At 66.4% G+C, this 55,272-nt stretch carries 55 protein-coding genes, 1 tRNA gene and 1 other RNA gene (2 of these 57 only partly in view); 23 read left to right on the top strand and 34 right to left on the bottom strand.

Going from position 1 to position 55,272, the window contains the following annotated elements; genetic code table 11:
* Both AC5P7A_RS13590 and AC5P7A_RS13585 read left to right on the top strand, forming a co-directional pair.
* Positions 1–288: the 3' portion of a hypothetical protein gene (locus tag AC5P7A_RS13590; RefSeq protein ID WP_049440578.1), read on the top strand. It extends 204 nt beyond the left edge of the window; only the last 288 of its 492 coding nucleotides appear in the window; its start codon lies beyond the left edge, outside the window; it ends in the stop codon at positions 286–288.
* The gene (locus tag AC5P7A_RS13585; protein ID WP_049440576.1) at positions 285–764 is read left to right on the top strand and encodes a hypothetical protein; all 480 of its coding nucleotides are present in this window, start codon (positions 285–287) and stop codon (positions 762–764) included. Before AC5P7A_RS13590 ends, AC5P7A_RS13585 begins: the two co-directional genes overlap by 4 nt.
* 294 nt (positions 765–1,058) lie before the next feature.
* On the opposite strand, the gene AC5P7A_RS13580 is transcribed toward AC5P7A_RS13585, so the two are convergent.
* Positions 1,059–1,316, bottom strand: a complete 258-nt coding sequence (locus AC5P7A_RS13580) for a DUF2789 domain-containing protein (protein ID WP_495220208.1) — start codon at positions 1,314–1,316, stop codon at positions 1,059–1,061.
* A gap of 108 nt (positions 1,317–1,424) precedes the next feature.
* On the opposite strand from AC5P7A_RS13580, the gene AC5P7A_RS13575 reads away from it, so the two are divergent.
* From AC5P7A_RS13575 to AC5P7A_RS13565, 3 genes are all read left to right on the top strand, one after another.
* A complete protein-coding gene (locus AC5P7A_RS13575) occupies positions 1,425–2,012 on the top strand; it encodes a biliverdin-producing heme oxygenase (RefSeq protein WP_111206098.1) in 588 nt (195 codons plus the stop codon).
* 162 nt (positions 2,013–2,174) lie between these two features.
* Entirely contained in the window at positions 2,175–2,660 is a 486-nt protein-coding gene (locus AC5P7A_RS13570) for a hypothetical protein (RefSeq protein WP_136191766.1), read from the top strand.
* Positions 2,657–3,148 carry a hypothetical protein gene (locus AC5P7A_RS13565; protein ID WP_136191767.1) on the top strand — a complete coding sequence of 164 codons (492 nt, stop codon included), beginning with the start codon at positions 2,657–2,659 and terminating at the stop codon, positions 3,146–3,148. Before AC5P7A_RS13570 ends, AC5P7A_RS13565 begins: the two co-directional genes overlap by 4 nt.
* Before the next feature lie 21 nt (positions 3,149–3,169).
* Here the strand turns inward: AC5P7A_RS13565 and AC5P7A_RS13560 are convergent, their stop codons facing one another.
* On the bottom strand, positions 3,170–5,197 hold the full coding sequence (locus tag AC5P7A_RS13560) for a sodium-translocating pyrophosphatase (protein ID WP_495220207.1): 2,028 nt from the start codon (positions 5,195–5,197) through the stop codon (positions 3,170–3,172).
* A gap of 355 nt (positions 5,198–5,552) precedes the next feature.
* Here AC5P7A_RS13560 and AC5P7A_RS13555 point away from each other — a divergent pair, with 355 nt between their 5' ends.
* Positions 5,553–6,056, top strand: a complete 504-nt coding sequence (locus AC5P7A_RS13555; protein ID WP_014648314.1) for a hypothetical protein — start codon at positions 5,553–5,555, stop codon at positions 6,054–6,056.
* Between the two features lie 72 nt (positions 6,057–6,128).
* On the opposite strand, the gene AC5P7A_RS13550 is transcribed toward AC5P7A_RS13555, so the two are convergent.
* The 3 genes from AC5P7A_RS13550 to AC5P7A_RS13540 all read right to left on the bottom strand — a co-directional run bounded on the left by AC5P7A_RS13550 (position 6,129) and on the right by AC5P7A_RS13540 (position 8,855).
* Positions 6,129–6,518, bottom strand: a complete 390-nt coding sequence (locus AC5P7A_RS13550; protein WP_014648313.1) for a DUF488 domain-containing protein — start codon at positions 6,516–6,518, stop codon at positions 6,129–6,131.
* Positions 6,519–6,638: 120 nt separating this feature from the next.
* Positions 6,639–7,433: a hypothetical protein gene (locus AC5P7A_RS13545; protein ID WP_046432358.1), complete on the bottom strand. Its 795-nt coding sequence runs from the start codon at positions 7,431–7,433 to the stop codon at positions 6,639–6,641.
* A 165-nt stretch (positions 7,434–7,598) separates the two neighbouring features.
* On the bottom strand, positions 7,599–8,855 hold the full coding sequence (locus tag AC5P7A_RS13540; RefSeq protein ID WP_014648312.1) for a 6-phosphofructokinase: 1,257 nt from the start codon (positions 8,853–8,855) through the stop codon (positions 7,599–7,601).
* Positions 8,856–8,991: 136 nt separating this feature from the next.
* Between AC5P7A_RS13540 and AC5P7A_RS13535 the strand changes: the two genes are divergently transcribed.
* From AC5P7A_RS13535 to AC5P7A_RS13525, 3 genes are all read left to right on the top strand, one after another.
* The gene (locus AC5P7A_RS13535) at positions 8,992–9,555 is read left to right on the top strand and encodes an adenylate kinase (protein ID WP_032956019.1); all 564 of its coding nucleotides are present in this window, start codon (positions 8,992–8,994) and stop codon (positions 9,553–9,555) included.
* 336 nt (positions 9,556–9,891) lie between these two features.
* On the top strand, positions 9,892–11,256 hold the full coding sequence (gene mpl / locus AC5P7A_RS13530) for a UDP-N-acetylmuramate:L-alanyl-gamma-D-glutamyl-meso-diaminopimelate ligase (RefSeq protein ID WP_049440504.1): 1,365 nt from the start codon (positions 9,892–9,894) through the stop codon (positions 11,254–11,256).
* Positions 11,253–11,831: an LON peptidase substrate-binding domain-containing protein gene (locus tag AC5P7A_RS13525; protein WP_032956024.1), complete on the top strand. Its 579-nt coding sequence runs from the start codon at positions 11,253–11,255 to the stop codon at positions 11,829–11,831. The genes mpl and AC5P7A_RS13525 overlap by 4 nt, the downstream gene beginning before the upstream one ends.
* A 185-nt stretch (positions 11,832–12,016) precedes the next feature.
* On the opposite strand, the gene AC5P7A_RS13520 is transcribed toward AC5P7A_RS13525, so the two are convergent.
* Positions 12,017–14,014, bottom strand: coding sequence for a bifunctional DedA family/phosphatase PAP2 family protein (locus AC5P7A_RS13520; protein WP_046432354.1), 1,998 nt, complete (start codon positions 14,012–14,014; stop codon positions 12,017–12,019).
* 85 nt (positions 14,015–14,099) lie between these two features.
* Here AC5P7A_RS13520 and AC5P7A_RS13515 point away from each other — a divergent pair, with 85 nt between their 5' ends.
* The 5 genes from AC5P7A_RS13515 to AC5P7A_RS13495 all read left to right on the top strand — a co-directional run bounded on the left by AC5P7A_RS13515 (position 14,100) and on the right by AC5P7A_RS13495 (position 22,210).
* On the top strand, positions 14,100–14,762 hold the full coding sequence (locus tag AC5P7A_RS13515; RefSeq protein WP_329768544.1) for a serine/threonine-protein kinase: 663 nt from the start codon (positions 14,100–14,102) through the stop codon (positions 14,760–14,762).
* A complete protein-coding gene (locus AC5P7A_RS13510; protein WP_032956030.1) occupies positions 14,759–15,265 on the top strand; it encodes a DUF2867 domain-containing protein in 507 nt (168 codons plus the stop codon). Before AC5P7A_RS13515 ends, AC5P7A_RS13510 begins: the two co-directional genes overlap by 4 nt.
* A 183-nt stretch (positions 15,266–15,448) precedes the next feature.
* Positions 15,449–20,683, top strand: a complete 5,235-nt coding sequence (locus AC5P7A_RS13505; protein ID WP_136191768.1) for an RHS repeat domain-containing protein — start codon at positions 15,449–15,451, stop codon at positions 20,681–20,683.
* Positions 20,684–20,690: 7 nt separating this feature from the next.
* Positions 20,691–21,707: an RHS repeat-associated core domain-containing protein gene (locus AC5P7A_RS13500; protein WP_080053011.1), complete on the top strand. Its 1,017-nt coding sequence runs from the start codon at positions 20,691–20,693 to the stop codon at positions 21,705–21,707.
* Complete coding sequence (locus AC5P7A_RS13495) at positions 21,704–22,210, top strand: hypothetical protein (protein ID WP_041863781.1); 507 nt, start codon at positions 21,704–21,706, stop codon at positions 22,208–22,210. Before AC5P7A_RS13500 ends, AC5P7A_RS13495 begins: the two co-directional genes overlap by 4 nt.
* A 155-nt stretch (positions 22,211–22,365) precedes the next feature.
* On the opposite strand, the gene AC5P7A_RS13490 is transcribed toward AC5P7A_RS13495, so the two are convergent.
* The gene (locus tag AC5P7A_RS13490; RefSeq protein WP_032956036.1) at positions 22,366–23,049 is read right to left on the bottom strand and encodes a hypothetical protein; all 684 of its coding nucleotides are present in this window, start codon (positions 23,047–23,049) and stop codon (positions 22,366–22,368) included.
* A gap of 108 nt (positions 23,050–23,157) precedes the next feature.
* On the opposite strand from AC5P7A_RS13490, the gene AC5P7A_RS13485 reads away from it, so the two are divergent.
* The 3 genes from AC5P7A_RS13485 (at position 23,158) to AC5P7A_RS13475 (ending at position 26,159) form a co-directional block, all read left to right on the top strand.
* On the top strand, positions 23,158–23,976 hold the full coding sequence (locus AC5P7A_RS13485) for an SDR family oxidoreductase (RefSeq protein WP_014648303.1): 819 nt from the start codon (positions 23,158–23,160) through the stop codon (positions 23,974–23,976).
* Positions 23,977–24,069: 93 nt separating this feature from the next.
* Complete coding sequence (locus AC5P7A_RS13480) at positions 24,070–25,062, top strand: YiiG family protein (RefSeq protein ID WP_495220206.1); 993 nt, start codon at positions 24,070–24,072, stop codon at positions 25,060–25,062.
* Between the two features lie 155 nt (positions 25,063–25,217).
* Positions 25,218–26,159 carry a YiiG family protein gene (locus AC5P7A_RS13475; protein WP_495220205.1) on the top strand — a complete coding sequence of 314 codons (942 nt, stop codon included), beginning with the start codon at positions 25,218–25,220 and terminating at the stop codon, positions 26,157–26,159.
* A gap of 102 nt (positions 26,160–26,261) precedes the next feature.
* Here AC5P7A_RS13475 and AC5P7A_RS13470 read toward each other — a convergent pair whose 3' ends face one another.
* Positions 26,262–27,134 carry an ion transporter gene (locus AC5P7A_RS13470; RefSeq protein WP_495220204.1) on the bottom strand — a complete coding sequence of 291 codons (873 nt, stop codon included), beginning with the start codon at positions 27,132–27,134 and terminating at the stop codon, positions 26,262–26,264.
* A gap of 63 nt (positions 27,135–27,197) precedes the next feature.
* Between AC5P7A_RS13470 and AC5P7A_RS13465 the strand changes: the two genes are divergently transcribed.
* Positions 27,198–28,424: an acetylornithine transaminase gene (locus AC5P7A_RS13465; protein ID WP_049440495.1), complete on the top strand. Its 1,227-nt coding sequence runs from the start codon at positions 27,198–27,200 to the stop codon at positions 28,422–28,424.
* Positions 28,425–28,568: 144 nt separating this feature from the next.
* On the opposite strand, the gene AC5P7A_RS13460 is transcribed toward AC5P7A_RS13465, so the two are convergent.
* Positions 28,569–29,171: an HAD-IA family hydrolase gene (locus AC5P7A_RS13460; RefSeq protein ID WP_014648298.1), complete on the bottom strand. Its 603-nt coding sequence runs from the start codon at positions 29,169–29,171 to the stop codon at positions 28,569–28,571.
* Positions 29,172–29,294: 123 nt separating this feature from the next.
* Between AC5P7A_RS13460 and azu the strand changes: the two genes are divergently transcribed.
* Positions 29,295–29,744 carry an azurin gene (azu, locus tag AC5P7A_RS13455; protein ID WP_032956045.1) on the top strand — a complete coding sequence of 150 codons (450 nt, stop codon included), beginning with the start codon at positions 29,295–29,297 and terminating at the stop codon, positions 29,742–29,744.
* A gap of 72 nt (positions 29,745–29,816) precedes the next feature.
* On the opposite strand, the gene hemL is transcribed toward azu, so the two are convergent.
* Together hemL and thiE are read right to left on the bottom strand one after the other, a co-directional pair.
* Positions 29,817–31,106, bottom strand: coding sequence for a glutamate-1-semialdehyde 2,1-aminomutase (gene hemL, locus AC5P7A_RS13450; protein ID WP_049407023.1), 1,290 nt, complete (start codon positions 31,104–31,106; stop codon positions 29,817–29,819).
* Positions 31,107–31,122: 16 nt separating this feature from the next.
* Positions 31,123–31,749 (bottom strand): thiamine phosphate synthase, encoded by a 627-nt coding sequence (gene thiE / locus AC5P7A_RS13445; protein ID WP_481453252.1) that lies wholly within the window; start codon positions 31,747–31,749, stop codon positions 31,123–31,125.
* A 34-nt stretch (positions 31,750–31,783) separates the two neighbouring features.
* Between thiE and AC5P7A_RS13440 the strand changes: the two genes are divergently transcribed.
* A complete protein-coding gene (locus tag AC5P7A_RS13440; RefSeq protein ID WP_075076014.1) occupies positions 31,784–32,008 on the top strand; it encodes a rubredoxin in 225 nt (74 codons plus the stop codon).
* Positions 32,009–32,048: 40 nt separating this feature from the next.
* On the opposite strand, the gene AC5P7A_RS13435 is transcribed toward AC5P7A_RS13440, so the two are convergent.
* The 8 genes from AC5P7A_RS13435 to AC5P7A_RS13400 form a co-directional block, all read right to left on the bottom strand.
* Positions 32,049–32,894, bottom strand: coding sequence for a SirB1 family protein (locus AC5P7A_RS13435; RefSeq protein ID WP_024957828.1), 846 nt, complete (start codon positions 32,892–32,894; stop codon positions 32,049–32,051).
* A 158-nt stretch (positions 32,895–33,052) separates the two neighbouring features.
* Positions 33,053–33,499: a DUF192 domain-containing protein gene (locus AC5P7A_RS13430; protein WP_014648292.1), complete on the bottom strand. Its 447-nt coding sequence runs from the start codon at positions 33,497–33,499 to the stop codon at positions 33,053–33,055.
* Positions 33,500–33,520: 21 nt separating this feature from the next.
* A complete protein-coding gene (rpiA, locus tag AC5P7A_RS13425; protein WP_014648291.1) occupies positions 33,521–34,168 on the bottom strand; it encodes a ribose-5-phosphate isomerase RpiA in 648 nt (215 codons plus the stop codon).
* A 22-nt stretch (positions 34,169–34,190) separates the two neighbouring features.
* Positions 34,191–34,670 carry an EVE domain-containing protein gene (locus AC5P7A_RS13420; protein ID WP_014648290.1) on the bottom strand — a complete coding sequence of 160 codons (480 nt, stop codon included), beginning with the start codon at positions 34,668–34,670 and terminating at the stop codon, positions 34,191–34,193.
* Positions 34,667–35,260, bottom strand: a complete 594-nt coding sequence (locus AC5P7A_RS13415) for a 5-formyltetrahydrofolate cyclo-ligase (RefSeq protein ID WP_032956052.1) — start codon at positions 35,258–35,260, stop codon at positions 34,667–34,669. The genes AC5P7A_RS13420 and AC5P7A_RS13415 overlap by 4 nt, the downstream gene beginning before the upstream one ends.
* An 83-nt stretch (positions 35,261–35,343) precedes the next feature.
* Positions 35,344–35,529, bottom strand: a non-coding RNA gene (gene ssrS / locus AC5P7A_RS13410) — 6S RNA.
* Between the two features lie 153 nt (positions 35,530–35,682).
* Positions 35,683–35,979 carry a cell division protein ZapA gene (locus tag AC5P7A_RS13405; RefSeq protein WP_005410899.1) on the bottom strand — a complete coding sequence of 99 codons (297 nt, stop codon included), beginning with the start codon at positions 35,977–35,979 and terminating at the stop codon, positions 35,683–35,685.
* Positions 35,976–36,197, bottom strand: coding sequence for a TIGR02449 family protein (locus AC5P7A_RS13400; RefSeq protein WP_005410898.1), 222 nt, complete (start codon positions 36,195–36,197; stop codon positions 35,976–35,978). Before AC5P7A_RS13400 ends, AC5P7A_RS13405 begins: the two co-directional genes overlap by 4 nt.
* A gap of 153 nt (positions 36,198–36,350) precedes the next feature.
* Here AC5P7A_RS13400 and AC5P7A_RS13395 point away from each other — a divergent pair, with 153 nt between their 5' ends.
* Positions 36,351–36,899 (top strand): YecA/YgfB family protein, encoded by a 549-nt coding sequence (locus tag AC5P7A_RS13395; protein ID WP_014648288.1) that lies wholly within the window; start codon positions 36,351–36,353, stop codon positions 36,897–36,899.
* A 5-nt stretch (positions 36,900–36,904) separates the two neighbouring features.
* Positions 36,905–38,227 carry an aminopeptidase P N-terminal domain-containing protein gene (locus AC5P7A_RS13390; RefSeq protein WP_087786593.1) on the top strand — a complete coding sequence of 441 codons (1,323 nt, stop codon included), beginning with the start codon at positions 36,905–36,907 and terminating at the stop codon, positions 38,225–38,227.
* A gap of 503 nt (positions 38,228–38,730) precedes the next feature.
* On the opposite strand, the gene pepQ is transcribed toward AC5P7A_RS13390, so the two are convergent.
* The 7 genes from pepQ to rph all read right to left on the bottom strand — a co-directional run bounded on the left by pepQ (position 38,731) and on the right by rph (position 45,979).
* Positions 38,731–40,062: a Xaa-Pro dipeptidase gene (gene pepQ / locus AC5P7A_RS13385; RefSeq protein WP_329890371.1), complete on the bottom strand. Its 1,332-nt coding sequence runs from the start codon at positions 40,060–40,062 to the stop codon at positions 38,731–38,733.
* A gap of 75 nt (positions 40,063–40,137) precedes the next feature.
* Complete coding sequence (locus AC5P7A_RS13380) at positions 40,138–40,512, bottom strand: PilZ domain-containing protein (protein ID WP_014648285.1); 375 nt, start codon at positions 40,510–40,512, stop codon at positions 40,138–40,140.
* Complete coding sequence (locus AC5P7A_RS13375) at positions 40,509–42,788, bottom strand: DUF1631 family protein (protein ID WP_014648284.1); 2,280 nt, start codon at positions 42,786–42,788, stop codon at positions 40,509–40,511. The genes AC5P7A_RS13380 and AC5P7A_RS13375 overlap by 4 nt, the downstream gene beginning before the upstream one ends.
* Before the next feature lie 201 nt (positions 42,789–42,989).
* A complete protein-coding gene (gene hemW / locus AC5P7A_RS13370) occupies positions 42,990–44,216 on the bottom strand; it encodes a radical SAM family heme chaperone HemW (RefSeq protein WP_049440594.1) in 1,227 nt (408 codons plus the stop codon).
* 58 nt (positions 44,217–44,274) lie between these two features.
* Positions 44,275–44,871 carry an RdgB/HAM1 family non-canonical purine NTP pyrophosphatase gene (gene rdgB / locus AC5P7A_RS13365; protein ID WP_032956061.1) on the bottom strand — a complete coding sequence of 199 codons (597 nt, stop codon included), beginning with the start codon at positions 44,869–44,871 and terminating at the stop codon, positions 44,275–44,277.
* Entirely contained in the window at positions 44,868–45,257 is a 390-nt protein-coding gene (locus AC5P7A_RS13360; RefSeq protein WP_032956062.1) for a VOC family protein, read from the bottom strand. The genes rdgB and AC5P7A_RS13360 overlap by 4 nt, the downstream gene beginning before the upstream one ends.
* Positions 45,254–45,979 carry a ribonuclease PH gene (rph, locus tag AC5P7A_RS13355; protein WP_014648280.1) on the bottom strand — a complete coding sequence of 242 codons (726 nt, stop codon included), beginning with the start codon at positions 45,977–45,979 and terminating at the stop codon, positions 45,254–45,256. Before rph ends, AC5P7A_RS13360 begins: the two co-directional genes overlap by 4 nt.
* Positions 45,980–46,103: 124 nt before the next feature.
* Here rph and AC5P7A_RS13350 point away from each other — a divergent pair, with 124 nt between their 5' ends.
* Positions 46,104–46,964, top strand: coding sequence for a YicC/YloC family endoribonuclease (locus AC5P7A_RS13350; RefSeq protein WP_005410888.1), 861 nt, complete (start codon positions 46,104–46,106; stop codon positions 46,962–46,964).
* A gap of 57 nt (positions 46,965–47,021) precedes the next feature.
* Here AC5P7A_RS13350 and selD read toward each other — a convergent pair whose 3' ends face one another.
* The 8 genes from selD to fdnG form a co-directional block, all read right to left on the bottom strand.
* Entirely contained in the window at positions 47,022–48,101 is a 1,080-nt protein-coding gene (gene selD, locus AC5P7A_RS13345) for a selenide, water dikinase SelD (protein WP_126411320.1), read from the bottom strand.
* Between the two features lie 26 nt (positions 48,102–48,127).
* A tRNA-Sec gene (locus AC5P7A_RS13340) sits at positions 48,128–48,223 on the bottom strand.
* Positions 48,224–48,247: 24 nt separating this feature from the next.
* Positions 48,248–50,179: a selenocysteine-specific translation elongation factor gene (gene selB, locus AC5P7A_RS13335; RefSeq protein ID WP_126411319.1), complete on the bottom strand. Its 1,932-nt coding sequence runs from the start codon at positions 50,177–50,179 to the stop codon at positions 48,248–48,250.
* Entirely contained in the window at positions 50,176–51,600 is a 1,425-nt protein-coding gene (gene selA / locus AC5P7A_RS13330; RefSeq protein ID WP_495220203.1) for an L-seryl-tRNA(Sec) selenium transferase, read from the bottom strand. Before selA ends, selB begins: the two co-directional genes overlap by 4 nt.
* Positions 51,601–51,604: 4 nt before the next feature.
* Entirely contained in the window at positions 51,605–52,588 is a 984-nt protein-coding gene (gene fdhE, locus AC5P7A_RS13325) for a formate dehydrogenase accessory protein FdhE (RefSeq protein ID WP_049440477.1), read from the bottom strand.
* A gap of 231 nt (positions 52,589–52,819) precedes the next feature.
* On the bottom strand, positions 52,820–53,467 hold the full coding sequence (locus AC5P7A_RS13320; RefSeq protein WP_049440476.1) for a formate dehydrogenase subunit gamma: 648 nt from the start codon (positions 53,465–53,467) through the stop codon (positions 52,820–52,822).
* Entirely contained in the window at positions 53,464–54,381 is a 918-nt protein-coding gene (fdxH, locus tag AC5P7A_RS13315; RefSeq protein ID WP_049440473.1) for a formate dehydrogenase subunit beta, read from the bottom strand. Before fdxH ends, AC5P7A_RS13320 begins: the two co-directional genes overlap by 4 nt.
* 10 nt (positions 54,382–54,391) lie before the next feature.
* A protein-coding gene (fdnG, locus tag AC5P7A_RS13310; RefSeq protein WP_164232758.1) for a formate dehydrogenase-N subunit alpha crosses the window boundary here: on the bottom strand, positions 54,392–55,272 show its 3' end. 2,188 nt of this gene lie beyond the right edge of the window; 881 of the gene's 3,069 nt are visible here — the last part of the coding sequence; its start codon lies beyond the right edge, outside the window — the gene reads right to left on this strand; it ends in the stop codon at positions 54,392–54,394.

Below are 55,272 nucleotides of genomic sequence, written 5' to 3'. Positions count from 1 at the left end.
GAGGTTCGCTGTTCGGTACTGGCGCCGCGCGGAACCGTACAGGGCTGCAGCTGGGTTATCGTGGCCAGCGAGCTCGGTATCGTGCCGCAGACCGGCCAGGTGCGGGTCGATAACGGCCGCTGGGTGTGCCAAGTGGGTTTGCGGCCAGGCGTCCCGGTCGACACCTTCTTTGCTGCGCTGCAGCAGCCTGAAGGGATTTTCAGGCCCCTGCCGGGAACTGGAACCGGTCTTTTCGATGTGCTGCCCGAGTGCCTGCGCCGTCCGGGACACCACGGGAGGGAAGCATGATGGGCGCGCTGCGGTTGGGGGTCATCTGCGGACTTCTGCTGGCAACGGGCCTCGCCCACGCCGGTCCCGCCTATGTAGACGCGCGGCTGTATCCGAATCAGGCCGAAGGCTGGCAGCGCTTTCTGGCCATCGAGCGGGCCTTGGTGCGCGGATTCGACGATATCTGCGGAGATACCTTCTGCGAAGGCGAGTACTACAACCTGCAGGCGATGCGCCTGCGTTGCTCGGTGAATCAGGATACTGGACTGCTGGCGGGTTGCATCTGGACCTTCGCCGGCAGCAACACCTCGGTACGCAGGGACGGCCACATAGAGGTGGATGTGCGCAGCTTTGCTTGTCCGCTGCCACTGGCTGCTGACACGTCGCTGGCGGCATTCCTGCACACCCTCGAGGCCGCTCCCGCCCACGATGCGATCAACGTTGCGCTGCCCGGCACTTCGGCAACTGTCTATGAGGGGTTACGCGAGTGCATTTGAGTATCGCCCTCGCCCTCGTCCACAACTGCAAGCGGGTCATACCAGCATTGGAGGGCGTGCGCGGGCCTGGGATTCCCGGCCCGCTGTCGGTCGACGCGGGCCGGATGCTTGCCCACGGCATTGCCCGGAGCACTGGGGGCTGCATGGAATCCCACCGGACCGCAGGGTGCGGTGGGCTGTGATCGGCACTATTGATCGACCGCGAGAAGGACCCCCTGGAAGTTCAGGTCGTGATCTGCATCTCCCGGACACCCGGTAGCGCCAGGTCGAACCTGGCGACACATGACCCGGCAATCATCGACCGGTTGCCGCCTTCACCGCATCTTCGTGCAGGGATTCGTTCAGCTCATCCACCACGGTGGTCCACGCCGCATCGGCCTGCAGCGATTCAGACAGGAACTGGCGCTGGGCGTCATTCCAGTACGGTGCCTCGGCCACCTCCACGCCTGCGGGCAACTGGTGCCCACGAATGAAGCCGGCGATGCCCTCGGCACTGGCATCCAGGCCCAGCTGCAGGAACAGGTTTTTCATGCGCGGTTCGGTGGTGATCATCATCGGTTTCCTGCTGGGAGAAGGGATGGTCCATTATCGGTGTTCACAGCCTTGGGGTAAGCCCTGTGGCGAACGTCCATAGCACCACCATCTCCTGGCATTTTCCCCGTGAACGTACCCCCTGCTCCTGAAGAGAGCCGCAGCCTTCGGCTCAAGGCCGCCACCCGTGACAGCCACGGCGCGCTGGACAAGCACATCATGGCCGGCGACATCTTCGCCAGTCGCAGCAATTTTTCCCGTTTCCTGCGCGTGCAGTACCGCTTTCATCACAGCATCGATGGGCTGTACGCCCATCCTGCAGTGGTCGCGCTGCTGCCCGACCTGGACGAGCGTCGTCGTCTGGCGCAGATCGCGCGTGATCTGCAGGACCTGGAGCAGAGGCTACCGGAGGTAGACAGGGTGCCATTGCCGTGCGATCTGGCGCTGCCGGCCCTCCTGGGCTGGTTGTACGTGGCCGAAGGTTCCAAACTGGGCGGAGCCGTTCTTTACAAGATGGCCGCCACGCTCGGTCTCGATCGTGGCTTCGGCGCCCGCCACTTGGCCGCGCACCCCGATGGAGCGGCAGGCCAATGGCGCAAGTTCACCGCCGTGCTGGACGCGGTGACGCTGAACGCCGAACAGGAACAGCAGGTGGTCGACGCAGCTGATGCCGCGTTCCGCAGCGTGCAAGGCTACGTCAAGCTGGAATTCGCCTGAAGCTCTGCTGCTGCGTACGGAGGGCTGTCTGGATATGGCTCCAGTCTGCCTGATGAGTCTGCTTCAATGCGGTAAACCCTGACAGGGAGTTCTGGAGTTCCTTGCTGCACGGGTTGGCGTCGAGCGCGCAGACTGGAATCCCATCCATCGTTGGAGCTTGAGATGCGAGCGGTCATCGTCGCGTTGATTTCGGGCATTGCGAGCATGTCTTTCGTCGTTGGAGCAACGGCTTCAGAGCACGGGTATGTCGATCTGGGCGCCTACTCGAAACAGACTTCGTATTTTCACGAATCTGCATGGAAAATCCGCTCCGATCTGATCAGACAGTGCGAACAGAGCGCTTGTGTGAACTGGTTGGGGCAGTACCGCCCACTTCATTTCGAGTGCTCTGCGGATACGCGAAGCGGCCTCATCGGCGCGTGTCATTGGGTGTTCGTAGCCATGCATCTTGAGTTGGATCCGCAGAGCGGCGTGGTGCATGGGACGACCACGACATCCGGATGTGAATTGCCCCTGCCCGAGAACCTGGGGGCGTTGGAGTTGGCAAGCGCGCTGTTGGATACTGATCCGCTGAACGTTCCGCTGCCGGGAATCAATCGTTCCCTGCTGAGTCTGAGTAGGGAATGCCTGCCGGGGCGCTTCGCATGACGCGCGCATACTGGGTGGTTCTTGTGGGCGGATTGATGCTGGCCTCAATGGTGCAGGCGAAGCCTATCTATGTGGACGCACGGGACTACCCCACGCAGGGTGCCGGACGCGCTGCATTTGAAGCCCTGGAAGCGAAGTGGCGCGAGGGGTTCACGATCGCGTGCATGGACGCGATCTGCGATACCGGCTACAACAACTATCTTCCTGTGCATCTGAGTTGCGCAGTGCGTGCAGACGATGGAATTTTGAAGAGCTGCCATTGGGCCATCGCGGGAAGTGCTCGGAGCATCCATCCCGGGACAGGAAGAGGGGAGTACGAGATCCGGACAGCGGTTTGTGAAATTCCCCTGGCTGCAGATACGCCGCTTGCGATCCTGCTGGCGACGGCAGCCACCAAAGATCCCTTTGATGATCCGCTGCCGGGCGCAGGGACGAGTGTCTACTCCAGCATTTCCGATTGTCTGAGCGCCAGGACTGACGACCATTGAAGGTCGTCAGTCCTGCGAAATTCACAACAGCGGCACCAGCAGCAGCGCCACGATGTTGATGATCTTGATCAGCGGATTGATCGCCGGGCCGGCGGTGTCCTTGTACGGGTCACCGACGGTATCGCCGGTCACCGCGGCCTTGTGCGCCTCGCTGCCCTTGCCGCCGAAGTGGCCGTCCTCGATGTACTTCTTGGCATTGTCCCAGGCGCCGCCGCCGGTGGTCATCGAAATGGCCACGAACAGGCCAGTCACGATCGTGCCGATCAGCAGGCCGCCCAGCGCGCGGGGCCCCAGCAGCAGGCCGACCACCACCGGCACCGCCACCGGCAGCAATGACGGCACGATCATTTCGCGGATCGCCGACCGGGTCAGCATGTCCACCGCCTTGTCGTACTGCGGCTTGCCGGTGCCCTGCATGATGCCGGGGATCTCGCGGAACTGGCGGCGCACTTCTTCCACCACTGCGCCCGCCGCGCGGCCGACCGCTTCCATCGCCATCGCACCGAACAGGTACGGAATCAGGCCGCCGATCAGCAGGCCGATGATCACCGTGTGGTCGCTGAGGTCGAAGCGGAATTCCTGTCCGGGATGCGCGGCCTGCAGGTTGTGCGTGTAGTCGGCGAACAGCACGAGCGCGGCCAGTGCCGCCGAGCCGATCGCATAGCCCTTGGTCACCGCCTTGGTGGTGTTGCCCACCGCATCCAGCGGATCGGTAATGTCGCGGATATCGGAAGGCAGCTCGGCCATTTCGGCGATGCCACCGGCGTTGTCGGTGATCGGACCGTAGGCGTCGAGGGCGACGATCATGCCGGCCATCGACAGCATCGCGGTGGCGGCGATGGCGATGCCGTACAGGCCCCCCAGCGCGAACGCGCCCCAGATTGCCGCACACACCGCCACCACCGGCAGCGCGGTGGACTTCATAGAGATGCCGAGGCCGGCGATGATGTTGGTGCCGTGGCCGGTGGTCGAGGCCTGTGCCACGTGCTGCACCGGCTTGTACTGGGTGCCGGTGTAGTACTCGGTGATCCACACGATCAGGCCGGTCAGGAGCAGCCCGATCAGCGCGCAGCCATACAGCGCCATCGGCCCATGTACGTTGTCCGACATCAGGCCGGTGGTGATCGGGTAGAAGGCGATCGCGGCCAGCACGCCGGACACGATCACGCCCTTGTACAGCGCACCCATGATCGAGCCGCCGGGCTTCACCTTGACGAACAGCGCACCGATGATCGAGGCGATGATCGATACGCCGCCCAGCACCAGCGGGTAGAGCACCGCGTTGGCGCCGGCCTCGGCCAGCATCAGGCTGCCCAGCAGCATGGTGGCGATCACGGTCACCGCGTAGGTCTCGAACAGGTCGGCGGCCATGCCGGCGCAGTCACCGACGTTGTCACCGACGTTGTCGGCGATCACCGCCGGGTTGCGCGGATCATCTTCGGGAATACCGGCTTCGACCTTGCCGACCAGGTCGGCGCCGACGTCGGCTCCTTTGGTGAAGATGCCGCCGCCCAACCGCGCGAAGATCGAGATCAGCGACGAACCGAACGCCAGCCCGACCAGCGCGTGCAGCGCCTGCTCCATCGGCAGGCCCATGCGCAGCAGCAGTGCGTAGTAGCCTGCCACGCCCAGCAGGCCCAGCCCGACCACCAGCATGCCGGTGATCGCGCCGCCGCGGAAGGCGACGTCCATCGCCGCGCTGATGCCCTGGCGCGCCGCCTCCGCGGTGCGCACGTTGGCGCGCACCGACACGTTCATGCCGATGTAGCCGGCGGCGCCGGACAGCACCGCACCGACCGCGAAACCAATCGCGGTGTACCAGCTGAGGAACACCCCGACCAGCACGAACAGCACCACGCCGGCGATGCCGATGGTCAGGTACTGACGGTTGAGGTAGGCACGCGCACCTTCCTGGATCGCGGTGGCGATCGCAACCATGCGCTCATTGCCGGTGGGTTGGCGCAGGATCCAGCGCGCCGAGACGATTCCGAACAGGATCGCGAGAATGGCGCAGCCCAGCGCCAGTGACAGCCCGTGACGTTCCAGCATTAGACCCCTCCGCAGAATGGATGTAGGCATCCAGTGGCGATGAACGGCACCACGAGGGGGACGACGGGCTGCAGCCTGGAACCAACCCGTACCGACCTTGGTGGTCGTCCGACGTATGGCGGTGTTCAGCATTCCCTGGTGCCTGCAGTATGCGTGCCGCTCTTTGTAGAGTCGAGCCATGCTCGACTGGCCCGTGGGAGCCGCGCCGCATGACCCGTGGGCGCCCTGCCAATGAACGCGTCGACATGCGCGCGGACCCGCCGCCAGGCAAGGGCATGATTTGCGAGCCACCGGCCTTTGCACCCCGTTAAGCCAGCCTCTGCAAGCCTGCGCGGAGTCCCGATGGAGATCCCCCATGCGCCTGTCCCTGTTGATGCTCGCCGCCCTGGCCCCGGCCGTGCCGGCACTCGCTGCGGAAACCCCGGAGCTGCAGCGTGCCGTGGGCGCACCCCAGGCGGTGGGCGCGGTGCATACGCTGCGGCAGATTCCCGAGGCCTGCGCACGCCTGGAAGGTGCGTTCACCGGCGATGCCGCCGCCCCGTACCGCTTCTCCGCCGTGCGTACCAGCGAGCAGTGCCAGCCACGTGCGCGCTTCGTCGACTACACCAAGGCACAGCCGAGTGCCGACAAGGGCTGGAAGCTCAACGATGTGATCCGCGTGCCCAACGCGGCATGCCCGGCGCAGCAGGCGGTGGTGCGGGTGTGGCGCCTGCCGTCGAGCAACAAGGTCGAGCTGGATGGGCAGGGCCAGTCGCGCATCTATCTGGAAGAGGCCAAGAAGCAGGCGGCAGCCGGCCAGATTCCGCAGGTGACGATGTTCGCCGCGCAGCTGCAGATGGAAGGCAAGGCCTGCAATTGAGATGATGCGTGCGCTGCGCCCACGCAGTCGTCCACGTGGTAGTGCCGGCCGCTGGCCGGCATCCGGCTGATCTCACTCCGCCAGCGTCGCCCCGCGCGCCACCAGCAGCTCGCGCAACGCCCTGCGATGGCAATGCGCTTCGTCCTCGCAGTAGCAGCCCACGCTGAGGTCGCTGTGCTGCGACATCGCGGCCAGCAGGTCCAGCGCGTGCGCGGCATCGGGCGCTTTCATCTCGGCCTTGTAGTGGCGGAAGAACGCAGTCCAGTCGGCGGCGGTCTTCGCCTCATGGGCCTGTTTCACCAGCTCCGCGCTGGGTGACAGAGTCGGGAACCAGACGTCGTACCAGTCCCGTTTCGCGAATTCGCTGCGGGGCACGCCGCGCGGTGGTCGCCGCACGGTGCCGATGCGCAGGCCCTCACCGGGTTGGCGCGGGCTGCCGAGACGAACAACACGCAGTGCCATGATGACCTCCAGGCGGGGCGTCCATCATCCTGCGATGCACGTGCGCCAGGCGTGAACCGCTGGGGAAACGAAAAGGCCCGGGCGCCTGCGCACCCGGGCCTTTTCCCATGCCGGCAGCGGTCAGTTGCCGCGGCAGTCCTTCAGCCACAACACCCGACCGATCTGGTCGTAGCTGTCGACCACGCCGGTCAGCGTTACTTTCTCGCGCGGGCGCAGGGCCAGCGCATACGCGGCCTGGTTGGCTGCGAACGAGCAGGAAATGGCCACACGCTCAAAATCGATGCTGCCATCGCTGGGCAGGTCGAAGCTGGTGTTGTAGGTGCCGCCACTGCGCAGCACGGTGGTGATGCGACCGGTGATGGCGTAGGTCTTGCCCTTGTAGCGCGGCTCGACCGCGGCCGGGTTGTCCTTGTTCTGGTTGCGCAGCTGGAAGCCGAAGCGGTCGGCGGCAATGGTCACCACCGAGGCCTGCGGAGTGGCCTTGGCCGCCTGTTCGCCCGCCTTGCCTGGTTTGATCTGGTTGAGCAGCTTGCACATTTCTTCGCGCACGCCGTCGGCCGGGGCGATGGCGCCCTTGTTGACCTTCACCACCATGCCGACGGTGCCCTGGCCGCCTTCGGAGGTGGCACTGATGATCATCGGAATCGGCTTGTGGGCCATGGATTCCGGCTCTTCGATCAGCATCGAGCCGCCTTCCACGTCCTCGCTGAGGACGTCCATGTTGGCGTTCTTGGCGATCACCCGCATCTGGCCAATGGCGCTGGCCACGGTCAGGTCCGGATGGGTGACCGATGAAGTGAAGGTAGTGCCGACGAAGGGATTGCCCTTCTTCTGGAAGTTGCTTTCGCAGGTCGCAGCGAAGGCCGGCGCGGCAGCACCGCACAGCAGCGCGGCGATCAGGATCGGGTGCTTCATGGTTACAGTCCTTGTGGAATGGCAGCACGGGCCCGGGCCTTGAGGGCCGGGCAGCGTCGAATCTGGCTTGCAGCGGCCCCTTTGCCCCGGGCCGGAGCCCGATTGTGGGGCGCTTCGGCGGCCGCCGCAATGCGCCCTGTGCGCCGCACAGGACGCAGGCACACTTCAGCCCTCGAAGGCCGGCAGCTTCTGCTTCACCGCCACGTTCTTCAGTGTCACGTACTTCGGCAGGCCGTCGGTGCCATAGGGAAGCGGCGCTTCGCCCTTGATCAGCGGCGACAGGTAGGCGCGCGCCTTGGCGGTGATGCCGAAGCCATCGCGGCGGATGAAGCCGGCTGGCATCTTCTTCTCGTGGTTGGCGATCTTCGACAGCGGGGCCGCTTCGATCTTCCAGCGATAGGGCGCATCGCTGCTGCGCACGATCACCGGCATCACGCCGTTCTGGCCCTTCAGTGCCAGCTGCACGGCGGCCTTGCCGACCGCCTGTGCCTGCTCCCAGTCGGTCCTGCTGGCCAGGTGGCGGGCCGAGCGCTGCAGGTAGTCGGGCAGCGCCCAGTGCACCTTCAGGCCCAGCTGGTCCTTGACCCGTGCAGCAAGGTGCGCGGCCACGCCGCCCAGCTGCGAGTGACCGAACGAGTCCTTGCCGCCGCCTGCGTCGGCGACGAAGCGGCCATCTGCGGTCGCGATACCTTCCGACGCCACCACCACGCAGTAGCCGACGCGCTCGACCACGGCCTTCACCTTGGCCAGGAATGCGGCCTCGTCGTAGGCGCGCTCGGGCAGCAGGATGATGTGCGGTGCTTCGTCATCACCGTTGCCAGCCAGGCCGGCGGCCGCGGCCAGCCAGCCGGCGTGGCGGCCCATCGCCTCGTAAATGAAGACGCGGGTGGAGGTCTCGGCCATCGCCGCCACGTCCAGCGCCGCCTCGCGCACCGAGACGGCGGTGTACTTGGCCGCCGAGCCGAAGCCGGGGCAGGTGTCGGTCACCGCCAGATCGTTGTCGATGGTCTTGGGCACGCCAATGCAGGTCAGGTCGTAGCCGGAGGCCTTGGCCAGCTGCGAGACCTTCAGCGCGGTATCGGCCGAGTCGTTGCCGCCGTTGTAGAGGAACCAGCGCACGTCGTGCGCGCGCAGCACCTCCAGCAGGCGGTCGTAGCGGGCACGGTCGGCGTCCAGTGATTTCAGCTTGACCCGGCACGAGCCGAAGGCACCGCCCGGGGTATGGGCCAGCGCGCGGATGGCCGCGGCACTCTCCTTGCTGGTGTCGATCAGCTCCTCGCGCAGGGCGCCGAGGATGCCGTTGCGGGCGGCCAGGACCTTGATGCCCTTGGCCCGCGCCTGCTCGATCACCGCCGCCGCCGTGGCGTTGATGACGGCGGTGACACCGCCGGACTGGGCATAAAGGAGAGTACCGTTGCGCATGCTTCTACCTGCTCGGGGGAGGGGACATTGCAGGGACATTACCCGGATGCGGTAAAGTGGCGCTATTGCGGTGCAGCGATACCGGACCGTCCGGGACGCGAACCTTCTTTGTTTTCAACACGTTGGAGTCAGGTCAATGCGATTGGTTCTGTTGGGACCGCCCGGTTCGGGCAAGGGGACACAGGCGACGCGCCTGAAGGAAAAGCTGGGCATCGCCCACATTTCGACCGGTGACATGCTGCGCGCGGAAATCGCCGCCGGCACCGAGCTGGGCAAGCAGGCCAAGACGGTGATGGATGCCGGCAACCTGGTGTCGGACGACATCCTGCTGGGCATGCTGGAGTCGCGCCTGACCCAGGCTGATGTCGCCAAGGGCTTCATCCTCGATGGCTACCCGCGCAACGTGGCCCAGGCCAATGCGATGGACGGCCTGCTGGCCAAGATCGGCCAGCCGCTGGACGCCGTGGTGCAGCTGGACGTGGCCACCGAGCTGCTGGTGGATCGCATCGCCGGTCGTGCCAAGGAGCAGGGCCGCGCCGACGACAATCCGGAAGCGGTGCGCCAGCGCCTGCAGGTCTACAACGAGCAGACCGCCCCGGTGGTCGATTTCTACGCCGGCCGTGGCACCCTGGCCCGCGTCGATGGCGTCGGTGAGCTGGACGAGATCGAAGCCCGCATCCTGGCGGCGATCAAGGCCTGATCCGGCCGGGCCGGGCCGGCGCGAATTGCCGGCTCCCCGGGCGCAAAAAAACACAGGCCTGGTCCGCGAGGATCAGGCCTGTGTCGTTTGACAGGCGCCAGCGAAGGGCTTGCTCAGGGCCCCGCAGCATGAGCTCCCTTGGGGATGGCCTCTTGGGGAGTAGGACCGGTTCGGGTACTGCGGCTGGCAGTTCGAATTGTGTCCGGGTTCACAGAACATCGCTATCGGGAATTCCCTGACAGCTGATTGGAGTTTTCTCACATCCCGTGTAGGGGTTGTCTTACCCGATAGCGGACATTGGCCCTATACAGCCGTCATCGGTCACAATCCTCGGTCATGAGCAGCGTACATATCCTTGCAATTGCCGGCACCTTCATGGGCGGCGTGGCCGCCCTGGCGCGGGAACTCGGGCATTCCGTCAGCGGCAGCGACCAGGCCATCTACCCGCCGATGTCGACCCAGCTCGAACAGCTGGGCATCACCCTGGACCAGGGCTACCGTGCCGACAGCGTGCCGGCCGGCACCGACGAGGTGGTGATCGGCAACGCGCTGTCGCGCGGCAATGCCGCCGTGGAAGCCGTGCTCGATGCCGGCCAGCGCTATATATCCGGTGCGCAGTGGCTGTCCGAGCAGGTGCTGCCGGGCCGCGACACGCTGGCCGTGGCCGGTACCCATGGCAAGACCACCACCACCACCATCCTCACCTGGCTGCTGGAAAGTGCAGGGCGCTCGCCCGGCTTCCTGATCGGCGGCGTCGCCGAGGATTTCGGAGTCTCCGCGCGCCTGGGCCAGGGCCGCGAGTTCGTGGTCGAAGCCGATGAGTACGACACGGCCTTCTTCGACAAGCGCAGCAAGTTCGTGCACTACCGGCCGCTGGTGGCCATCCTCAACAATCTTGAATACGACCACGCCGACATCTTCCCGGACGTGGCGGCGATCCAGCGCCAGTTCCACCACCTAGTGCGTACCGTGCCCGCACGTGGGCGGCTGATCGTCAACGGCGAGGATCAGCACCTGGCCGAAGTGCTGGCGATGGGCTGCTGGACTCCGGTCGAGCGGTTTGGTTTCGATCCGTCGCTGGAGTGGCATGCCGAGCTGCTGGCCGCCGATGGCAGCGCGTTCCGCGTGCACCATCGTGGGCAGGCGCTGGGCGACGTGCAGTGGTCGCTGCTGGGCCGCCACAACGTGCTCAACGGGCTGGCCGCGCTGGCCGCTGCGCATGCAGTGGGCGTGGCGCCGGCCACGGTGATCCCGGCGCTGGCGCGCTTCCGCAGCGTCAAGCGCCGCATGGAAGTGATCGGCAGCCATGGCGGCATCACCGTCTACGACGATTTCGCCCATCACCCCACCGCGATCGCCACCACGCTGGAGGGCCTGCGTGCCAGGGTCGGCGATGCGCGCATCGTGGTTGCGATGGAACCGCGCAGCAACTCGATGCGGTTGGGCGCACATGCGCAGGCACTGGCACCGTCGCTGGCGCTGGCTGATGAAGTGGTGTTCCTGCATCGCCCGGAACTGGCCTGGGATGCCGCTGCGGTGATCGCTGCGGTACGTGGTGACGCCCACGCGGTGCCGGATACCGACGCATTGCTGGCGCAGCTGCAGTCCAGCGTGCGCAGTGGCGACCACGTGGTGTTCATGTCCAACGGTGGCTTCGACGGCGCCCCGCGCCGCTTCCTCGCCGCGTTGCAGGCCCGATGAGCGTCGACAGCCCGCTGCCGCTGTTTCCGCTGCACACCACGCTGGTGCCGGGTGCGGCGGTGGGCCTGCGTGTTTTCGAGCGCCGCTATCTGGACCTGGTCCGCGACAGCGGCCGCAGTGGTGAGGGGTTCGGTGTCTGCCTGATCCTCGATGGCGAGGAAGTCGGCGCACCGGCGACGCCGGCGGCCTACGGCGTGCAGGTGCGCATCGAAGACTTCGATGTCGGTGCCGATGGCGTGCTGCAGCTTCGCCTGCGCGGCACCCGCCGTTTCCATGTGGAGCGTACCCGCGTGCGCGACAACGGCCTGGTGGTGGCCGACGTGCGCTGGTGCGAGGAAGACCCGGACGACGAACTGCGACCACAGCACGCGCTGCTGGCCACGGTGCTGGGGCACATCATCGAACAGGCCGGCGAGGCCTATGCGCCGTCCAACCCGGCGTTGCTGGACCAGGCCAGCTGGGTCGGCTGGCGGCTGGCCGAGCTGTTGCCGCTGAGCGAGCAGCAGCGCCTGCAGCTGCTGCAGATGGACGACCCGCACCAGCGATTGCAGCAGTTGCTGGGCTGGATGCCGTAGCAGCCTGCCTTGGGTGGGTGTGCACCTTGGTGCACACGCTGGGGCATGCGTGGAATGCCATCCACGCACGGCGTGGATCTACTGATCTACTGTAGAGCCGAGCCTATGCTCGGCTTAATGGTTCCCGCGAAGAGCAGCCGAGCATGGGCTCGGCTCTACAGTGGGTGATCGCGCACCGGTGCCGGTCAGGGCGCCGTGGTCTTCAACCGCAGCACCGGCAACCCGGTTTCGCTGTGCACATCCTCGCGCTGCGGCAGGTCCTGCACGGCGTCCTTCACTGCGTTGAGCGCCGGGTCGACGCCACGCAGCGGGTGCCACATGCCGATCCACTCGAAATGACGCTCGTAGCGCAGGGTCTGCGCACTGCCCAGCCATAGCGGCGTATTGCCCGGTTGCAACTGCGCAGGGGCTGGCCACAGGCGCAGTACGTAGCGCTCATCGCGGTGTGTACCCGGGCGCACCATCAACAGCGCTTCCACGCGCGTGTCCAGCGTGGCTGGCAGCACCGGCAGTTCGTCGGCACCCGTGTTCTTGTCCAGCATCAGCAGCGCCTCCTGCCAGCCGGCCTGTTCCTGCCGCTTCCAGCCGCGTGCTTCCAGCTGCGCCTGCAGCGGGGCCAGCGGGCCCGCCACCTGCACGTCCAGCGGCCAGCGCTGGTCGTCGTCGAACTCGTTGCGGCGCGCCGGCAGTGTCGCCCAGTCGTGCTGCCACCAGGCCTGCATGTCCATCGCCTGCGCCGCCGGCAGGGTCGGCTCGAAGCGTTCCAGCTTCACCGGAATGTGGCGCGGCGCGTACCACATCGCCGCCACGGCGAAGACACCGTAGAACAGCCACGCCACCGGCTTCACCCAGAACGAGCGGTTGAAGCGGCGGCGGTAGGCGATGCCCAGCACCAGCAGCCAGAACGTACCGAACAGCATGCCGCCGATCACATCGCTCAGCCAGTGCGCGCCCAGGTACAGGCGCGAGAAGCCGATCAGGCTGACCACGATGCCCGACACCAGGTACGGCCAGACACGGGTGCGGCCAGGCATCTCGCGGGCGATCAGCACCGCGAAGAAGCCGAAGGTGATGGTGGCCATGGTCACCGACACCGACGGGAAGCCAAAGCCACTGCTGGCATCGACCGGTCGCACCACATCCACCGTTGCGCCGAGCAGCATGGTCAACGCCAGGCCGAAGGCAAGCGCGGCCAGCCAGTGCGCGGCTGCCATCCAGCGGCGGCGCCAGATCAGGTAGCCCATCGCTGCAGCGGTGGCCGGCAACAACACCTGCCAGGCGCCCAGCGATGCCAGCGCGGCCATCGGGTAATCGGCCAGCGGATTGCGCAGCGCCAGCATGGCCTGGTGCACCAGCAGGTCGATCGCCAGCGGCTCGCCATGGGCGACCACCACGGTCAGCAGCGCGAACCAGCCCCAGCCCAGCACCAGCAGCATCAGCGCCAGCATCGCCAGCGGCACCGACTCGCGGCGCTTCGGGTCCAGCACACCGACGGTGTAGCGGCCCAGCGTCGGGTGTCGGTTGGACCAGTCCAGCAGCCGCGCCAGCCAGTTGTCCATGCGCGCGGCCGACCAGCGGTAGCCGTACAGCACGATGGCCCAGACCAGGCCGAGGATCACTGCCAGCAGGCCGACCACCACCACCAGGCGCCCTGCGACGGCGGCCACCGCGTCGTAGGCCTCGCCGAGCACCCAGCCCGGTGCCAGGAACAGCACCGCCCACGAAATGCTGGCGATGCCACTGGCCTGCATGTAGCGGCTGGCCGGCATTTTCATCATGCCGGCGATGGCCGGCACGAACGGCCGGATCGCGCCCACGTAGCGTGCTACCAGGATGCTCTTGAAGGCATTGCGGCGGAACAGGTTTTCGCCGCGGTCGAGCAGCTGCGGGTAACGGCTGAAGGGCCACACGCCACGCAGGCGGTCACCCCAGCGGCGCCCGATCCAGTAACTGATGCCATCACCGGCGAATGCGCCCAGTGCGGCTGCCGCCACCGCATACGGCCCGGAGATCTGGCCCAGCCCGATGAACACGCCCACCGCGAACAGCAGCGGCAGGGCCGGCACGATGGCGCCGAGAATGATCACCGCATCGCAGAAGGCGATGAGGAAGATAACGGCACCCGCCAGCACGGGGTGAGCGGCAATCCACGCGAGGGTGGCGTCGATCCATGAAGAGTCCATTGCCCGATTATAGGGGCGTGAAGGTGACTGGTTCCCGGCCGCTTGGTGACCGTTTGCAACGGGCGCCATCGCCTAGAATGGGCACATGCCGCATTCGTCAGACACGCCCTCGCACGCCCTGAAGGCCGACAGCTTCGGTCGCATCCTCCTTGTGGAAGGGCCGGCCGGCTCCTTTGTACGCCGTGATCTGGGCGCCACACCACTGTGGTTGCGGCTGCCGGCCTGGTGGCTGGCCCGCCGTGAAGCACGCGCACTGCGCCACATCCACGGCATGGCCGATGTGCCGCAGCTGCTGGCGTGGGATGGACGTCATCTCGACCGCAGCTTCATGGCCGGCGACGCCATGTACCAGCGTCCGCCTCGCGGTGACCTGGCCTGGTTCCGCGCCGCGCGTCGCCTGCTGCAGCAGCTGCATCGCAATGGCGTGGCCCACAACGATCTGGCCAAGGAAGCCAACTGGCTGGTCACCGACGATGGCCGCCCGGCGCTGATCGACTTCCAGCTGGCGATGATCGGCAACCCGCGCTCGCGCTGGATGCGCCTGCTGGCCCGTGAGGACCTGCGCCACCTGCTCAAGCACAAGCGCATGTACTGCCGCGAGTTGCTCACCCCGGTGGAAAAGCGGGTGCTCAAGCGCACCTCCTGGGTGCGCGAGCTGTGGTTCGCCACCGGCAAGCCGGTCTACCGCTTCGTCACCCGCCGCATCCTGCATTGGGAAGACAACGAGGGGCAGGGGCCGAAGCCGTGAGCCGTGCGCAGGTGGTGACCGGCCCGCCGAGCGCGGGCAGCGTCCTGCGCCCACAGCTGGCCGGTGCCGACTTCGTGCACGCCTGCCAGGCGACGACCCGTCGCGATGGGCGCTCGGCCTTGCAGGCCTATCGCGACATGGCGGCGACCATTCCCGGCTGGTTCGATGGGCTGATGGCGCTGCGCAATCGCGGCATGCGCCTGCTCGGCATGAAGCACCTGGGCTCGTTGCGCGCGGTGCAGGACATCGCGCAGCCGCGTCCGGGGCAACGGCTGGGCATCTTCACCCTGCAGTCGCTGGATGACGATGCCATCGTGCTGGAAGACGACGACCGCCACCTGCGTGTGCAGCTGGCCCTGCAGTGGCAGGGCGATGTGCTGGAAGTGGCGACGGTGGTGCATACGCACAACGCGTTCGGGCGTGTGTACATGCTGCCGGTCGCCCCGGTGCATCGGCTGATCGTGCCGCATCTGCTGAGGAAGCAGGTGCAGGCGTACCGGTAGATCCACGCCATGCGTGGGTGCATTAAGCAATTCAATGGTCGCGTGCAAGTGCCAGATGATTGCCGTTGACGACCCCTTCCATCTGTTCGCAGCGCTCGCCTAGAATCAGGAACGAGAGAGTCGCATGGAAGCAACGTCGCGCCGTCCTGGCGCGGCTACGCATGCGGACGCGAGGGGAAAATTGTGAAGCGAGTTGCTGCTTGGCAGTGCCGTGTTGCTACGGCACTGACGCTGTGCGTGGTCGCAGGTTCGGTCTCGGCAGTCGAGCCCTACCAGGAATACCGCAAGCTCATTGAGTCCGCCCAGAACCTGACGGCGCTGAAGGATGATCTTTTCGGCGAGAGCGTCAGCCTCTACAACGGCAAGACTGAGTTTGCCGTCACCGACGTCAGCCTGCCAGGCAACAACGCCCTGCCGGTGCAGATGCGGCGCCGGTTCAGTGTCGAGATGGACCTGGTCGGGAGTGGCAGCTTCAACGCCAGTCTCGATGGTGTGGGCGGCTGGGAGGTCGACACGCCGTACATCACCGGCATGTTCCCCGGCGCGAGCGCCTGGCTGAACAATCGTTGCAGTGGCGACATGGTGCCTCAGTGGCCCATTTCCTTCCGGCTCAACGAAGTCTGGCAGGGCAACATGATCCATGTCCCGGGTGGTGGTGATCGCACCATGTTGGGGGCCTGGAACAACACGCCGATGCCGACAGACGGCGTTGCACGCAAGTGGAGCACCTCGCATCGCGATGCCATCGACTGTATTCCAATGAAGTCGGGTCTGGCTGGCGAGGGCTATCGGGTCAGGACCACCTCGGGCGAGTCGTACTTCTTCGATACCGCGTTCACGCGCTTTGGCGGCACGCTGGAGCGCTCGGGCGGCGAAGGAGACAGGACCAAGATCGCTCGCACGCGCATCTACCTCATGGCCAGCCGTGTAGAGGACCGGTCGGGCAACTGGGTACAGTACGAGTACAACGGCAACGGTCACCCGACCCGGATCTGGTCCAGCGATGGCCGCGAGATCACGCTGGCCTACAACGGCACGCTTCTGGTGTCGGTGACTGCCGCGGGCCGTACCTGGAACTATGGCTACGGTCAGGTCGAAGGCCAGAACCGCCTCACCGCAGTTACCCAGCCCGATGGAAGCACTTGGTCCTACGCCTACTCCAGCGCGCTGCGCGCCTGGGAGAAGGTGAACTGGGACGGCAACAGCAACGAGACCTGTCAGGAGCAGCCGCCGGAGCGTGACGGTACGCTGGTCATGACCATCAAGCATCCGTCCGGTGCGATGGGTGAGTTCCAGTTTTCGAATGGTCGCCAGTACCGCAGTGGCGTCCATGCCAGCGAGTGCATCCGCCGGATCGCACAGTCGGCGTACTACTACGAAATCGTCACCCCGTTTTTCTACGACGTAGTCTCGCTGAGAGCCAAGAAGATCTGGGGACCGGGCCTGCCGAAGGTGCTGCAGTGGAGCTATGACTATGGCAGCGGCTACGAGCCGCTCTGGGGCGGCGTGGGCGGTGCAGCCATCTACCCCTGCACGACCTGCAAGAAGGAAAAGCAGGTCACGATCTCAAATCCCGACGGAACCCGCACGGCCTACCGCTATGGCTCGCAGTACGCGCTGAATGAAGGGCGGCTGCTGGGTAGCAGCGTCATTGACGCGGCCGGGAATGTGGTCAAGAGCAGCACCTCGGTCTACATGACCGAAGACGAAGTGAAATCACAGCCATTCGCCCCGCTTCACGGGATGATCTACAGTGGCGACGAGCCGAGCACAGCTCAGGTGCGGCCGGTCGTGGCCGAGGCCATCCAGCAGGATGGCGTGACCTACCAGACCAGCATATTGTTGTTCGATGATCTGGCTCGCCCGTTGCGTGTCAATAGCGCCAGTCCTTTGGGCAGCCGCACCGATGCCACTCAGTATGCGGACGACCGAAGTAGATGGATTCTGGGCGCGACCGCGAAGGTCACCAACGAGAATACCGGCGTGGTGGTCGAGCAGACGACGTTCGATGGCCTGATGCGCCCCACGGAAGTGCGTTCGTACGGGTTGTTGAAGCAGGTACTGGGCTACAACCCTGACGGAACCGTGGCCATGGTGGATGACGGTCGTGGCAATCGCACTACGCTTTCCGGCTGGAAGCGCGGCACGCCACAGCAGATCCAGTTTGCCGACGGCGCTGTGCAGTCGGCGGTGGTGGACGACAATGGCTGGGTCAGCAGCGTTACCGATGAGAACGGTGCAACCACCCAGTACGGCTATGACGCAATGGGACGCATGGCCACCATCGACTGGCCGGCGGGCGACAGTGTGGCTTGGGCACGTACGACACAGAGTTTCACCGCCATCAACGGCGACGAGTACGGTATCGGAGCGGGTCATTGGCGGCAGACCGTCGCAACCGGAAACGCGCGGCGCAACGTCTATTTCGATGCCTTCTGGCGTCCGCTGCTGACTGAGGAATATGACGAGTCCTCGCGTGGCGTGACCCAGCGCTACCAGAGGTTTGCCTACGACGAAGCGGGTCGGCAGGTGTTCGCCTCGCACCCTGGCGAGTCTGCTGTGCTGAGTACAGGTACATGGACCGGCTACGACGCGCTGGGGCGACAGACCTCGGTGTCCGTCGACAGCGAGGCCGGTCTGCTGACATCGCTGACCAGTTATCTGGCGGGTGGCGGCTTGAAAGTGGTCGACCCCAAGGGCAATACGACGCTGACCACTTTCCAGGCGTTCGGTGCGCCGTCGACGGAATCCCCGGTGTCGATCATTCACCCGGCGGGCGCGTTCACCGATATCGATCGCGACATCTTCGGCAAGCCGCGCTCGATCGTGCGCCGCAACCAGGACGGCAGCGCCCGGATTGCCCGCAATTATGTGTATGACGGTCATCAGCAGCTCTGCAAGAGTGTGGAGCCGGAGACCGGCGCAACGCTGATGGGTTACGACGCAGCGGGCAATCTTGCCTGGAGCGCAGCTGGCCTGGACCTTTCCAGCACCACGGCATGCGACGCTGATGCTGGACCGGTTGCGGCCCGCAGGATCGTTCGTGGCTACGATGCGCGCAATCGGCTGTCGACACTTGCGTTCCCGGATGGGAATGGCAACCAGGGCTGGACGTATACAAGGGACGGCAAGCCGGCCACGGTGACCACGGCAAACGATGCGGGGACGACGCAGGCGATCAACACCTATACCTACAACAAGCGTGGGTTGTTGACGGCCGAAACCTCCAGTGACAGTACCCTCGGCATCCAGTCGCTGGGATATGCCTACAACGCCAATGGCGCACTTTCAGGCCTGACCTATCCGAGTGGGCGCTTCGTTGACTATGCGCCCAACGCGCTGGGCCAGCCGACCAAGGCGGGAGGCTACGCCTCAGGGGTGACTTACTACGCCAATGGGGGCATGAAGCAATTCACCTATGGCAATGGCATCGTGCACACGATGGCGCAGAACCAGCGCCAGTTGCCTACCCGGGTGGTCGACAGTGCCGGAGCGCTGGACACGACCTATGAGTACGACGCCAATGGCAACGTCGCGCGTATCGTCGACAATCTGGACGGGCAGCGCACGCGCACCATGGCCTACGACGGACTGGATCGTCTGATTCAGGCCACCTCGCCTTCGTTTGGCGGAGATGGCGTGTACCGCTACACCTACGATGCTGTGGACAACCTGCGTTCGGCCGCGCTGACCGGTGTCAAGGATCACGTCTATTGGTACGACACCCATAACCGGCTTACCAACGTACAGAACAGTGGAGGCGCCACCACTCTGGGCTTGAGCTACGACGCACAGGGCAACCTCTCCAGCCGCAACGGCGTCGGCTACAGCTTCGACTTCGGCAATCGCCTGCGCAGTGTGGCCAGCGCGGAGCGATACCGATACGACGCACATGGCCGGCGCATCCTGTCGGCGGGCGCCAATGACGGTGCCACCATTCGATCGCTGTACGGCAACGACGGTGTGCTGCGCCGGCAGGAAAATGCCCGGGAGGGCCGCAATACCGAGTACATCCACCTCAATGGCAGCCTGGTGGCGCAGGCCATCCAGGTCGTCGCGCCGGTTACGCCGGTCCTGACCGCGCCCGCGTTCAGCAACAACGGTGCCTATGCACTGCAGTGGACGGCGGTGTCTTACGCCAGCCGTTATGAACTGCGAGAGCAGGCAGCTGGCGGAGCTTGGGCCACGATCTACAACGGCGCCGAACGTAGCTGGAACACGTCCGCGAAGGCGGAAGGAACGTTTGGCTATGCTGTCCGCGCTTGCCAACAGGACAGCTGCAGTGGCTGGTCGGCGACGGCCAGTGTCGTGGTGCAGCGTCCTCCTGCGGCAAAGGCTGCTGTAAGCGCGCCCGCAACGGCATTCAATGGCAGCTACAGCATTACTTGGACGGAAGCGGCGGGCGCGGCAACCTATCGCCTGCAGGAGCAGGTGGGAGCGGGCGCCTGGCAGACGGTGCAGGAGAGCGCGGCGCGCAGTCTCGCGGTCTCCGGCAAGCCGGCCGGGACGTATGGGTACCGGGTCTTTGGCTGTAACCCAGCGGGCTGTGGTCCTGAATCAGATGTTGCCCGGACCCAGGTGATCTATCCGCCTGCAGCGGCACCTTCGCTCAACGTGCCGGGGCAGAGTCTCGATGGCAACTATACGATTGCGTGGAGCAGCGTCGACGGCGCATTGCGCTATGCACTGGAGGAGAGCTTCAACAATGGTGCATGGGCACAGGTTGCCTCACTGGCCAGCACCAGTCAGGCATTCGGTGGCAAGGGGACCGGCAATTATGCCTACCGCGTCCGGGCCGGCAACGATGCGGGGTGGGGCGTGTACTCGGCGACGAGTGTTGTTTCAGTGATCCGGCCACCGGCACCGCCCAGCCTGAGTGCGCCCGCAGGAACCTCGTCGGGCAGTGTCACGTTGAATTGGACGGGCGTTGCCATGGCGGCCAGCTACCTGCTGGATGAGAGTGTCAATGGCGGAACCTGGACGGCGGTCCAGAACGACGGTTCGACCCAGTCGCAGCGCAATGGTCTGGTGTTCGGCAACTACGCCTATCGCGTAAGGGCATGCAACATCTCTGGCTGCAGTGACTTCTCCAACACGGTGGTCGTCGCTTCCAATCCGCCCCCGGGTACGCCGCAGTTCATTCATTCCATCAAGTCGCAATGGAAGGAAGGGCGCGCCACCAAAATCTCCTGCGAGGTGAAGTGGACCAGCATGCCGGGTGCAACCAACTACGAGATGATGGCCTACGGCGGAAGGCTCGAGTATTCCGGTCCGGAGAGCTCAATCGAAGCTCAGGGCGCGGTCTACTGCGCGGAAGTACAGATTGTGCGCGCCTGCAATGCCAGCGGTTGTTCAGCCTGGTCCAACCCGTATCCGCAGAGCGTTGTGGATTACGGCGACCTGACCAACCCTCGGTGACCTGAAAATGAAGATCAAGAAAATTCTGGTTGGTGTCGCTGTTCTGTTGGGACTGTTGCTGGGCACAGTGAGTGTTTCGGCGCAGGAGATCGTCCAGTATGTGCATACCGACGCGCTGGGTTCCCCGGTTGCCATCTCTGATGCCAACGGCGCGATCGTCGAGCGCACCGTTTATGAGCCCTATGGTGCGACCGTAGGTGATGCGAAGGGGGATCGCCCGGGATTCACCGGGCATGTGTCGGACTCGGCGACGGGTCTGACGTACATGCAGCAGCGGTACTACGATCCGTTGGTCGGGATATTCCTATCGACAGATCCGGTCGACGTGGGCTTGGACAACGGAGCCCTATTTAATCGATACATGTATTCGGCACTGAACCCCTATACTTTCGTTGATCCAGATGGCCGCTGCACTGGCTCTAGAATCACGAATAGTGACGGTACTTGTAAGAGTACCGGTGGGAACACGACGGCCACTGGGCCGACATCATCTGACTCCGCGATTCCGAGGGCGCCATCCTCTGGCTCATCTCCGAGCGTGGCATCTGGCGGAGAATCAAACTCCAACTGGCAAGAGATAAAGTCGCGTCTTGGCTTGTCGGGAGATTTGACAAAGAATGGAAACATCTTTGACGTCGGTGCCCTTTTTCATGATATCGCGATACCCGCAATGTACTCGCGGGGCGGCGGAGGGCTGGCTTCTGTTCCTGCTGCAATTCCAATGCTTGCTCGATTCAATTTTGCGGTACGAGCAGAGCATGTATTTAGAAGCGCCGCAGGGCATGTGAATCCCACTACGGTTGCTTCACAAATGAGATTTGTTGGTCTTTTCCAGCGTGTCAGCTCAAACCCGGCGAACCTAAGGGTGGATGCGGTTGCCGCGCGGCTAATGACGCAAGATGCAGCCTCTGCCGGTGTCAGTACGTACACTCAGACGATGAGGGGAGGGGCGCAGGTTTGGGTTCATGTGCGGAATGGTGAGATAGTCAACGCAGGCGTTAATGCCGCCGGAAAGGTAAGATGATGATTGATTCTGATGAATTGACTGATGTGGCGAAAACTCTTGCCTGGTACAAGAGTAATTTCTTCGAGGGCTGTGAAGAGAGCTTTGTTGCGGATTTTATGGTTTTTTGTTGGCAGGCGGTTGATCCCGGTCGCGTTGCTTCGCTGGATTTAGATGATGAAACTGTAGATGCATGCGCCGACATGCTCTCTGAGTTGAAGCTCTTTGTTGATGAGAGATGCGGGGAATGGGGGGCGCCTGCTTTCTGGAGGCGCTATATCGATTGGGCGGACTACGCCGCAGATTTTCCGCTTGATGAGTGCAAGCGGTTTATGCGAGAGACTGTTGGTTATCTTGAGCCTTCATTTTTCGTATTTACGACCACCGGCGGCACTGAGATGAGGTCCGAAGCAATGACGATTTTTGCCGAATACTCGCAGTCCCGCAAGGCGCGGGCTGCCTATGTTCGATCGGTAATTGAAAGTCGGCTGACGACTGACTCCTTCTATCAGCGATCCCGTTGATTCTCTCTGTCGCGAGATGCGAGAAACTGCTGCTGCGGTCGTCGTTCGGCTTTGTGGTCAGGGCAAAGCCGATATGTATGCTTCGCGCGGTCGATGTCGCCGGGCATGGCCCGGTCCACAGAGCATCTCGGCGCTTAACGCTAACGCTTAATGCCTTACGGCGTCGCCGGCACCACCTGCTGGCCAATGAAGTTGCGCTTGGCGTCGAAGTCGTACGCGATCTGCAGCTGGCCCACATCCGGGCAGGCGTGGCAGTCGCGCAGCGGCGTGCGGTACAGCAGGCGGACGCCACCGTTCTCCAGCGGCGTGGCCCCGGCCGACTGCGCCGGTGCGAACGGCGTGGCCTGCGGGTGGTCCTTCAGCAGGGCCTGCACGGCGGGGTCGGCACGCAGGGTGTCGTCCAGCTGCACGGCATCCACATCGATGCGCTTGCCGGTGGCGTCGACCAGGCGGGTGCCCTCGTTGGTGTTGGCGCGGAACGGATACTCGACCGTCGCAATGCCCAGGCCTTCGTTCTCGTGCCAGGCCGTCACGTAGGCCAGCTCGCCCCCGGTGGACAGCTGTTCGGCGGCGGTGATCGCATCGGCGCTGGCGCCGCCGGCGCGCATCGCATCGCGCAGGCAATCACGCGTGGCGGCGTTCTCACCCTGGCGGCAGGCGTTGAGGTCGCCATCCCACACCACGGCCTCGCTCCAGCGCAGCTTGCCGTCGGCGGCGGCCTTCTCTGCGCTGGGCGTGTCACCGGCAGGTGGCTCCTTGCCCGGTTCCGGTGAACGGCCCTGGCAGGCGGTCAGCAGCGCAAGCCCCAGGGCAGGCAGCAACAGGCGGGAACGGCGCATGGCGTGGACCTCGTGCGTTGTCTGGAGGCCCAAGTATCGTCAAGGCCGGGTGAACTCCACGTCGGCGCGGCATACTAGCGGCTCATTGCATACGCTGGAGTGTGGGACGTGGGCAGTCTGCAGGGCAAAACGCTTTTCATCACCGGTGCCTCGCGTGGCATCGGCCTGGCCATCGCACTGCGCGCTGCGCGCGACGGCGCCAACGTGGCCATTGCGGCCAAGTCGTCGGTGCCGAATCCGAAGCTGCCGGGCACCATCCATACCGCGGCCGAAGCGGTGACGGCGGCAGGCGGGCAGGGCCTGGCCCTGAAGTGCGACATCCGCGAGGAGGAGCAGGTACACGCCGCAGTTGCGGCCACGGTCGATACCTTCGGTGGCATCGACATCCTGGTCAACAATGCCAGCGCGATCTGGCTGCGTGGCACGCTGGATACGCCGATGAAGCGCTTCGACCTGATGCAGCAGGTCAATTCGCGCGGCAGCTTCCTGTGCGCGCAGGCCTGCCTGCCGTACCTGCTGCAGGCGCCGAACCCGCACATCCTCACTCTCGCGCCGCCGCCGAGCCTGGAACCGAAGTGGTGGGGCGCGCATACCGGCTACACGCTGGCGAAGATGGGCATGAGCTTCGTCACGCTCGGCCTGGCCGCGGAATTCGGCCCGCAGGGTGTGGCGGTGAACGCGCTGTGGCCGCGCACGGTGATCGCCACCGATGCGATCAACATGATTCCGGGCGTCGATGCGGCCGGCTGCCGCACGCCGCAGATCATGGCCGATGCTGCGCACGCGGTGCTGGTGCGCGAGGCGGCGGGTTTCCACGGCCAGTTCCTGATCGACGATGACGTGCTGGCACAGGCGGGTATCACCGATCTGTCCGGCTATGCGGTGGATCCATCGCGTCCGTTGTTGCCGGATCTGTTCCTGGAATGATCGCGCGTCGCCGGCAGAGGCCGAGGGCTGCGACCTTCGGCCTGCTGCGCTAGAATGCGCGGCTGTAATCGTTTTCAACAAGGACGTGAACCCATGTCACGCACTCTTTCCGTCGCGGCGCTGGCCGCTTCGCTGTCGATTGTCCTGGCTGCCTGCGGCGGCAAGGCACCCGCAACCACTGGCGACGCCGGCCCTTCCAGCACGCCCGACGCCAGCGCGGCGCCGTCCGACGCACAGCAGCAGTTGACCGCCAAGCTCAACGCCTACATCGGCTGCTTCAACACGCTTGATTCGAAGACCCACGGCAGCATCGAGTCCTATACGCGCTGGATCAAGGACGTCGAGGCCGGCCCGAGCGGGCGCGAGACCCAGGTGTACGGTCCGTTCGAGATCAGCGATTACGACATGAAGCAGTGCGATGGCCCCGTGACCGAGGCGATGGCTGCCAAGCCGGCGCTGGCTGAGCTCGATGCCTCTGCTGGCCATTACCAGCAGGCGCTGAAGGCACTGGTGCCGCTCAGCAAGGACGCGCACGACTATTACGATCGCCAGGACTACGAAGACGACCAGTTCGCCAAGGGAAAGCAGCTGCACGCGCCCTTGATGGCCGCCTTCAAGGAGTTCGTGACTGCCAGCGAAACGTTCAACGCCGAGCTGGAGCGCCAGAACGACGCCGCCCAGCGCGAGCAGCTCAAGGTATTGGAACAGGCCGAGGGACGCACGCGCGAGTACTACCGTCTGGCAATGATGCTGGAAGCCAAGGCCATCATGGATCTGATGAGTGAGGATGACTTCGATCAGGCCAAGGCGCGCGAGCGCCTGGATGCGTTCAACCGCATTTCCGACGAAGCGCATGCGAAGGTGGCTGATCAGGAGCCGGGCAAGCTGGACTGGAACAGCTTCGAGCGTGAAGCCGAGAACTTCCGTCGCGAAGGCAAGGAGCGGCTGCAGCGCGTCAGCGAGAAAAAGCCTTACAGCGATTTCGAACGACGCATGCTGGATTCGCCCTCGATGGCGCCGCGTGGCTCCGCCAACAAGCTGATGCAGGAATACAACGCGCTGGTTTTCCAGAGCAACCGCCAGTAGCGAAGCTCAACGTTATTTTTGTCGCGATCGAGCAGGATGATTGCGACATGACGCGCCCCGCAGCCCCGAATGCCAGCACCTTCCCGAGGTGCTGGAGCGCGCGCCCGCGCCATGCATGAAGATGCCTGCAGTTTTCACTGGTGCAAGGAACTGATTTGAACGCATCCACACGCCTGATTCCCGTTCTCCTGCTTGGCGCGCTGGCCGGCTGCAACAACCCGGCGGGGCTGGCGGTCGCCGACCCCGGGCTGGGGAAGGTGAACGCCTACATCGAGTGTTACAACGGCGTCGAACAGCCCATCCGCGAGGGTTTCCAGACCTATACGGGCTGGATGAAGGATCCCGAGGCCGGCCCGACCGGCAAGGAAGCGCAGCCGCGTTCACCCGGCAAGCTGTTGTCGCACCGGGTCGACCATTGCGGCCAGCCGCTGACCGATGCGCTGGCAAAGACCCCTGCCACGCCGCTGGATGCACCAGCGCGACAGTACCAGCGGGCATTCCAGGCACTGAACACCCTGATCGAGCGTGCCGATGGGTACTTCACCCGCGAGGACTATCGTCGCGATGGTGGCGAAGGGATGCGCAGCCAGCATACCCCGCTGATGCAGGCCTATGCTGATTTCTTCAAGGCCAGCGAAGCGATGGATGCTGCGCTGGAAAAGAACGAGAACGATCGCCGCGCCGCCCAGCTGAAGCAGATCGAGGAAAGCGAAGGCCGCTCGCTGGCCTATTACCACCTGCGCCTTGTCGGCGATGGCAAGCAGCTGGCGATGGCGTTCCAGAGCGACGCACCGGACGTTGCGGCGTTGCGCGGCCAGCTGGCCGACTATCAGGCGCTGGTGACGGAAATCCAGAACAGTGGTGTCGGCAAGGACGACCCGATGTGGGGTCATGTGCAGCGTTCGGCCGACAAGCTGGTGCGTACCGCCGGTCGCGGTGTCGAGCGTCTGGAGCAGAGCAAGCCGATCACCGCCGATGCGTTGGCCGCCGAGCGCAAGGCGTCGGGCAGCTGGCTCACCACCGATCCTGAGGGCGCGCAGTCGACGATCCTGGATGCCTACAACGACCTGGTGACCACCAGCAACCGCATGCGTTGAGGAGGATCCACGCATGGCGTGGAGCTACCGGGGGTAGTGCCGGGTCACGCCCGGCACGCACCCTGCGGGTTTGGTAGTGCCGGCCGCTGGCCGGCATGTGCCTCAATAGCTGAATGCATCCGGTAGTTCACCCCCGCACTTGCGGCAATGCCGTGCATCCGGCTCGTGGCCTTCCAGCCCGCAGTGCGGGCAGCCACGCGCATCGCGGCGCGCGGCCAGCTCGGCTTCACGCATGGTGCTGGCCAGCTCCGCGGTGTAGATGCCGGTGGGCACGGCGATGATGCTGTAGCCGATCAGGATCAGCACCGACGTGACGAAGCGGCCAAGCACGGTCTGCGGCACGATGTCGCCGAAGCCGACCGTGGCCATGGTCACCACCGCCCAGTACATGCTGGCCGGGATGTTGGTGAAGCCGTGTTCGGGGCCCTCGATCACGTACATCAGCGCGCCGGCGATGATGGTGATGGTGATCACCGTGAACAGGAACACCAGCACCTTGCGCCTGCTGCGCCACAGCGACGTCATCAGCACGCCGCTTTCCTCGATGTAGCGGGTCAGCTTGAGAATGCGGAACACGCGCAGGATGCGCAGCGCGCGTACCACCAGCAGGCTCTGCGCGCCAGGAATGAACATCGACAGGTAGGCGGGCAGGATCGACAGCAGGTCGATGATGCCCCAGATGCTCACCGCGTAACGCAGCGGACGCTTGACCACGGCCAGCCGCAGCAGGTACTCGGCGGTGAAGATGATCGTGAAAGCCCATTCCAGGATGTACAGGCCGGTGGACCATTCGGCATGCAGGTGCTGCACGCTGTCGATCATCACCACCAGGATGCTGGCGACGATCGCCACTACCAGGATCAGGTCGAAATTGCGCGAGGGCCGCGAGTCGTGGCGGTAGATGATGTCGAACCACCGGCGGCGCCAGCCGGTCTCGGTGGCGGGGTTCAGCTGGGGGGCAGAAAACGGTCGCATGGGCGCATTGTGCCGCAGGGGTTCCGGCGCGAGAATGGGGATTCCTGAACCCTGCCGACTGCCATGACCGCCGCTACCGATCCGCTGATCTCCCTTTCGCACTATTACCTGCCGGTCTACAAGCCCCGTCAGGTGGTACTGGAGCGAGGCCAGGGCGCCCGCGTGTGGGACAGCCAGGGCCGTGAGTTCATCGACCTGGCCGCCGGCATCGCCGTGTGCGGGCTGGGCCACAACGATCCGGACCTGGTGGCCGCACTGGTCGAGCAGGCCGGCAAGCTCTGGCACACCAGCAACGTGTTCTACAGCGCACCGCCGCTGCACCTGGCCGAGGAGCTGGTGAAGGCCAGCCGCTTCGCCGAGCGCGTGTTCCTGTGCAACTCCGGCGCCGAAGCCAACGAAGTGGCGATCAAGATGGTCCGCAAGTGGGCCTCCAGCCAGGGCCGCCCGGCCGACAAGCGGGTGATCATCACCTTCCGTGGCAGTTTCCACGGCCGCACCCTGGGCGCGGTGACCGCCACTGCCCAGCCGAAGTACCAGGAAGGCTACGAGCCGCTGCCCGGCGGCTTCCGCTACATCGATTTCAACGATGAAGTACAGCTGGAAACCGCGATGGCCGCCGGCGACGTGGCGGCGGTGATGCTGGAGCCGATCCAGGGCGAGGGCGGCGTGATGCCGGCCAAGTCCGGTTTCCTCAAGCGCGTGCGCGAACTGTGCGACCAGCACAACGCACTGCTGGTGCTGGACGAGATCCAGGCCGGCATGGGCCGCACTGGCACGCTGTTCGCGCACTGGCAGGACGACGTGGTGCCGGACATGGTTACCCTGGCCAAGGCACTCGGTGGCGGCTTCCCGATCGGCGCGATGCTGGCCGGCCCGAAGGTGGCCGAGACCATGCAGTTCGGCGCGCACGGCACCACCTTTGGTGGCAACCCGCTGGCTGCTGCGGTGGCCCGCGTGGCGCTGCGCAAGCTGGCCTCGGCGGAGATCGCCGCCAACGTCAGTCGCCAGTCCAAGGCGCTGCGCGATGGCTTCGCCCGCATCAACGACGAGTTCGGTGTGTTCAGCGACGTGCGTGGTCGTGGCCTGATGCTGGGCGCGGTGCTGAGCAAGGACTTCGCCGGCCAGGCCGGTGCGATCCTCGACCACGCCGCCGAGCAGGGCCTACTGACCCTGCAGGCCGGCCCGGACGTGCTGCGCTTCGTGCCTTCGCTGAACATCACCGACGAAGAAGTGGCCGAAGGCCTGAAGCGCCTGCGCGCGGCGATTGCCGCGTTCATCGCCGCGCGCTGAGGCCATCATGCCGGGGTCGGACCCCTCTCCTGCGGAGAGGGCTCTGACCCCGTTGCTGAGGAATGCCCGTAGAGCCGAGCCCATGCTCGGTTCATCGCGATGCCAGGCCACAGCAGCCGAGCATGGGCTCGGCTCTACAGTGGTTCACGCAATCCGGTAGCGCTTCAACACCTTGCCCAATCCCCGGCCATCGCGCACGGTTTCCGCGTGCAGGCCGGCAGCGCGCGCGCCACGCACATTGGCGAACAGGTCATCGACGAACAGCGTGCGCGAAGGTGCCACGCCCAGCGCTTCCAGCGTGCGCAGAAACACCGCCGGCGCCGGTTTGCGCAGGCCGAAATCCGCACTGCAGAACACGCGCGCCTGCAGGGCAGGAAACAGTTCCGGCAGCAGGGTGGGCAATGCCTGCTGCATCAGCGCGCCGTTGTTGGTCAGCACCGCGATTGGCAGTTGCAGGGCCTGCAATCGTTGCAACACGGCCGCCTGAGGATGGCTGGCGGCCCGTCGCGCCGCGGTCCATGCAGCCACATCGACAGTCGTGCCCAGAAGCTCTCCCAGCTGCGCCAGATAGGCCGGGCCATCCAGCGTGCCATTGTCATGCGCTGCTTCCAGGCCGCTGTCGTACAGCGCGGCCTGTACGGCGTGCGTCGGAACCTGCAGTGTCCGGGCCAGATGCAGCACGCGTTGCCCGCGCTGGTACTGCACCAGCACGCCATCCACATCCAGCAGCAACAGGTCGATCCGCATCGGCTGAGCATGCCATTGCGATGAGTGCGCGGGAAACCCTGGAGCTGGCATGCGACAGACGGTCGCAGACGGCGCCGCAGGGGGCTGCCTAGAATGGCGCTTGAATCCGCAGGAGATGCAATGATGAAGGCTTGGAGGGTGGCAGTGGGACTGGGTGCGCTGATGCTGGCGCCGTCGGCGATGGCGCGGGTGTGTGCGGTGAGCATCGACAGCACCGACCAGATGAGCTTCAGCAGCCGCGAGATCAAGGTTGCCGCTGATTGCACCGCCGTGGACCTGACCCTGCGCCATACCGGCAAGCTGGCGGTCACCGCGATGGGCCACAACTGGGTGCTGACCCGCAGCGCTGATTACCAGCCGGTGGCGATGGCGGGCATGCGCATGACCCTGGCTGACAGCTACCTGCCGAAGGCCGACAAGCGCGTGCTGGCGCACACCAAGGTGATCGGCGGCGGCGAGACCACGCGCGTGCGTTTCTCTACCCAGGGCCTGCAGAAAGGTGGCGACTACACCTTCTTCTGTTCGTTCCCCGGCCACTTCGCGATGATGAAGGGCAAGTTCCTCTTCGGTTAGAAAAAAAGGGGACGGAGGGGATTAAGTCGTTTGTGCACAAACGACTTAATCCCCTCCGTCCCCTTTTTGCGATCAGCCCTTGGTGGCCTTGAACGCCACGCGTGCAGCGGCGAGGGTGGCCTCGATCACCGCATCGTCGTGCGCGCTGGACAGGAAACCGGCTTCGTACGCCGACGGCGCCAGGAACACGCCCTGGTCCAGCATCGCATGGAAGAAGCGGTTGAACGCCGGGATGTCACAGGCAGTGGCCTGCGCATAGGTCTCCACCTTCTCGCTGGTGAAGAACAGCCCGAACATCGCGCCCACGCGGGTGGTGGTCACGGCCACGCCAGCTTCGGCGGCGGCCGCTTCCAGGCCGGCACACAGGCGCGCGGTGCGCTCGGCCAGGTCGGCGTGGAAGCCCGGCTGCTGGATCAGTTCCAGCATCGCCAGGCCGGCGGCCATCGCCACCGGGTTGCCGCTCAGCGTACCTGCCTGGTAGATCGGGCCGGCCGGGGCGATCTGCTGCATCAGCTCGCGGCGGCCACCGTAGGCCCCGACCGGCATGCCGCCGCCAATGATCTTGCCGAAGGTGGTCAGGTCCGGGGTGATGCCGTAGTGCGCCTGCGCACCGCCGAGGGCGACGCGGAAGCCGGTCATCACCTCGTCGAAGATCAGCAGTGCGCCATGCTTCGTGCACAGTTCGCGCAGGTGCTGCAGGTAGCCCTCGCGCGGCGGGATGCAGTTGGCGTTGCCGACCACCGGCTCGATGATCAGGCCGGCAATGTCGTCACCCTGCTGCGCGAACAGCGCAGTGGCCGCTTCGAAATCGTTGTAGGGCAGGGTCAGGGTCAGTTCGCTCAGCCCGGCCGGGACGCCCGGCGAGGTCGGCACGCCCAGGGTCAGCATGCCGCTGCCGGCCTTGACCAGGAACGAGTCGCCATGGCCGTGATAGCAGCCTTCGAACTTCACGATGCGGTTGCGGCCGGTCGCACCACGCGCCAGGCGGATCGCCGACAGCGTGGCCTCGGTGCCGGAGTTGACCATGCGCACCATCTCGCACGACGGCACCAGGCGGGTGATGGTCTCGGCCATGGTCACTTCGGCTGCGCACGGCGCGCCGAAGGACAGGCCGTTGTCGATCGCCTTCTTCACCGCCTGGCGCACGGCCGGGTGGTTGTGGCCGACGATCATCGGGCCCCAGGAACCGACGTAGTCGATGTAGCGGTTGCCGTCGACGTCGTACAGGTAGGCGCCGTCGGCGCGCTCGACGAAGAACGGTTCGCCACCGACCGATTTGAACGCGCGTACCGGCGAATTGACGCCGCCCGGCAGCAGTTGCTGGGCGCGGGAGAACAGGGCGTGGGACTGGTCGTGGTTCATGGGGCTTTCCTGGGCGTTACGCGAACTGGGCGAGGTAGGCGCGCTGGGTCGCGACCGGGTCTTCGGCGGCGAACACGCTGCTGACCACGGCGACCAGATCGGCGCCGGCGTCGATGATGGGACCGACATTGTCCGGCGTCAGGCCGCCGATCGCCACCCGCGGCACGCCCAGTGCGGCGCTTTGCCGCAGCAGGTCGGTATGCGCGCGGCTGCTGGTGACCTTGGTCGTGGTCGGGAAGAACGCGCCGAAGGCCACGTAGCTGGCGCCGGCGGCCACGGCCTTCTCTGCATTGGCAAGCTGGTCGTAGCAGGAGGCGCCGATGATGGCCTCGGCACCGAGCAGGGCGCGTGCGGTGGGGATGTCACCGTCGGTGCCGCCCAGGTGCACCCCCGCCGCGCCAACGGCTTTGGCCAGCGCCGGGTCGTCGTTGACGATCAGCGGCACGCCGTGTTCCGCGCACAGCGCCTGCAGGGCGGTGGCCTGCTCCCGCCGCAGCGCGTCACTGGCGGTCTTGTTGCGGTACTGCAGCCAGGTGGTGCCAGCGGCCAGTAGCGGCGCGGTACGGGCCAGCAGGCGTGCGGTATCGGGCTCGTCCGGGGTGATCAGGTAGACGCCGCGGGGCGCCGGGGAAGCAGAAGTCATCGATGGCTACCGGTGAGTGGACCGCGATGGGACAATGGCGGCCCGTGAATCCAGCCCTGATTATCCGATGAGCGATGCCACCCCCACCACCTTGCGCACCTGGATGTGCGTGGTCTGCGGCTTCCTGTACAACGAAGCGGAGGGCCTGCCGGAGGAGGGCATCGCGCCGGGGACGCGCTGGGAGGACATTCCGGAGACCTGGACCTGCCCGGACTGCGGGGTCACCAAGGCCGATTTCGAGATGGTCGAGGTCGATTGATGAGGGTAGGTGTGGACCGTTGGTCCACACCCCGGCACCCTCAATGCAGCCGCGGCATCGGTCCGCCGAGGTCGATCAGCTTCTCGCGCAGCCACTGCGCATCACTGGCTTCCGGGTTGCGCTTCAGGTACTGCCCCAGATCGTGGCGGGCACCGGCCAGGTACTCCAGTTGCAGGTAGGCCAGGCCGCGGTCACGCAGCGCATCGTCCTGCTCCGGGGCGAGCTTCAGCAGGCGGTCGGCACTGCGCGCGGCGCGGTCCCATTCGCCGGCCTCGGCATACACGCCGTGCAGGTTGCGCAGCATGCGCATCAGGATCGCGCGCGCCGGTGCCGGGTCCAGAATCTGCGCCAGCACCTGGTCGTCGGGCATCTGCCCGCCCAGGTGTGACTTGGCGCGTTCGCGCAGTTCGTCCACGTCCAGCGGGCGACCACCATTGAACGGGTCCATCACCAGCACGCCGTCGTCCACCGGCAGGCGCACCAGGAAGTGGCCGGGGAAGGACACGCCGTCGAGCGGAATGCCCAGCCGCCGCGCGACTTCCATCTGCACCAGCGCCAGCGAGATCGGGTTGCCCAGCCGGCGCTCGAATACCTGGTTGAGGTAGCTGTTGCGCGGGTCGTAATACTCGTCGTGGTCGCCGCTGTAGCCCAGCTCGTCGAACAGGTGGCGGTTGATCGCCGCCATCTTCAATGGACTGTTGTCGATGCTCTCCACTTCCGAGCGGAGGTGGTCGACATGGCTCTGGATCAGCGCATCGTAGGTCGACGGCTGCAGATCGGGGTATTCATCGCGCGCGATCAGCAGCGCGGTCGGCAACAGTGGCAGCGCCTCGTCTTCGAGGTCGGCCAGTGCATCCCAGTCGGGGAGTGTGATCCGGTCCTGCATGGCCACAGACTGGCGTCATTCGCAGGCCGTTTCAAGCGGTGCCGCGTGAAAAATGCAGGGGTCAGATCCCTTTCGCGTGCGAAAGGGATCTGACCCCTGCAGGGTTGCCGGCCAGCGGCCGGCACTACTGCGGGTGCCGGGCGCGGCCCGGCCGTACCTTACTTTTCGATGCCCGGGCCGAATTTCAGCTCCGTGCCGTCCTTCAACTGCAGCTTCTCGGCCTGGCCGGCGTTGAGTTCCAGCACGTAGCGCGCCGGGCCACCGCTGGGGTAGGGCGGGCACATGTCGCCGGCCGAGCACGGCGGTACGTCGCGCTGCTGGCTGACCAGCCTGCGCTGGCTGTCGAAGTACAGGATGTCCAGCGCGATCCTGGTGTTCTTCATCCAGTACGCCTGCATTTCTTCGCGGTCGTGGATGAACAGCATGCCGTGGTCGGCCGCCATCTGGTCGCGGAACATCAGCCCGCGCGCGCGGGTTTCGTCATTGGTGGCCAGCTCCACCTGGTAGCGGGCGCCATCCAGCTCGACCCAATGGCGGGCCGCGTCGGTGGCACAGCCGGCCAGGGCCAGCAGCGGAAGCATCAGCAGCGAACGCAACAGCGACATCGTCAGGATCCTTCGGAAGGGTCAGAGCACGACCGGCGGCTCGCCGCCGACGATCACCACGTCGGCGCGACGGCGCGCGAACAGGCCCACGCAGACCACGCCCGGCAGTTGGTTGAGCTCGCGCTCCAGCTTTTCCGGATCGGTGATCTGCAGGTTGTGGATGTCCAGGATCTGGTTGCCATTGTCGGTGACCACGCCTTCGCGCCAGGTCGGCTGGCCGCCGGTCATGTCGCGGATCTGGCGGGCGACCAGGCTGCGCGCCATCGGGATCACTTCCACCGGCAGCGGGAACCTGCCCAGCACCGGCACCTGCTTGCTCGGGTCGACGATGCAGATGAAGCGCTCGCTGGCCTCGGCGATGATCTTCTCGCGGGTCAGTGCGGCGCCGCCGCCCTTGATCAGGCACTTGTTCGGATCGCACTCATCGGCGCCGTCCACGTACAGCGACAGGTTGCCGCTGTGGTTCAGCTCGATCACTTCGATGCCGTGCTGCTTCAGGCGCGCGGTGCTCTGCTCGGAGCTGGACACGGCGCCCTTGATGCGGTGCTGGATGCGGGCCAGGGCATCGATGAAATAGGCCACGGTGGAACCGGTGCCGACACCGACGATCATGCCGTCTTCGACGTATTCGATGGCTTTCTCGGCGGCCAGGCGCTTGGCTTCGGACATGGGAGAACTCTCAGGCAGGGAATCAGGATTTCTTTTCCAGCGACAGCAGCAGCTTCCACTGCGCGGCGGTCACCGGGAACACCGACAGGCGGTTGCCCTTGGCAACCAGCGGGAAGCCTTCGCCCAGTTCCTCGGCGTGCAGCTTGATCTCGTCCAGCGCGATCACCTGCTTCAGCTTGCGGTCGAAGGCCACGTCCACCAGCATCCAGCGCGGGTTCTCGCGCGTGCTCTTGGGGTCGTAGTAGTCGGATTTTGGATCGAACTGGGTGTCGTCCGGATAGGCGGTGCTGGCCACCGTGGCCAGGCCGACGATGCCCGGCACCTTGGTATTGGAGTGGTAGAACAGGATGCCGTCGCCCACCTGCATGCCATCGCGCATGAAGTTGCGCGCCTGGTAGTTGCGCACCCCGTTCCAGGGTTCGACCTTGACCTTGGCCAGGTCATCGATGGAGAAGGCGTCCGGTTCGGACTTCATCAGCCAGTAGCGCTTGCGGGCGGTCATGCGTTCACGGGGGCAGCGGAGGGGAACAGGGTGCCGTCTTCGGTGCAGATCGCATCCACCGGCACGTCCCACGACGCCACCGGCAAGGACTCGACCTGCTGCACCGCGAACGCAGCACCGACCAGCCAGGGCGGCGCCGGCCGGTCATGGCGGAAGGCGAAGCTGCGATCATACCAGCCGCCCCCCATGCCCAGCCGCCGGCACTGTGCGTCGAAGCCCACCAGCGGGGCCACCACCAGCGCCATCTGCGCCGGTTCCAGCGTATCGTCCAGCGCTACGTCCGGTTCGGGAATGCCGTAGCGGTTGCTGGTCAGCGCCTGCCCCGGCCGCCACGGCGCGAAGCGCAGCACCTCGCCGGCCAGCACCGGCAGGCAGTAGGTGAGGCCTTCGGGCAGTTGCAGCTGCCAGCGGTGCAGGGCGATTTCGCCATCCAGCGCCCAGTAGCCGGCCACGGCGCCTTCGCGTGGGGCGAACGGCAGGGCGAGCAGGGCATCGGCAAGGGATTCGGCGGCAGCAATGCGCTCACCGGCGGAAAGGTCGCGGCGGCGTTGCCGCAGGTCGTGGCGCAGGGCCTGGCGCGGGTCGGTCATGGCAGCGTGCGGCAAGGATCAGCCGCCATTGTGCCGGAAAGAACAAGGGCGACGCCCGAAGACGCCGCCCTTGCTGGAATATTGCATTCTCCGCAATGTCGATGCATGCGAAACGACCTTGAACCCGGGGGCTCAAGTGGGAACGCTGGAGAACCATCGGGCTTCCCGCTACAAGGCGGACCTGCACTCCCGGCGCTGTCGCGCTCCCGGTGTCGTTCTTAAGGGACAAGGCGAATGTTTGCACATGCCGTCGAGTACCGCAGAGAACGCGTGGCCATTATAGCCAGCGTGCAGGATCTGGATAGGCCGTTCGTCGGCAACAGTCCGTGCCAATTCAGATATGCGAAAAGGGGACGGAGGGGATTAAGACGTTTCCGGCACGGATGGGGCGAATGCGCCTTAATCCCCTCCGTCCCCTTTTTCTAGGGGGTGCCGTCGATCGCGCGGTCGAGGCGCCTGTTCAGGTCGGCCAGCGTCTGCTGCAGGGCCACGGCCTGGCGGGCGTTCTCGTCGCGCAGCAGCTGCAGTTCGTGGGCCAGGTTCAGTGCGGCCAGCACGGCGACGCGGTCGACGGCGGCCATGCGGTTGCTGCCGCGGATTTCGCGCATGCGCGCATCGAGCAGGCGCGCGGCGGCCATCAGGCTGTCGCGTTCATCGCCGCCGACACCCACCGTGTATTCACGATCGAGGATGCGGACACTGACCGGTTCGGCGCTCATGTGTGCTGCTCCAGGGATTTGAGCCGGCTGATCATTGCTTCCACCCGCGAGCGTGCCTGCTCGTTCTTGGCCAGCAGCGTGGAACGCTCGGCCACCAGCTGTTCCTGCTGGTGGCGCAGGCTGCGGTTCTCCTCGGCCAGGCGCTGGTTGCGTTCGAGCAACGCTTCCACGCGGGCGGCGAAGTCCTGCAGCTGGGCAAGGGGATCGGCGGGTTCCATGCGGGCACGATAGGCAAGCCGGGCAAGGGCGGTCAAGCGTTGTCGCAGCAAGGCCTGGCGGCCGCAGAGAGGACGCCGCCGGGTTGCTACACTACGGGGTCTCACGGGCGCGCGCGTGCGCGCCCCGGGTTTCCTTTCCGAACGAGCCGCACGATGACCGAACTTCCCTCCGTCGACGACGTTACCCGCGCCAGCCAGGAACTGGGCCTGGGCGCTACCGCTGCCGAGCTGCACGGTGCGCTGTGTGGCTGGCTGGCCGCCGGTGGCGCCCCCGGCAACGACTGGCCGGCACGGGTGCTGGCCGACGACAACCTGCCGCCGGTGGCCGCCGACAGCGTGCTGGGGCAGCTGCTGCAGGCGACCATCAAGCAGCTGGAAGACCGCGACTTCGCCTTCGAACTGCTGCTGACAGACGGCGACGACGTGTCCGCGCAGGCCGATGCCATGTTCAGCTGGACCCGCTCGTTCCTGGGTGGTTTCGGCCTGGGCAGCGGCGGCCGCCGCCCGACCTTGTCCGAAGAGGGTGAAGAAGCGCTGACCGACATGGCCAGCCTGGCACGCGCCTCCAGCGAGGATTTCGAAGCGGGTGGCGATGATGACGACGAAGCCCTGTCGGAGATCGAGGAGTTCATCCGCGTGGCGGTACTGCTGCTGCACGGTGACGTGGTGCTGGCCTCGCGCCATCGGCAGCGCCTGAACTGATGGACATCAAGCAGCGCACCGGCATCGCGGCCGGCGAATACAAGCGTCGGCGCCGCCAGCTGATGGACATGGCCGGCGAGGACGCGATCCTGGTGCTGCCGGCCGCGGCCGAGAAGGTGCGCAGCCTCGATACCCATTACCCGTTCCGCCAGGACTCGGACTTCCAGTACCTGAGCGGTTTCCCGGAGCCGGAGGCGGTATTGGTGCTGATCCCGGGCCGGCGCCACGGCGAGGCCATCCTGTTCTGCCGCGAACGTGATGCCGAGCGCGAAGCCTGGGACGGCAGCCGTGCCGGCCAGGAAGGCGCGGTGGCGCAGTACGGCATGGACGATGCGTACCCGATCGATGATCTGGACGACATCCTGCCGGGCCTGTTGGAAGGCCGTTCGCGCGTCTACTACCACTTCGGTCGCGACGCCGATTTCGACCTGAAGCTGATCGGCTGGGTCAACCGCGTGCGTTCGCAGGTGCGCCACGGCGCGCAGCCGCCGCATGAATTCCTTGAACTGGGTCATCTGCTGCACGAGCAGCGCCTGTTCAAGTCCGGCGCGGAAGTGGCGCTGATGCACCACGCTGCGCAGATCAGCGTGCGTGCACATCTGGCGGCGATGAAGGCTGCCAGGGCCGGCATCCACGAATACGAGCTGCAGGCCGAGCTGGAACGCGTGTTCCGCGCCAGCGATGCGGTGCCGGCGTATTGCAGCATCGTCGGTGCGGGCCGCAACGGTTGCATCCTGCATTACCGGGACAACAACGCGCGTTCGCGCGACGGCGAGCTGGTGCTGATCGACGCCGGTGCCGAGTACCGTGGCTACGCCAGCGACATCACCCGCACGTTTCCGGTGAATGGCCGCTTCAGCGCCGAGCAGCGTGCACTGCACGACCTGGTCGGCGATGCACAGGCCGCCGCGCTGGCCCAGGCCAGGCCGGGCGTGCCGTACGAGGCCGGTCACCTGGCCGCGGTGCAGACCCTGACCGAGGGCCTGCTGCGGCTGGGCCTGCTGAAGGGGACGCTGGAAAAGAACCTGTCCGAAGGCCTGTACCAGCGTTTCTACCGGCACAAGACCGGGCACTGGATCGGGCTGGACGTGCACGATGTGGGCGATTACCGCCTGGCGGGCGATTCGCGGCTGCTGGAGCCGGGCATGGCATTCACCATCGAGCCGGGGCTGTACATCGGCGTGGACGATACGACGGTGGAACCGCGCTGGCGCGGCATCGGCATCCGTACCGAGGATGATGTGCTGATCACCGACGACGGTCATCGCGTGCTGACCGAAGGTCTGGCGCGCAGCGCCGACGAGATTGAAGCGGTGATGGCGGGGTAAGGGGTGTTCTGCAGGGCTTGCAGCCCTGCACCCGCAGAGGCAACAGCAAGAGCAACAGCAACAGCAACAGCAACAGCAACAGCGCGCATTCCGTGGGATGGCGGGGCACTGTGGGTGTGCGGGGACGCCGTGAACCCATCCATGGGGGCTTGGTCGCGGCATCCATGCCGCTCACACCCCGCAAACCCACAGTACCCCGCCTTCGACAGGTTCACGCGGCTGTTGGCAACCGCGGTTATTGGCACGCGCGGCTGTTGGTAGGTGTCGACCTTGGTCGACACGGAGCGAGCGCAGCGAGCGACCCGCTTCTGCTTTTCTTTCTTCTTTTTCCGTGGTTGGACGCAGCAGGAAACTGTCAAAGGACGGGCGGGGTGGGTTTGCAGGACCGTTGGCGCCATGGATGGCGCCATCGAGCCCCCATGGATGGGTTTACGGCGTGTCCTGCAAACCCACCCCGCCCGGCCAAGCGCGGCCTTTGATATCAGCGCCCAACCACGAGGGGCTCAGCCGTTGGCCGCCGCAAACGCCGGCCGCGTCAGGTTGTCCGCCTCGCCCTCGGTGCACAGCACTTCGTCTTCAATGCGGATGCCACCATACGGACGGAAGAAATCCACGCGGTCCCAGTTGATCGCATCACCATGGCCGGCATCCTTCACTTCGTTCAACAGCATGTCGATGAAGTACAGGCCCGGTTCAATGGTCACCACCATGCCCGGTTCCAGTACGCGGGTCAGGCGCAGGTACGGGTGGCCCGCCGGGCGCTCGATGCGGCCGCCCTCGTCGCTGGCCGCGAAACCGGCCACGTCGTGCACCTGCAGGCCGATCAGGTGGCCGATGCCGTGCGGGAAGAACGCGGCGCTGACGCCGGTCTCCAGCGCGGTCTGCGGCGAGACCTTGATCACGCCGAAGTCCTTCAGCACGCCCATCAGCGAAAGATGTGCGTCCACGTGCAGCTGCCTGTAGTCGAAGCCCGGGCGCACCGCTGCGCACATCTGCTGCTGGGCGGCGTCGACGGCAGCAATCATCGCAGCGAATTCGTCGTGGCCCTGCGCGGCGTAGGTACGGGTGATGTCGCTGGCGTAGCCGTGCGCGCTGGCGCCTGCATCGATCAGGAAGCTGCGCAGCGGCTGCGGCGCCTTGCGGCCCAGCTCGGTGTAATGCAGCACGGCGGCATGTTCATTGAGCGCCACGATGTTGCCGTAGGGCAGCTCGTTGGCATCCTGGCCCACTGCCTGGCAGTACGCCATGTGGATGCTGAATTCGTCGGCGCCGTTGCGGAACGCGGCTTCGGCGGCGCGGTGGCCGCGCACGCCCAGCACCTGCGCCTGGCGCATCAGCGCGATCTCATACGGCGTCTTGCTGCCGCGGTGCCATTCCAGGTAGTTCACCACCGGTGCCGGGTTGTTCGGCACGTAGCTGCCCAGCGCGCTCTGCGGCTCGCCGAGGATCGCGCAGCGCGACGGGTCGGCCGGCAGCAGGGCCAGCGCCTCTTCGGGCTTGCGGATGATGTGGATGTCGAAGTGCTCCACCCACCAGCCACTCGGTGCGTCCGGTACCACGTGCCAGTAATCGAAGGGCTGGTGGAAAATCACCGCCGGGCGCTTGCCCGGGGTGAACACGATCCAGCTGTTGGGCACCCGGGTCAGCGGCAGCCAGGCCTTGAACTGCGGATTGACCGCGTACGGGTAGTCGCGATCGTCGAACACCTGGTAGTGCAGGGTGCCGCTGGGCACGACCAGATGGTCGAAGCCGCCGCGGGCCAACGCCTGTTCGGCACGTCGGCACAGCACGGCCAGGTGGTCGGGGTACAGGGCGCCGGGGTCTTGCTGGATCATTGCGGTGGCTCGACACGGAAAACGGCCCTAGATTCTGCCGCATACCGGGAAAAACCGCTGTGCTGGAACCGGCACTCAGGCCGTCGAAACCGGTGCCTCGTCGCTGTCTTCGCCTATCCACTGGCGCAGCAGCTGCCGATGTTCACGTGACAGGGTGAGGAAGCGGAAACCGGTCCAGCTCTGGCCGGGCACATGCGCCGGCTCGCTCCACAGCAGGTGCACGCCCACGTCAATGGCCTCGTGGCGGCCGTCACCGATCGGCAACGGGAAGCGGAACTGGTACAGCGCGTCCTCGCGCAGCGGGGTGCTGGCCAGCATCAACATGCCAGTCTCGGAGACATTGCCGAGCCGGCCCACCACGCATTCGCGCATCTGGTCGGTGACCGGTACCAGGTCCGAGACCTGGCGACGCGGCGCGCGGCGGGTGTCCTGCGGCGGTTGCACGTTCAAACGGACGCCTCCCTGTAACGGCCGCCGGCCAGCGCACGCAGCGCACCGAGGCTGGCCTGCCATGCGCGATCGACCAGCCGCCCCTTGTCTTCGGTGACCAGCTGCGCACGTCCAGCGCTGAGCTGCCGGGCCAGCGTATCAAGGTCGGTATCGGCGATCTTCTGCCCGCGCGGATTGACGAACAGGGCGTGGCCGGTCAGCAGGCTGTACCAGGACAGGCGCTGGCGGCGCAGGGTGCCGTCACCGTTGTCGATGTCGAACCAGCTGCCAAAGGGCAGGGTCACGAGCTGCTGGTAGGCCGCCTCTTCGGCGCTGCTGCGCGGCGTGCGCGGGGCGTCGGCGCTGCCGCTGGCAGCATGTTCACCCAGTCGTGCACGTGCCTTCAGGCGCGCACTGAGCTCGGTGCGCGAGGTGCTTTCATCCTCGCCTCCTGGCGTGGCCAGGCGGCGCGCAACGGCGGCGGCTTCCTCGGCGTGATAGCCGACCTGCACGAGCGCCGATTCCACCTCGTTGGCCAGCACTGCATCGGTGCCACCGTTGGCATCGACGGCCTGCGCGGTCACCGCGGCGATGCGCTCGGTCTGTAGCAGGCGTTCCTGCCACTGCGGCGAATCTTCGCCATGGCGCAGGCGGGTGAGGGTGAGTGCATCGGCCCAGGCCTGGCGCAGCAGGGTCTGCACGAAGCGCGGCGGCGCCTGTGTGTCGCAGCACTGGTCGATCTGCGCATTGGCCTGGCGACGCGCCAGTTCCAGCCGTTCCTTGCCACGCGCGGCCTCGACGTGGCGGCGCTCGGCCAGTTCGGCGCGATGGGCCGCCGCGCGCTGATGCTGCTGCACGTCTTCGTTGGCGGCGGCGAAGGCCTCGGGCGAGCGTGCATCCTGGCCGAGCAGACCCTGCACGCTCTGCGCCATGCGCTGCAGCAGCTGGGGATCCACGTCATCGTCGCCCAGCCAGTTGGCGCCGACTTCGGCAATCTGGTTGAGCAGTTCGCGTGCAGGGTGTTCATCGCGCACGAAGAAGCCGGGGTCGGCCATCGCCGCACGCGCCAGTGGTACCTGCAGGCGCGCCAGCAGGGCGGCCGGCACCGGGTCGGGGCGCTGCTGTTGCTGCACCTGCTGCATCAGCAGGCGCAGCAGGTCGAGGTTGTCGCGGTCGTGGCTGCCCAGCTGGGCCTGCGCGCCGTGCTCGCTGCGCAGCTGGGCGACCACCGCAGCCTGCAGGTCGGCGACGCCGGTGGCCGCGCTGGACTGGGCCTGCAGCCGCGCGAGGACCGCATCGACGGCCGCACTGGGCACGGCAGCGGTGTCCGCAGGAGGGGCAGTGGCATGGCGGGCCTGCTGCAGCAATTCATGCAGCGCACTGCCGGTGGACGTGGTCACGCCAGCGGTGGCTGCGCCCGGCGTACCCGCGTCGTTGAATGCGTCCTGCACCAGGTTCGACCAGGAACCGGCCGGAGCGGAGCCGTTCCAGCCGGTCAACGGCGCGGCGGAACGCTTGGCAGGCTGGGTCGTGCGGCCGCCGCCCACCGACTGGGTGATGATCCGCCGGGTGCTCGACGAGCGTGCCAGGTACGGGGTGTAGACCAGGCCCGGCAGCACGCCATGCTGGGCCAGCAGCGCATTGGCGCGGTCCAGCACATCGCCCAGGCGTTCCAGCACCTGCCGCTCGAAGCTGCGGTACAGCGCAAGCTGCACCTCCACGCCAAGGGCGTCCTGTTCGGCGATCCGGCGCACCATCGCGCACAGGGCCTGCGGTGCCAGTGGCAGGGTGTCGGCCTCGAACGCCGGCGCCGCCGCGAGCACGCCCAGGCGCTGTCCCAGCAGGTTCAACGTATTGGTTGAACGCAGGGTCTCGCGCCGGATCATTTCGGTCAGCAGCAGGTCGCGATCCACCTCGTGCTCATCGACCAGCGACAGGCCGAGCGCGCCCGGTAGCGGCGGCGGCGAAGCAGGGGCCGCAGCGACGGTGGACGGCTCGCGCAGGCCCGCCAGCGCTTCGGCCACGGCATCGAGCATGCGGTCGGCGAAATGGCCGGCGAAGGCGTGCAGCTGGCCACGCTGGGCCATCAGGTCCGCCTGCTGCATCGGATTGCGTGCACGGTCGGCGTCGTGCAGCAGCGTCTGCTCCAGCGCTTCGACGGTCAGGATCAGGGGCGCGGCCAGCGTTTGCCGGCACAGGCCGATCAACGCACCCAGCAGTTCACGCACCCGCGATGGCAGGTCGCTGGCGGCCAGGCGTGCCTTGTCGGCAGAGGTGATGGAAAAGACAGCTGACATCGGCGAGCGGTACCCGGATTCCCGCGGATCGATCCTGTGAATCTACCGTGTCGGCCGCAGTCGGCGCTACTTTAGGCTGAACGTGTCTCACGTTCATCGGGCAGGGCCGACGGATGAACGGTAGTGCCTGCCGCTGGCCGGCAGCGCTGTCTTTACCAGAGTGCCGGCCAGCGGCCGTCACTGCCCGGTATGGCGGAAGGCTTATTCCTCCAGGAACAGGCTCACCACATCGTTGGTGAACCGGCGGCCCAGCTCGGTCGGCTGCACATGACCCTCCGCCACCTCCAGCCAGCCGCGCTGGACGGCCTCGGCCAACGGAGCGTCCAGCACGCCGCGCGGCAGCCCGGTGCGCGACTCGAAATCGCGAAGGCCGAACCCTTCGTGCAGGCGCAGCAGGTTGAGCATGTACTCGAACGGCAGGCGCTCGGCTGCGATCACATCGTCACCCCCGAAAGAGGCCGGCGTGCCAGCGCTGTCCAGGTAGGCCTGCGGATGCTTCAGCTTCCAGCGGCGCAGCACGTGTTCTCCGGCGCCCGAGCTGATCTTGCCGTGCGCACCGGCACCGATGCCCAGGTAATCGCCGAAACGCCAGTAGTTCAGGTTGTGCGCGCTTTGCCGGCCGGGGCGCGCATAGGCGCTGACCTCGTACTGGCCGAAACCAGCCTGTGCCAGCAATGCCTGGCAGTGTTCCTGCATGTCCCAGGCGTTGTCTTCATCGGGAATGCCCTGCGGCGGCCGCGCGAAGAACACCGTGTTCGGTTCCAGGGTCAGCTGGTAGTGCGAGATGTGCGCCGGTTGCAGTGCAAATGCACGCTCCAGGTCGGCCTCGGCGCCGGCCAGGGTCTGTTCCGGCAGCGCATACATCAGGTCGATGTTGAAATTGTCGTAGCCCGCGTCCTGCGCCATCTTCACCGCGCGCTCGGCTTCGCCACTGTCGTGGATGCGGCCCAGGCGCTTGAGCATGGCGTCGTCGAAACTCTGGATGCCGAAGCTGAGGCGGTTCACGCCGGCCGCGCGGTAGCGGTCGAAACGGCCATGCTCGGCGGTGCCCGGGTTGGTTTCCAGGGTGATTTCGGCGTTGGGGGCAAAGCGCAGGCGCGCGCTGGCCTGCTGCAGGAAGCGGTCGATCGCTTCCGGCGGGAACAGGCTGGGCGTGCCGCCACCGAAGAACACGCTGTGCACCACCCGGCCCCAGACCAGCGGCAGGTCCTGGTCCAGGTCGCGCAGCAGTGCATCGATGTAGGCCTCGAACGGCAACTCGCCCTTGGCCTGGTGCGAATTGAAATCGCAGTACGGGCATTTGCGCACGCACCACGGCAGGTGCACGTACAGCGACAGCGGTGGCGGCACCAGCCGCGGTGCGCTGTCGTGGTCAGCGGAGCAGGCTTCGCCGGGCAGGTGGTTGCAGTGGTCGTGGGCGTGCGGCATGGGCTTCATCGGTAGTGCCGGCCGTTGGCCGGCTTCCCTGGTTCGATCAGGTCGGGCGTCAGTACAGCGTCGCCAGCTGTTGCTTGAGCTGCTGCAGGGCAACGGCACGGTGGCTGATGGCGTTCTTCAACGCCGGCTCCATTTCCGCGGCGGTCAGGCCGTGGGTGGTGTCCAGGAACACCGGGTTGTAGCCGAAACCATTCGTGCCACGCAGCTCACGGATGATCTGCCCTTCCCAGCGGCCTTCGCAGATCAGCGGCTGCGGGTCGGTGGCGTGGCGCAGCAACACGATCACCGCATAGAAGCGGGCACTGCGCTGGCCATCGGGAACACCGGCCATCGCGTCCAGCAGCTTGGCGTTGTTGGCAGCGGCGTTGGTCGGGTGGCCGGCATAGCGCGCGCTGTACAGGCCCGGTGCACCACCCAGGGCATCGACGATCAGGCCGGAATCATCGGCCAGCGCCGGCAGGCCGGTCGCTTCGCAGGCGGCGCGTGCCTTCAGCAGCGCGTTCTCGACGAAGGTCAGGCCGGTCTCTTCCACGTCGCCCAGGCCCAGCTCGGCGGCCGAGGTGATCTGCAGCGGCAGGTCGGCGAGGATCTCCTGCATCTCCACCAGCTTGCCGGCATTGTGGCTGGCCAATACCAGTTTCTTCATTGACGGGGCTCCAACAGGTCCCAGGTGTTGCCATACAGGTCGCGGAATACCGCGACCGTTGCATAGGGTTCTTCGCGCGGTGCTTCCAGGAACTCGACGCCGGCGGCCAGCATCGCCGCGTGGTCGCGGTGGAAGTCGTCGGTGTTGAGGAAGAAGGCAACGCGGCCACCGGTCTGGTTGCCGATGCGGCTGCGCTGTTCCTCGTCGCTGGCACGGGCCAGCAGCAGGGCGGCGGCGCTGCCGTCGGTCGGGCCGACCACCACCCAGCGCTTGTGCCCCTGGTCGATGTCTTCGAGCAATGCGAAGCCGAGCTTGCCGGTGTACCAGGCAATGGCTTCGTCATAGTCGGCCACCACCAGGGTGGTCAGGGCGATGCGCCGGTTCATGCCGACAGCGCCGCCTGCTGCGCGGCCAGCAGCTCGGCCACGCCCTTCTCGGCCAGGCCCAGCAGCGCGTCCAGTTCATCGCGACGGAAGGCGTGGCCTTCGGCGGTGCCCTGCAGCTCGATGAAGCCGCCACCGTCGTTCATCACCACGTTCATGTCAGTGTCGCAGTCGCTGTCTTCGGCGTAGTCCAGGTCCAGCACCGGGGTGCCGCGGTACACGCCCACCGACACTGCTGCAACTGCGCCCAGGACCGGGTTGCGCTTGATGTCGCCACGCTTCATCAGCACGTTCACCGCATCGACCAGGGCCACATAGGCGCCGGTGATGGCGGCGGTGCGGGTGCCACCGTCGGCCTGCAGCACGTCGCAGTCGAGGGTGATGGTGCGTTCGCCCAGCGCATTGCGGTCCACGCAGGCACGCAGGCTGCGGCCGATCAGGCGCTGGATCTCCAGCGTGCGACCGCCCTGCTTGCCACGGGCCGCTTCGCGGTCGCTGCGGGTATGGGTGGCGCGCGGCAGCATGCCGTACTCGGCGGTGACCCAGCCTTCGCCCTTGCCGCGCAGGAAGCCCGGCACGCGGTTCTCGACGCTGGCGGTGCACAGCACGCGGGTTTCGCCGAAGCACACCAGCACCGAACCTTCGGCGTGGCGGGTGAAGCCGCGTTGGATGACGACCGGGCGGAGCTGGTCGGGCTGGCGGCCGCTGGGGCGGGAATCGGACATGGTGCGGGTTCCGTAATGGCGAGGGAGTACGCCGCCACGCCCGCGGCCTTCACGGGGCGGGCAAGGGGGCTCTGGTGAGGGCGCTAGGGTACCATTCCCCCTTTGCACGCACCGGACACATTCCATGATTCGAAGCATGACCGCCTATGCCGGCGGCGAGCGGGTCACCCCGTGGGGCACGCTGGGCTGCGAGCTGCGCTCGGTCAACCACCGCTTCCTGGAGGTCGGCACCCGCCTGCCCGAGGAACTGCGGGCGCTCGAACCGCAGCTGCGCGAGCGTATCGCCGCGCGCCTGAGCCGCGGCAAGCTGGATCTGGTGATGCGCCTGCGCGCGCCGGAGGCGGCTGCCAACCTGCAGGTGGACGAGGCCCTGCTGGGCCAGCTGGGCCGCCTGGCCCACCGCCTGACCTCCGATTTCCCGAACCTGCAGGTCAGCTTCACCGATCTGCTGCAGCTGCCGGGCGTGACCCGCGGCGAGGCCACGGATGCCGCCGCCCTGCAGGTCGAGGCGCTGGCCCTGCTGGACCAGGTGCTGGACGGCTTCGTCGAAGCGCGTGAGCGCGAAGGCGGCAAGCTGGCTGCGGCCATCAGCGAACGCGTGGACGGCATCGAACGCATCGCCACCGAAGTGCGCACCTTGATTCCGGCCATTCGCGACGGCCAGCGCGCCAAGCTGGCCGCCCGTCTGGCTGACCTGCCGCACCCGGTCGACCCGGGCCGTGCGGAGCAGGAGCTGGTCCTGTGGCTGCAGAAGCTGGACGTGGATGAAGAGCTGGACCGGCTCGGCAGCCATATCGTCGAGATCCGCCGCGTGCTCAAGCAGCGCGAGCCGGTCGGCCGCCGCCTGGACTTCCTGCTGCAGGAGTTCAACCGCGAAGCCAATACGCTGGGCTCGAAGTCGGTGGACAGCCGCACGTCCAATGCTGCGGTGGAGCTGAAGGTGCTGATCGACCAGATCCGCGAGCAGGTGCAGAACATCGAATGATGTTGCATCCAGCGATACAGCAGGGGCGCCTTCGGGCGCCCTTGTCGTTCCAGCGCATCAGCGCACGCTGACGCCCGGCGCTCCTTCACCCAATCGCCCGACCACGGCGGCCTGGCCGAACCCTGCGTCGTGGAAGCAGGCCAGCACCGCATTCACTGCCTCCGGGGCGCAGGACACCAACAGCCCGCCACTGGTCTGCGGATCGGTCAGCAGTGGCTGCCAGTGGCCGGCCAAGCGCTCGGCGAAGCGCACTTCGGCGCCGTACGAGGCCCAGTTGCGGTTGGAGGCGCCGGTCACGCAGCCGCGCTGCAGCAGCTCCAGCGCCTGCGGCAGCAGCGGCACCTGTGCACTGTCCACTTCGGCAGCGACGCCGCTGGCGCGGCACACTTCCAGCAGGTGGCCGAGCAGGCCGAAGCCGGTGACGTCGGTCATCGCGTGCACGCCGTCCAGCGCGGCCAGCGGCACGCCCACGCTGTTCAGGCGGGTGGTCGACGCGATCATCTGCCGGTAGCCCTCTGCATCCAGCACTTCTTTCTTCAGCGCCGACGAGTACACGCCCACGCCCAACGGCTTGCCCAGCACCAGCACATCGCCGGCGCGGGCATCGGCATTGCGCTTGAGCCGTTGCGGGTCGAGCACGCCGATCGCGGCCAGGCCGTAGATCGGTTCCACCGAGTCAATGCTGTGACCGCCGGCCACCACGATGCCGGCATCGGCGCAGGCGCGTTCGCCACCTTGCAGGATGCCGCGGATGGTGTCCTGCGGCAGGGTGTTGATCGGCATGCCGACGATGGCCAGCGCGAACAGCGGCCGCGCGCCCATCGCGTACAGGTCCGACAGCGCGTTGGTGGCGGCAACGCGGCCGAAGTCGAACGGGTCGTCGACAATGGGCATGAAGAAATCGGTGGTGGCCACGATTGCCTGCCGGTCATCGAGGCGGTACACCGCGGCGTCGTCGCTGGTCTCGCGGCCAACCAGCAGTTCGGCCGGTGCGGGAAGTGCTGGAACGCCGCGCAGCAGTTCGCTCAGCACGCCCGGCGCGATCTTGCAGCCGCAGCCGCCGCCATGCGCGAGAGAGGTCAGTCGTCGCGTGGCATCGGCCGTGGATGGGGCGGGTGACTGCGCGTGCGTGGCCATGCCGACATCTCCTGCGGAAACACGAATGGCGGAAGGCAGCAGGAGTCGAACCTACCAGGGAACGATCGACGCCCCCTACTGGGTTTGAAGCCCAGCCGCATGCCCGGATGCGCATGCCTTCCGAAAGTACGGCGGTACCGGTGGGCTCAGTCGCGGGCTGCGTTCCACTGCAGGTCGCCGCGCGGCCGATGCTGGTCACCGACGCGTCGAGTGTAGCCAACGCGATTGAAGAACTCCAAGATCTGGATGCTGCGTTTGCGGCCCAGGCCGATGGCATCGCGGAAGGCCGCCGCATCCACTGCGCCGCTGGCCTGTGACTGCTGCGCGACGATCGCGGCGAGTTCCGCAATGCGTGCGGGTGCATAGAACAGGTCCGGCACCACCTGGAACAGTTCGCCACGTGCGGCGGCGCGGCGCAGGACGGCGCGGACATCGTCTTCGGTCAGTCCGAAGTCGGCGGCCAGAGTACGCACCCACGGCGGATCGAAGCCACCGGCGTGCAGTTGCGGCAGCACGCGTTCCAGCAGCAGGCGCTCGCGTTCCGGTGGCGCATGGTCATGGCCGGGCAGGCGCCACCAGGCGCCCACGCGTTGCACGCTGCCGTCGTCCAGCAGGTCCTGCAGCAGCGCATTCCAGAGCCCCGTCGCAAGCGCGGGCAGGGTGCTGCGTTGCAGGCGCCCGCTGTCGACACCGGGTTCGTCCGGGCGTCGCTCATGCCAGCTACGCAGCGATGTGATCACCTGCTCGTGCAGCACCTGCCAGTGCGAGGCAAGGATGACCACCGTGTCCTCGCGGGTGATGATGCGCTGTGCGTCTGCAGGAAGATCGATCCGGTCGGCCGCGCGCCGGCAGTAGCGTTGCAGCGCGGCCATGGCAATGCCGAAGGGCGCCTGCTGCAACAGCGGGCCGATTCCCGCACCTGTGGCCAGCTGCTCCAGTGCGCCCAGCCAAGCGAGCCGTGCCGGGCTGCGCCGGCGCCGCTGTGGCGGGTCCGGGTCGAGCACGACGCCACCGCCCAGCGTGTGGGTCGCGGCGGAATCGCGGGCGATGAAGCGTTCACCACACATCGCACAGACCGGTGCATCGAACACCAGCTGCACCAACTGCCCATCACCTTGGTCACGGTCCTCCAGCAGCACCACATGGGCCTGCCGGTGCATCGTGCCCCAGTGGATGTGCAGGGGTGCCCAGTCGCGCAGTGGTGCTGCCCGTGCGGACAAGCGCAGGCGCACATCGACGCGGGTGGTGGCCAGCAGCGCGCGCGGGTCGGCAATCCAGTCGCCACGATGAATCTCGTCGCGGGCGATGGCGGCCAGGTTCAACGCGCAGCGCTGTCCGGCCATGGCGTGATCGCTGGGCTGGTTCTGCGCGTGGATGCTGCGTATGCGCACATCGGTGGCGGCGGGCATCAGTTGCAGGTGCTCGCCCACCGTGACGCCGCCGCCATGTACCGCGCCGGTCACCAATGTGCCGTGGCCGGCCAGCGAGAACACGCGGTCCACCGGCATGCGGAACAGCTCGCTGCGCAGCGCGGCCTGGCGCGCGTTGGCATCGCCGGCGGCCCATGCGTGCAGGTGGGCGCGCAAGGCGTTGATGCCTGCGTCATCGGGGGACGTGCTGTTGCAGGCGAACACGGGGGAACCCTGCAGCGGCATTCCGGCCAGCAAAGCGGCAATCTCGATCTCGACCCGGGCGATGCGCGCGGCGTCCACGCGGTCGATCTTGGTCAGCGCCACCGCGCCGCGATCCACGCCCAGCAGCTGCAGGATCGCCAGATGCTCGCGGGTCTGCGGCATCACGCCGTCGTCGGCGGCGACGACCAGCAGGGCGACATCGATACCGGTGGCGCCGGCCACCATCGTGTGGACGAAGCGCTCATGACCCGGCACATCGACGAAACCCAGCATCGCGGCGGGGCCCGTGCCGTTCGCGCTTTCCACCGGGACATAGGCATAGCCCAGTTCAATGGAGATGCCGCGCGTGCGTTCTTCCTGCAGGCGATCGGTTTCGATGCCGGTCAGTGCCCGCACCAGGCGCGTCTTGCCATGGTCGATATGCCCGGCGGTGCCGACGATCATGGTTGCAGCATGCTCCATTGGGCGAGGAAGTCCGCTTCGTCGGCCGGTTCCAGGCAACGCAGGTCCAGCCACAATGCGTCCTCGCCGATGCGGCCCAGCACCGGTCGCGGCAGCTGGCGCAGGCGCTTGGACAGGCGGTCCAGACCGCCACGTTGCGCAGTGGTGATGCGCAGACCGGCACTGCCGAGCTGCGCCTGTGGCTGCGCACCACTGCCGATCTGGCTGTGCATCCGTGCCTGTTCAAGCATGTAGCCGGTCGGCAGCGCCGAGCGCAGCGGCGGCAGCAGGCGCTGGGCCTGCGCATCCATCTCCTGCTGCGTGCGCGAGAGCGTACGCAGTGTCGGCAGCCGTTGCGCCAGCAACTCCGGCTCGCGGTACAGCGCCAGTACCGCCTCCAGCGCGGCCAGGCGCATCTTGTCCATGCGCAGCGCACGCTTGAGCGGGTTGCGGTTGATCCGCGCGATCAGGTCGGCGCGGCCGGCGATGATGCCGGCCTGCGGCCCACCCAGCAGCTTGTCGCCACTGAACGAGACCAGGTCGGCACCGGCCGCCAGTGTTTCCTGCACGGTCGGCTCGTGTGGCAGGCCGAAGGCCGCCAGGTCGCACAGGCTGCCGCTGCCCAGGTCCACCACCAACGGCAGGCCATGGTCGTGCGCGATCGCTGCCATCGCCGCGGTGTCGACCTTGGCGGTGAAGCCGGTGATCGCGTAGTTGCTGGCGTGCACCTCCATCAGCAGTGCGGTGCGCGCGCCGATGGCATGGGCGAAGTCGGCCGGGTGGGTGCGGTTGGTGGTGCCCACTTCCAGCAGCCGCGCGCCGGCACTGCGCATCACATCGGGAATGCGGAAGGCACCGCCGATCTCCACCAGTTCGCCGCGCGACACCACCACCTCGCGGCGGTTGGCCAGGCTGTTGAGCAGCAGCAGGACCGCCGCCGCATTGTTGTTGACCACGGTGGCGGCTTCGGCACCGGTCAGCTCGCAGACCAGCGCCTGCACCCGTGCATCGCGGTCGCCGCGGCGGCCGCGGGTGATGTCGAATTCCAGGTCAACCGGTGCGGTCATCGCGCGGGTGACGGCCTGCACCGCGGACTCGGGCAGCAGGGCGCGACCCAGGTTGGTATGCAGCACGGTGCCGGTCAGGTTGAACATCGGCTGCAGGTTCAGCCGTGCATCGGCGATGAGTGCGGCGTCGAGCGCCGCGACCAGTGCCGGGCCTTCAATGGCCTGATGCAACTGCTCGGCCGAGAGCTGCGTGGCACTGATGCGCTCACGCAGCGCCTGCAGATGTACGCGCAGCAACTGGGTGATGCGGCTGCGGCCGTGGCCCTCGATCAGTGTTGCCAAGGCAGGCAGGCGCAGCAACCGGTCCAGCGAGGGCAGCGCGGAAGCCGATGCCGGGGTGGGGGGCGTGGCTGTCATCGCCTCACTCGCCGTCGGATTGCCACAGCAGCGGATTCTGGCTGGCGCGTGCATAGCCTTCCTCGCCCAGCAGCAGGTCCAGCGCCAGCGTGCCAAGGTCATCAGCCACCGGTTCCAGCGACGGATCTTTTTCCAGATACAGGATCTTGCGGTAGCTGTGGCAGTGGTCGCAGGTTTCTGCACGTACCGCGCTCTCGCGCACCGCCTGGCCGGTATCGCCGTCGGCATCAGCCAGGGCGCGATAGGCGATGTCCTTGCCAGCGGCGCCACACTGGCTGCACTGCACGCGCACGTAGTGCCACTGGCAGGCGCACAACGAGCACGACAGGTAGCGGTAGGAGGCATAGGGCGGGCGGGCCTGCACCATGCTGGTCACCGGCAGGGTGCCGCACAGCGGGCACAGCCCTGGCGCATCGGCCAGCGGTTTCAGGTCGCTGGGGCGGAAGCTGGCCGCCAGTACTGCCCAATACACCTGCAACGCATTCATCACCAGCAGCGCAGCGACCGCGTCGACCGGGGGCGCGTCAGCGCGTTCCAGCACGGCGTGGGCCTGCGCATCCAGCCAGGTGTCGTCGGCGGCGGCGACGCGCAGCAATTCCTGCCGTGTTTCCGCCGGTAGCCCCGCTTCGTCGGCGCAGTGCCGGCACAGCGTGCGCAGCCAGTCGCGCCAGCGCCCGTCCAGATGAAGTGTGTTGGCGGGCCGCAACGGCATGCCGGCACTGGCGGCCGCGCTGGACTGCTGCGCGGCCGCGTGGTCCTGCAGCGCCTCGCGTTGCTGGGGTGTCAATTCCTCCAGCAGCGCCTGCTGTGCATCGGCCAATGCCGCCAGCAGCTGCAGGTAACCGCCGATGGCGCTGTGCGCGGCCAGGCTGCGCAGGCGCGCCGCGCGTGTGGCGAACAGCGACCCGGTATCAGGCAGGATGATGCGCGGCACGTCGCGCGAGGCGAGCGTCTCGATCTCACCGGGTTCAAGGATGCGTTGCGCCATGCAGGGCCAGCCAGAAGAACCAGCCTCCATCCTCGCCGTTGTCAGCGCTGGCGTCCAGCGCACTGTAGGCCATTTGAAATGGTCGGGGTCAGATCCGTTTTCCACAGGAAAACGGATCTGACCCCATCGGTTGTTGCCGTGTTCATCGTGTCGACCAAGGTCGACACCTACCAAAAGCACCGGGGAACTGTCGAAGGCGCCTCTGCAGGTGCAGGGCCGCAGGCCCTGCCGTTACCCCTCTTCCCGACGTCCGCGCAGGATGTCGCGGAACCACTGTCGGTGGTGCTTGTACGCCCACCCATAGGTCACCTTGCCCTGGGTCATCGCCCGCACCGAGCCCTTGATCCAGAGCGCCGCATAGATGTGCACCACGATCGCGCACACCAGCACCCAACCGAACAACGCATGGGCCAGCACCGAGAAGCGGATCAGCCCGATCGGGAAGAGATGGCTGAAGTATTGCCGCCAGATCACGAAGCCGGTCAGCAGCAGTGCCGACAGGCAACCAATGATCGCCCAGAACAGGAGCTTCTGGCCGGCATTGAAGCGGCCCACCGGCGGCAGCTTCTCATCCTCGTTGCGCAGCACATCGCGCATGCCGCGCATCCATGCGCGATCGTCGGCCGTCGGCAGATTGTCGCGCCACATGCGGAACGCCAGAAACGCAAAGCCGACCACCATGGCCAGCCCGATGAACGGATGCAGGATGCGCGTCCACGGGCCGCCACCGAACAGCTGGGTCAGCGGAAACAGCGCGGGATGGAACAGTGCCAGCCCGGACAGCGCCGTCAGCACGAAGCAGATCGCCACGATCCAGTGATTGATGCGGGTCGGCGCGCGGTAGCGGATGATCTGCCGCGGGTGCGGGGCGTACTTCATGGCCGCTGCTCCTCTTCGATCCTCTTCGCCTCGTGTTCGGCTTCCTCTTCTTCCTCGTCATTGACCGTGTTGCGGCCGATGCCGATGTAATGCAGGAAGCCGGCGAAGGCGGTGGCGGCGATCGCCAGCACGCCCAGCGGCTTGGCCACGCCCTTCCAGACTTCCACCATCGGGCTGATCCGCGGGTCCTTGGGCAGGTCGGCATACAGCTCCGGCTTGTCCACATGCTGCAGCACGTACATCACGTGGGTGCCACCCACGCCCTGCGGGTCGTACAGGCCGGCGTTCCCGTAGCCGCGCGATTTCAGGTCTTCCACGCGGCCGGCCGCGTGCTCGGTCATCGCCTGCTTGCTGCCGAAGGTGATCGCCCCGGTCGGGCAGGTCTTCACGCAGGCCGGTTCCTGGCCCACCGCCACCCGGTCCGAACACAGTGTGCACTTGTAGGCCTTGTGGTCCTTCTTGGAAATGCGCGGCACGTCGAACGGGCAACCGGTCACGCAGTAGCCGCAGCCGATGCAGTTCTCTTCCTGGAAGTCGACGATGCCGTTGGCGTACTGGATGATCGCGCCCGGCGACGGGCAGGCCTTCAGGCAGCCCGGGTCGCTGCAGTGCATGCAGCCCTCCTTGCGGATCAGCCACTCCAGCTTGCCCTTCTCGTCCTCGTACTCGCGGAACTTCATCACCGTCCACGACTGGTCGCTCAGGTCGGGCGGGTTGTCATAGCTGCCAACGCAGCTGCCGACCTCGTCGCGCAGGTCGTTCCATTCCATGCAGGCGACCTGGCAGGCCTTGCAGCCGATGCATTTGCTCACATCGATCAGCTTGGCGACCTGGCCGGTGTGCGCACCGCGCGCTTCCGGCGAGGGCGTGGTGGTGGCCGAGCGGCGGATGATGTCCAGCGATTGCAGTGACATGGCGTGTCTCCTACACCTTCTCGACCTTGACCAGGATGCACTTCGATTCGGGCGTCTGCGAGTTGCCGTCACCGATGGCGTTGGTCAGCGTATTGGCGATGTATCCGGGCTTGGCCGCACCGAGGAAGCCCCAGTGGATCGGCACGCCCACCTGGTGCACGGTCCGGCCATCGATCTGCAGGGCCTTGATGCGCTTGGTCACCATCGCCACCGCTTCGATGTGGCCACGCTTGGAACTGACCCGCACGCGGCTGCCGTTGCTGATGCCCAGCTCGTCGGCCAAGGCCGCGCCGATCTCGACGAACTGCTCGGGCTGGATGATGGCGTTCAACTTGCCGTGCTTGGTCCAGAAGTGGAAGTGCTCGGTCAGGCGGTAGGTGGTGGCCACATGCGGGAACTCGTCCGGCGAACCGATCTGTGCGCGATCGCTGGCGAATACGCGGGCGGCCGGGTTGTTCAGCGTCAGTGCCTGGCCGGGGCTGAGCGGATTGCTGCGCAGTGGCGTGTCGAATGGCTCGTAGTGCTCGGGGAACGGCCCTTCGGCCATGCCGGCCTTGGCGAAGAAGCGGGCGATGCCTTCCGGGTTCATGATGAACGGGCCCATCCCGCCGGCGGGATCTTCGTCGGCCTTGAAGTCCGGTACGTCCACGCTGCCCCAGTTCTTGCCGTTCCAGGCCAGCAGCGTGCGGCGCGGGTCGAACGGCTGGCCGGCCACGTCGCACGACGCGCGGTTGTACATCACGCGGCGATTGGCCGGCCACGCCCAGGCCCAGCCCAGCGTGTTGCCGATGCCGGTGGGGTCGCTGTTGTCACGCCGCGCCATCATGTTGCCGGTGGGGCCCCAGGCACCGATGTAGATCCAGCAGCCGGAGGAGGTGCTGCCATCGTCGC

The sequence above is a fragment of the Stenotrophomonas sp. YJH_SMC_65 genome (assembly GCF_059369475.1).
This window is presented reverse-complemented; position numbering and strand designations above follow the sequence as displayed.

Bases quoted from the DNA above. Each gene is read 5' to 3' on its own strand.
- mpl (WP_049440504.1), top strand. From the start codon at position 9,892: ATGAGCAGCGTACATATCCTTGCAATTGCCGGCACCTTCATGGGCGGC.
- AC5P7A_RS13555 (WP_014648314.1), top strand. From the start codon at position 5,553: ATGCGCCTGTCCCTGTTGATGCTCGCCGCCCTGGCCCCGGCCGTGCCG.
- AC5P7A_RS13560 (WP_495220207.1), bottom strand. From the start codon at position 5,197: ATGCTGGAACGTCACGGGCTGTCACTGGCGCTGGGCTGCGCCATTCTC.
- fdhE (WP_049440477.1), bottom strand. From the start codon at position 52,588: ATGGCGCAACGCATCCTTGAACCCGGTGAGATCGAGACGCTCGCCTCG.
- AC5P7A_RS13525 (WP_032956024.1), top strand. From the start codon at position 11,253: ATGAGCGTCGACAGCCCGCTGCCGCTGTTTCCGCTGCACACCACGCTG.
- rdgB (WP_032956061.1), bottom strand. From the start codon at position 44,871: ATGAAGAAACTGGTATTGGCCAGCCACAATGCCGGCAAGCTGGTGGAG.
- AC5P7A_RS13400 (WP_005410898.1), bottom strand. From the start codon at position 36,197: ATGGAACCCGCCGATCCCCTTGCCCAGCTGCAGGACTTCGCCGCCCGC.
- AC5P7A_RS13585 (WP_049440576.1), top strand. From the start codon at position 285: ATGATGGGCGCGCTGCGGTTGGGGGTCATCTGCGGACTTCTGCTGGCA.
- thiE (WP_481453252.1), bottom strand. From the start codon at position 31,749: ATGACTTCTGCTTCCCCGGCGCCCCGCGGCGTCTACCTGATCACCCCG.
- AC5P7A_RS13440 (WP_075076014.1), top strand. From the start codon at position 31,784: ATGGCGGCCCGTGAATCCAGCCCTGATTATCCGATGAGCGATGCCACC.
- rpiA (WP_014648291.1), bottom strand. From the start codon at position 34,168: ATGTCCGAAGCCAAGCGCCTGGCCGCCGAGAAAGCCATCGAATACGTC.
- AC5P7A_RS13395 (WP_014648288.1), top strand. From the start codon at position 36,351: ATGACCGAACTTCCCTCCGTCGACGACGTTACCCGCGCCAGCCAGGAA.
- AC5P7A_RS13580 (WP_495220208.1), bottom strand. From the start codon at position 1,316: ATGATCACCACCGAACCGCGCATGAAAAACCTGTTCCTGCAGCTGGGC.
- AC5P7A_RS13540 (WP_014648312.1), bottom strand. From the start codon at position 8,855: ATGCGCAACGGTACTCTCCTTTATGCCCAGTCCGGCGGTGTCACCGCC.
- AC5P7A_RS13360 (WP_032956062.1), bottom strand. From the start codon at position 45,257: ATGAACCGGCGCATCGCCCTGACCACCCTGGTGGTGGCCGACTATGAC.
- AC5P7A_RS13420 (WP_014648290.1), bottom strand. From the start codon at position 34,670: ATGACCGCCCGCAAGCGCTACTGGCTGATGAAGTCCGAACCGGACGCC.
- AC5P7A_RS13415 (WP_032956052.1), bottom strand. From the start codon at position 35,260: ATGACCGACCCGCGCCAGGCCCTGCGCCACGACCTGCGGCAACGCCGC.
- AC5P7A_RS13490 (WP_032956036.1), bottom strand. From the start codon at position 23,049: ATGCGCCGTTCCCGCCTGTTGCTGCCTGCCCTGGGGCTTGCGCTGCTG.
- hemW (WP_049440594.1), bottom strand. From the start codon at position 44,216: ATGCCGCACGCCCACGACCACTGCAACCACCTGCCCGGCGAAGCCTGC.
- AC5P7A_RS13465 (WP_049440495.1), top strand. From the start codon at position 27,198: ATGACCGCCGCTACCGATCCGCTGATCTCCCTTTCGCACTATTACCTG.
- AC5P7A_RS13535 (WP_032956019.1), top strand. From the start codon at position 8,992: ATGCGATTGGTTCTGTTGGGACCGCCCGGTTCGGGCAAGGGGACACAG.
- AC5P7A_RS13515 (WP_329768544.1), top strand. From the start codon at position 14,100: ATGCCGCATTCGTCAGACACGCCCTCGCACGCCCTGAAGGCCGACAGC.
- AC5P7A_RS13435 (WP_024957828.1), bottom strand. From the start codon at position 32,894: ATGCAGGACCGGATCACACTCCCCGACTGGGATGCACTGGCCGACCTC.
- AC5P7A_RS13470 (WP_495220204.1), bottom strand. From the start codon at position 27,134: ATGCGACCGTTTTCTGCCCCCCAGCTGAACCCCGCCACCGAGACCGGC.
- selB (WP_126411319.1), bottom strand. From the start codon at position 50,179: ATGATCGTCGGCACCGCCGGGCATATCGACCATGGCAAGACGCGCCTG.
- selD (WP_126411320.1), bottom strand. From the start codon at position 48,101: ATGGCCACGCACGCGCAGTCACCCGCCCCATCCACGGCCGATGCCACG.
- fdxH (WP_049440473.1), bottom strand. From the start codon at position 54,381: ATGTCACTGCAATCGCTGGACATCATCCGCCGCTCGGCCACCACCACG.
- selA (WP_495220203.1), bottom strand. From the start codon at position 51,600: ATGACAGCCACGCCCCCCACCCCGGCATCGGCTTCCGCGCTGCCCTCG.
- AC5P7A_RS13405 (WP_005410899.1), bottom strand. From the start codon at position 35,979: ATGAGCGCCGAACCGGTCAGTGTCCGCATCCTCGATCGTGAATACACG.
- AC5P7A_RS13480 (WP_495220206.1), top strand. From the start codon at position 24,070: ATGTCACGCACTCTTTCCGTCGCGGCGCTGGCCGCTTCGCTGTCGATT.
- pepQ (WP_329890371.1), bottom strand. From the start codon at position 40,062: ATGATCCAGCAAGACCCCGGCGCCCTGTACCCCGACCACCTGGCCGTG.
- AC5P7A_RS13500 (WP_080053011.1), top strand. From the start codon at position 20,691: ATGAAGATCAAGAAAATTCTGGTTGGTGTCGCTGTTCTGTTGGGACTG.
- AC5P7A_RS13430 (WP_014648292.1), bottom strand. From the start codon at position 33,499: ATGTCGCTGTTGCGTTCGCTGCTGATGCTTCCGCTGCTGGCCCTGGCC.
- AC5P7A_RS13520 (WP_046432354.1), bottom strand. From the start codon at position 14,014: ATGGACTCTTCATGGATCGACGCCACCCTCGCGTGGATTGCCGCTCAC.
- azu (WP_032956045.1), top strand. From the start codon at position 29,295: ATGAAGGCTTGGAGGGTGGCAGTGGGACTGGGTGCGCTGATGCTGGCG.
- AC5P7A_RS13570 (WP_136191766.1), top strand. From the start codon at position 2,175: ATGCGAGCGGTCATCGTCGCGTTGATTTCGGGCATTGCGAGCATGTCT.
- hemL (WP_049407023.1), bottom strand. From the start codon at position 31,106: ATGAACCACGACCAGTCCCACGCCCTGTTCTCCCGCGCCCAGCAACTG.
- AC5P7A_RS13545 (WP_046432358.1), bottom strand. From the start codon at position 7,433: ATGAAGCACCCGATCCTGATCGCCGCGCTGCTGTGCGGTGCTGCCGCG.
- AC5P7A_RS13495 (WP_041863781.1), top strand. From the start codon at position 21,704: ATGATGATTGATTCTGATGAATTGACTGATGTGGCGAAAACTCTTGCC.
- rph (WP_014648280.1), bottom strand. From the start codon at position 45,979: ATGTCCGATTCCCGCCCCAGCGGCCGCCAGCCCGACCAGCTCCGCCCG.
- AC5P7A_RS13550 (WP_014648313.1), bottom strand. From the start codon at position 6,518: ATGGCACTGCGTGTTGTTCGTCTCGGCAGCCCGCGCCAACCCGGTGAG.
- AC5P7A_RS13460 (WP_014648298.1), bottom strand. From the start codon at position 29,171: ATGCGGATCGACCTGTTGCTGCTGGATGTGGATGGCGTGCTGGTGCAG.
- AC5P7A_RS13565 (WP_136191767.1), top strand. From the start codon at position 2,657: ATGACGCGCGCATACTGGGTGGTTCTTGTGGGCGGATTGATGCTGGCC.
- AC5P7A_RS13375 (WP_014648284.1), bottom strand. From the start codon at position 42,788: ATGTCAGCTGTCTTTTCCATCACCTCTGCCGACAAGGCACGCCTGGCC.
- AC5P7A_RS13350 (WP_005410888.1), top strand. From the start codon at position 46,104: ATGATTCGAAGCATGACCGCCTATGCCGGCGGCGAGCGGGTCACCCCG.
- AC5P7A_RS13320 (WP_049440476.1), bottom strand. From the start codon at position 53,467: ATGAAGTACGCCCCGCACCCGCGGCAGATCATCCGCTACCGCGCGCCG.